General features: G+C 61.7%; 53 protein-coding genes, 1 tRNA gene, 1 other RNA gene and 1 riboswitch (1 of these 56 running past the window's edge). Of the genes, 25 read left to right on the forward strand and 30 right to left on the reverse strand.

Annotated elements, in window-relative coordinates; translation table 11 throughout:
• Window positions 1–89: 89 nt before the first annotated feature.
• The 12 genes from AC6CH8_RS06045 to argS form a co-directional block, all read right to left on the reverse strand.
• Complete coding sequence (locus AC6CH8_RS06045) at window positions 90–1202, reverse strand: MraY family glycosyltransferase (RefSeq protein ID WP_091468403.1); 1113 nt, start codon at window positions 1200–1202, stop codon at window positions 90–92.
• Between the two features lie 281 nt (window positions 1203–1483).
• On the reverse strand, window positions 1484–2440 hold the full coding sequence (locus tag AC6CH8_RS06050; RefSeq protein ID WP_364308749.1) for a glycosyltransferase: 957 nt from the start codon (window positions 2438–2440) through the stop codon (window positions 1484–1486).
• Window positions 2441–3226: a WecB/TagA/CpsF family glycosyltransferase gene (locus AC6CH8_RS06055; RefSeq protein ID WP_498189379.1), complete on the reverse strand. Its 786-nt coding sequence runs from the start codon at window positions 3224–3226 to the stop codon at window positions 2441–2443.
• Window positions 3223–4029 (reverse strand): L-threonylcarbamoyladenylate synthase, encoded by an 807-nt coding sequence (locus AC6CH8_RS06060; RefSeq protein WP_498189381.1) that lies wholly within the window; start codon window positions 4027–4029, stop codon window positions 3223–3225. Before AC6CH8_RS06060 ends, AC6CH8_RS06055 begins: the two co-directional genes overlap by 4 nt.
• A 12-nt stretch (window positions 4030–4041) precedes the next feature.
• Window positions 4042–4914 (reverse strand): peptide chain release factor N(5)-glutamine methyltransferase, encoded by an 873-nt coding sequence (gene prmC, locus AC6CH8_RS06065; protein ID WP_498189383.1) that lies wholly within the window; start codon window positions 4912–4914, stop codon window positions 4042–4044.
• A 34-nt stretch (window positions 4915–4948) separates the two neighbouring features.
• Complete coding sequence (prfA, locus tag AC6CH8_RS06070; protein ID WP_014922181.1) at window positions 4949–6022, reverse strand: peptide chain release factor 1; 1074 nt, start codon at window positions 6020–6022, stop codon at window positions 4949–4951.
• A gap of 243 nt (window positions 6023–6265) precedes the next feature.
• Window positions 6266–8479, reverse strand: coding sequence for a transcription termination factor Rho (gene rho, locus AC6CH8_RS06075; RefSeq protein WP_498189385.1), 2214 nt, complete (start codon window positions 8477–8479; stop codon window positions 6266–6268).
• 304 nt (window positions 8480–8783) lie between these two features.
• Window positions 8784–9758 carry a homoserine kinase gene (gene thrB, locus AC6CH8_RS06080; protein ID WP_420178415.1) on the reverse strand — a complete coding sequence of 325 codons (975 nt, stop codon included), beginning with the start codon at window positions 9756–9758 and terminating at the stop codon, window positions 8784–8786.
• Between the two features lie 2 nt (window positions 9759–9760).
• Window positions 9761–10864: a threonine synthase gene (gene thrC, locus AC6CH8_RS06085; RefSeq protein ID WP_091468420.1), complete on the reverse strand. Its 1104-nt coding sequence runs from the start codon at window positions 10862–10864 to the stop codon at window positions 9761–9763.
• Window positions 10865–12181 carry a homoserine dehydrogenase gene (locus AC6CH8_RS06090; RefSeq protein WP_498189388.1) on the reverse strand — a complete coding sequence of 439 codons (1317 nt, stop codon included), beginning with the start codon at window positions 12179–12181 and terminating at the stop codon, window positions 10865–10867.
• Window positions 12174–13646, reverse strand: coding sequence for a diaminopimelate decarboxylase (gene lysA / locus AC6CH8_RS06095; protein WP_498189390.1), 1473 nt, complete (start codon window positions 13644–13646; stop codon window positions 12174–12176). The genes AC6CH8_RS06090 and lysA overlap by 8 nt, the downstream gene beginning before the upstream one ends.
• A gap of 4 nt (window positions 13647–13650) precedes the next feature.
• Window positions 13651–15300 (reverse strand): arginine--tRNA ligase, encoded by a 1650-nt coding sequence (gene argS / locus AC6CH8_RS06100; RefSeq protein ID WP_420178417.1) that lies wholly within the window; start codon window positions 15298–15300, stop codon window positions 13651–13653.
• A gap of 235 nt (window positions 15301–15535) precedes the next feature.
• Between argS and AC6CH8_RS06105 the strand changes: the two genes are divergently transcribed.
• From AC6CH8_RS06105 to AC6CH8_RS06130, 6 genes are all read left to right on the forward strand, one after another.
• Window positions 15536–16030 (forward strand): FMN-binding protein, encoded by a 495-nt coding sequence (locus tag AC6CH8_RS06105; RefSeq protein WP_420178418.1) that lies wholly within the window; start codon window positions 15536–15538, stop codon window positions 16028–16030.
• A gap of 5 nt (window positions 16031–16035) precedes the next feature.
• Window positions 16036–16908, forward strand: coding sequence for an FAD:protein FMN transferase (locus AC6CH8_RS06110; RefSeq protein ID WP_498189393.1), 873 nt, complete (start codon window positions 16036–16038; stop codon window positions 16906–16908).
• The gene (locus AC6CH8_RS06115) at window positions 16905–18407 is read left to right on the forward strand and encodes an FAD-dependent oxidoreductase (RefSeq protein WP_498189395.1); all 1503 of its coding nucleotides are present in this window, start codon (window positions 16905–16907) and stop codon (window positions 18405–18407) included. The genes AC6CH8_RS06110 and AC6CH8_RS06115 overlap by 4 nt, the downstream gene beginning before the upstream one ends.
• 130 nt (window positions 18408–18537) lie before the next feature.
• Window positions 18538–18610 (forward strand) — tRNA-Arg (locus AC6CH8_RS06120).
• A gap of 158 nt (window positions 18611–18768) precedes the next feature.
• Complete coding sequence (locus AC6CH8_RS06125; protein ID WP_498189560.1) at window positions 18769–19809, forward strand: M4 family metallopeptidase; 1041 nt, start codon at window positions 18769–18771, stop codon at window positions 19807–19809.
• An 80-nt stretch (window positions 19810–19889) separates the two neighbouring features.
• Window positions 19890–20192, forward strand: a complete 303-nt coding sequence (locus tag AC6CH8_RS06130) for a protealysin inhibitor emfourin (RefSeq protein WP_091468445.1) — start codon at window positions 19890–19892, stop codon at window positions 20190–20192.
• Between the two features lie 57 nt (window positions 20193–20249).
• Here the strand turns inward: AC6CH8_RS06130 and AC6CH8_RS06135 are convergent, their stop codons facing one another.
• On the reverse strand, window positions 20250–21218 hold the full coding sequence (locus tag AC6CH8_RS06135) for a GlxA family transcriptional regulator (protein ID WP_091468447.1): 969 nt from the start codon (window positions 21216–21218) through the stop codon (window positions 20250–20252).
• 81 nt (window positions 21219–21299) lie between these two features.
• On the opposite strand from AC6CH8_RS06135, the gene AC6CH8_RS06140 reads away from it, so the two are divergent.
• From AC6CH8_RS06140 to hrpA, 3 genes are all read left to right on the forward strand, one after another.
• Window positions 21300–21470 (forward strand): hypothetical protein, encoded by a 171-nt coding sequence (locus tag AC6CH8_RS06140; RefSeq protein ID WP_498189398.1) that lies wholly within the window; start codon window positions 21300–21302, stop codon window positions 21468–21470.
• A gap of 160 nt (window positions 21471–21630) precedes the next feature.
• Entirely contained in the window at window positions 21631–22623 is a 993-nt protein-coding gene (locus AC6CH8_RS06145; protein ID WP_498189400.1) for a helix-turn-helix transcriptional regulator, read from the forward strand.
• A gap of 13 nt (window positions 22624–22636) precedes the next feature.
• Entirely contained in the window at window positions 22637–26584 is a 3948-nt protein-coding gene (gene hrpA, locus AC6CH8_RS06150) for an ATP-dependent RNA helicase HrpA (RefSeq protein WP_498189402.1), read from the forward strand.
• A gap of 69 nt (window positions 26585–26653) precedes the next feature.
• Here hrpA and AC6CH8_RS06155 read toward each other — a convergent pair whose 3' ends face one another.
• Genes AC6CH8_RS06155 through AC6CH8_RS06165 form a run of 3 tightly spaced genes read right to left on the reverse strand, consistent with a single transcriptional unit; the run spans window position 26654 to window position 29123 of the window.
• The gene (locus AC6CH8_RS06155) at window positions 26654–27082 is read right to left on the reverse strand and encodes an HIT family protein (RefSeq protein ID WP_091468455.1); all 429 of its coding nucleotides are present in this window, start codon (window positions 27080–27082) and stop codon (window positions 26654–26656) included.
• The gene (locus tag AC6CH8_RS06160; RefSeq protein ID WP_091468458.1) at window positions 27079–28227 is read right to left on the reverse strand and encodes an NAD(P)-dependent alcohol dehydrogenase; all 1149 of its coding nucleotides are present in this window, start codon (window positions 28225–28227) and stop codon (window positions 27079–27081) included. Before AC6CH8_RS06160 ends, AC6CH8_RS06155 begins: the two co-directional genes overlap by 4 nt.
• Window positions 28224–29123 carry a sulfurtransferase gene (locus tag AC6CH8_RS06165; protein WP_498189405.1) on the reverse strand — a complete coding sequence of 300 codons (900 nt, stop codon included), beginning with the start codon at window positions 29121–29123 and terminating at the stop codon, window positions 28224–28226. The genes AC6CH8_RS06160 and AC6CH8_RS06165 overlap by 4 nt, the downstream gene beginning before the upstream one ends.
• An 83-nt stretch (window positions 29124–29206) precedes the next feature.
• On the opposite strand from AC6CH8_RS06165, the gene cds1 reads away from it, so the two are divergent.
• Window positions 29207–30289 carry an L-cysteine desulfhydrase Cds1 gene (gene cds1, locus AC6CH8_RS06170; protein WP_364308760.1) on the forward strand — a complete coding sequence of 361 codons (1083 nt, stop codon included), beginning with the start codon at window positions 29207–29209 and terminating at the stop codon, window positions 30287–30289.
• Here the strand turns inward: cds1 and AC6CH8_RS06175 are convergent.
• Complete coding sequence (locus AC6CH8_RS06175) at window positions 30286–30939, reverse strand: MBL fold metallo-hydrolase (RefSeq protein WP_498189407.1); 654 nt, start codon at window positions 30937–30939, stop codon at window positions 30286–30288. The two genes, cds1 and AC6CH8_RS06175, sit on opposite strands and share 4 nt — an antisense overlap.
• Before the next feature lie 94 nt (window positions 30940–31033).
• On the opposite strand from AC6CH8_RS06175, the gene AC6CH8_RS06180 reads away from it, so the two are divergent.
• Entirely contained in the window at window positions 31034–31501 is a 468-nt protein-coding gene (locus tag AC6CH8_RS06180; protein ID WP_017198476.1) for a Fur family transcriptional regulator, read from the forward strand.
• Here the strand turns inward: AC6CH8_RS06180 and AC6CH8_RS06185 are convergent.
• The 5 genes from AC6CH8_RS06185 to AC6CH8_RS06205 all read right to left on the reverse strand — a co-directional run bounded on the left by AC6CH8_RS06185 (window position 31498) and on the right by AC6CH8_RS06205 (window position 36900).
• Entirely contained in the window at window positions 31498–32388 is an 891-nt protein-coding gene (locus AC6CH8_RS06185; protein ID WP_091468467.1) for a metal ABC transporter permease, read from the reverse strand. The genes AC6CH8_RS06180 and AC6CH8_RS06185 overlap by 4 nt on opposite strands.
• Window positions 32389–33222, reverse strand: coding sequence for a metal ABC transporter ATP-binding protein (locus tag AC6CH8_RS06190; RefSeq protein ID WP_178997623.1), 834 nt, complete (start codon window positions 33220–33222; stop codon window positions 32389–32391). It lies immediately after the preceding gene.
• A gap of 135 nt (window positions 33223–33357) precedes the next feature.
• Window positions 33358–34374: a metal ABC transporter solute-binding protein, Zn/Mn family gene (locus tag AC6CH8_RS06195; RefSeq protein WP_498189562.1), complete on the reverse strand. Its 1017-nt coding sequence runs from the start codon at window positions 34372–34374 to the stop codon at window positions 33358–33360.
• A 106-nt stretch (window positions 34375–34480) separates the two neighbouring features.
• Window positions 34481–35551, reverse strand: a complete 1071-nt coding sequence (locus AC6CH8_RS06200) for a hemolysin family protein (RefSeq protein WP_420178429.1) — start codon at window positions 35549–35551, stop codon at window positions 34481–34483.
• Window positions 35548–36900, reverse strand: coding sequence for a hemolysin family protein (locus AC6CH8_RS06205; protein WP_091468474.1), 1353 nt, complete (start codon window positions 36898–36900; stop codon window positions 35548–35550). Before AC6CH8_RS06205 ends, AC6CH8_RS06200 begins: the two co-directional genes overlap by 4 nt.
• 487 nt (window positions 36901–37387) lie before the next feature.
• Between AC6CH8_RS06205 and AC6CH8_RS06210 the strand changes: the two genes are divergently transcribed.
• Window positions 37388–41182: a multifunctional oxoglutarate decarboxylase/oxoglutarate dehydrogenase thiamine pyrophosphate-binding subunit/dihydrolipoyllysine-residue succinyltransferase subunit gene (locus AC6CH8_RS06210; protein ID WP_420178431.1), complete on the forward strand. Its 3795-nt coding sequence runs from the start codon at window positions 37388–37390 to the stop codon at window positions 41180–41182.
• A 138-nt stretch (window positions 41183–41320) separates the two neighbouring features.
• Window positions 41321–41920 (forward strand): GDSL-type esterase/lipase family protein, encoded by a 600-nt coding sequence (locus tag AC6CH8_RS06215; RefSeq protein ID WP_026005442.1) that lies wholly within the window; start codon window positions 41321–41323, stop codon window positions 41918–41920.
• On the opposite strand, the gene AC6CH8_RS06220 is transcribed toward AC6CH8_RS06215, so the two are convergent.
• Window positions 41898–42194, reverse strand: a complete 297-nt coding sequence (locus tag AC6CH8_RS06220; RefSeq protein ID WP_498189411.1) for a hypothetical protein — start codon at window positions 42192–42194, stop codon at window positions 41898–41900. The genes AC6CH8_RS06215 and AC6CH8_RS06220 overlap by 23 nt on opposite strands.
• Here AC6CH8_RS06220 and AC6CH8_RS06225 point away from each other — a divergent pair.
• The 4 genes from AC6CH8_RS06225 to AC6CH8_RS06240 all read left to right on the forward strand — a co-directional run bounded on the left by AC6CH8_RS06225 (window position 42193) and on the right by AC6CH8_RS06240 (window position 44973).
• Window positions 42193–43218: a serine hydrolase domain-containing protein gene (locus tag AC6CH8_RS06225; protein WP_256871376.1), complete on the forward strand. Its 1026-nt coding sequence runs from the start codon at window positions 42193–42195 to the stop codon at window positions 43216–43218. The two genes, AC6CH8_RS06220 and AC6CH8_RS06225, sit on opposite strands and share 2 nt — an antisense overlap.
• A 104-nt stretch (window positions 43219–43322) precedes the next feature.
• The gene (locus tag AC6CH8_RS06230) at window positions 43323–44171 is read left to right on the forward strand and encodes a DUF4097 family beta strand repeat-containing protein (protein ID WP_420178432.1); all 849 of its coding nucleotides are present in this window, start codon (window positions 43323–43325) and stop codon (window positions 44169–44171) included.
• Window positions 44171–44785 carry a PadR family transcriptional regulator gene (locus tag AC6CH8_RS06235; protein ID WP_420178433.1) on the forward strand — a complete coding sequence of 205 codons (615 nt, stop codon included), beginning with the start codon at window positions 44171–44173 and terminating at the stop codon, window positions 44783–44785. Before AC6CH8_RS06230 ends, AC6CH8_RS06235 begins: the two co-directional genes overlap by 1 nt.
• 113 nt (window positions 44786–44898) lie before the next feature.
• A complete protein-coding gene (locus tag AC6CH8_RS06240) occupies window positions 44899–44973 on the forward strand; it encodes a 50S ribosomal protein bL37 (RefSeq protein ID WP_369299106.1) in 75 nt (24 codons plus the stop codon).
• Window positions 44974–45075: 102 nt separating this feature from the next.
• Here the strand turns inward: AC6CH8_RS06240 and rsrA are convergent, their stop codons facing one another.
• Both rsrA and AC6CH8_RS06250 read right to left on the reverse strand, forming a co-directional pair.
• Entirely contained in the window at window positions 45076–45336 is a 261-nt protein-coding gene (gene rsrA / locus AC6CH8_RS06245; protein ID WP_017198486.1) for a mycothiol system anti-sigma-R factor, read from the reverse strand.
• Window positions 45333–46127, reverse strand: coding sequence for a sigma-70 family RNA polymerase sigma factor (locus AC6CH8_RS06250; RefSeq protein WP_091469589.1), 795 nt, complete (start codon window positions 46125–46127; stop codon window positions 45333–45335). Before AC6CH8_RS06250 ends, rsrA begins: the two co-directional genes overlap by 4 nt.
• Before the next feature lie 181 nt (window positions 46128–46308).
• Here AC6CH8_RS06250 and AC6CH8_RS06255 point away from each other — a divergent pair, with 181 nt between their 5' ends.
• The 7 genes from AC6CH8_RS06255 (at window position 46309) to AC6CH8_RS06285 (ending at window position 53560) form a co-directional block, all read left to right on the forward strand.
• The gene (locus AC6CH8_RS06255; RefSeq protein ID WP_178996843.1) at window positions 46309–46824 is read left to right on the forward strand and encodes a DoxX family membrane protein; all 516 of its coding nucleotides are present in this window, start codon (window positions 46309–46311) and stop codon (window positions 46822–46824) included.
• Between the two features lie 6 nt (window positions 46825–46830).
• The gene (aroA, locus tag AC6CH8_RS06260; RefSeq protein ID WP_498189415.1) at window positions 46831–48213 is read left to right on the forward strand and encodes a 3-phosphoshikimate 1-carboxyvinyltransferase; all 1383 of its coding nucleotides are present in this window, start codon (window positions 46831–46833) and stop codon (window positions 48211–48213) included.
• A gap of 2 nt (window positions 48214–48215) precedes the next feature.
• Complete coding sequence (gene rsgA, locus AC6CH8_RS06265; protein ID WP_178996844.1) at window positions 48216–49331, forward strand: ribosome small subunit-dependent GTPase A; 1116 nt, start codon at window positions 48216–48218, stop codon at window positions 49329–49331.
• 56 nt (window positions 49332–49387) lie between these two features.
• Complete coding sequence (hisN, locus tag AC6CH8_RS06270; protein ID WP_091468486.1) at window positions 49388–50200, forward strand: histidinol-phosphatase; 813 nt, start codon at window positions 49388–49390, stop codon at window positions 50198–50200.
• Between the two features lie 180 nt (window positions 50201–50380).
• A riboswitch (SAM riboswitch) is annotated at window positions 50381–50494 on the forward strand.
• A 32-nt stretch (window positions 50495–50526) separates the two neighbouring features.
• Window positions 50527–51936 (forward strand): aminotransferase class V-fold PLP-dependent enzyme, encoded by a 1410-nt coding sequence (locus AC6CH8_RS06275; protein WP_420178436.1) that lies wholly within the window; start codon window positions 50527–50529, stop codon window positions 51934–51936.
• A 76-nt stretch (window positions 51937–52012) separates the two neighbouring features.
• On the forward strand, window positions 52013–52837 hold the full coding sequence (locus AC6CH8_RS06280; protein ID WP_420181176.1) for a class I SAM-dependent methyltransferase: 825 nt from the start codon (window positions 52013–52015) through the stop codon (window positions 52835–52837).
• Window positions 52838–52846: 9 nt separating this feature from the next.
• The gene (locus AC6CH8_RS06285) at window positions 52847–53560 is read left to right on the forward strand and encodes a metal-dependent transcriptional regulator (protein ID WP_420178437.1); all 714 of its coding nucleotides are present in this window, start codon (window positions 52847–52849) and stop codon (window positions 53558–53560) included.
• Between the two features lie 49 nt (window positions 53561–53609).
• Here AC6CH8_RS06285 and AC6CH8_RS06290 read toward each other — a convergent pair whose 3' ends face one another.
• Window positions 53610–55064 carry a DHA2 family efflux MFS transporter permease subunit gene (locus tag AC6CH8_RS06290; protein WP_498189418.1) on the reverse strand — a complete coding sequence of 485 codons (1455 nt, stop codon included), beginning with the start codon at window positions 55062–55064 and terminating at the stop codon, window positions 53610–53612.
• Between the two features lie 76 nt (window positions 55065–55140).
• Between AC6CH8_RS06290 and AC6CH8_RS06295 the strand changes: the two genes are divergently transcribed.
• Entirely contained in the window at window positions 55141–55464 is a 324-nt protein-coding gene (locus AC6CH8_RS06295; protein WP_178997629.1) for a hypothetical protein, read from the forward strand.
• Here AC6CH8_RS06295 and AC6CH8_RS06300 read toward each other — a convergent pair.
• From AC6CH8_RS06300 to AC6CH8_RS06315, 4 genes are all read right to left on the reverse strand, one after another.
• The gene (locus tag AC6CH8_RS06300) at window positions 55461–56444 is read right to left on the reverse strand and encodes a S1C family serine protease (protein WP_498189420.1); all 984 of its coding nucleotides are present in this window, start codon (window positions 56442–56444) and stop codon (window positions 55461–55463) included. The genes AC6CH8_RS06295 and AC6CH8_RS06300 overlap by 4 nt on opposite strands.
• A gap of 172 nt (window positions 56445–56616) precedes the next feature.
• Window positions 56617–56985, reverse strand: a transfer-messenger RNA (tmRNA) gene (gene ssrA, locus AC6CH8_RS06305).
• Window positions 56986–57082: 97 nt separating this feature from the next.
• A complete protein-coding gene (smpB, locus tag AC6CH8_RS06310; protein WP_017198498.1) occupies window positions 57083–57553 on the reverse strand; it encodes an SsrA-binding protein SmpB in 471 nt (156 codons plus the stop codon).
• A gap of 77 nt (window positions 57554–57630) precedes the next feature.
• Window positions 57631–57671, reverse strand: the end of a protein-coding gene (locus AC6CH8_RS06315) for a M23 family metallopeptidase (RefSeq protein ID WP_091468498.1). 1375 nt of this gene lie beyond the right edge of the window; the window shows 41 of its 1416 coding nt (coding positions 1376–1416); its start codon lies beyond the right edge, outside the window; the stop codon is at window positions 57631–57633.

A 57671-nucleotide genomic window follows, 5' to 3' on the forward strand; every position in this document is an offset into this window, starting at 1 on the left:
ATATTCTCAAAGTGGGGTTACGGGCGAGTGACTGTCCGCAGAAAGAATTCTACATGAGATAGAACTGTGACCATAACCAGCCGTCACAACTACTCCCCCGGCCGCGGCGAGTTCCGGGTGAAGTAGGGCCATGCCGTCACAGCGGCCATGACGAGCGCTGCCACAATGATGACGATGAGCACGATTTGCCAGGGGAACACGGCAAAGGCGACGCCACCGAAGGCAAGAATGCACGTCCACACATAGAGCATGACGACGGCGCTGCGGTGCGAGTATCCAAGGTCCACCAGCTTGTGGTGGAGGTGCCCGCGGTCAGCCGACCACGGCGATTGGCCCCTGGCTGTCCTGCGGACAACGGCCATCCCCAAATCAAGAAGGGGAAGGGACAACACCGCGAAGGGCAGCAGGATGGGAACGATGGTGGGGATACCGTTGGCGCGGTCGTAGAGACCGGAGCCGATCTGCCCCGTGGCCACGACGCCGGCGGAAGCCATCAGCAAACCAATAAGCATGGCTCCCGAATCGCCCATGAAGATCTTTGCCGGAAACCAGTTGTGCGGCAGGAACCCGATGCAGCTGCCCACGAGGATGGCCATCAGGAGTGTTGCGAGGTCTGAGTTGTCAGTGGATGGGTTGTTCCTGTGAACCCAATAGGCGGTGAGGAAGAACGCTCCCCCACCAATGATGGCGACTCCTGCTGCCAAACCGTCCAGTCCGTCAATGAAGTTGACGGCATTCATGGTGGTGACAATGAGCCCTGCGGTGAGCACAATCTGCACGACTTCGGACTCAAGGAAGATCGGTTCGGGAATAAAGGGCACCACAGACATCCGCACACCCCAGATAGCCACGATGAAGGCGGCTGCGGCCTGGCCCAGGAGCTTGATCCACCAACGGATGTCCAGGATGTCGTCCGCGACCCCCACCGCGACAATCACAACGGCACCAGCGAGGATGCCCCAAGGGGCATCGTTGTGCCTGAAGATGTCCTTGACGAAGAAGGAATTGCTCGCGACCACCAACGCAGCGAAGAAGCCCACAAAGATGCCCAGTCCCCCGAGTTTGGAGATCAGGGCTGAATGCATGTCGCGGCTTCGGATGGGTTGGTATAAGCGCAGCTTGTTTCCCACGACGCGTGCACCCCACGTCCCCGCGTACGACACAACGGCCGCTGTAAGGGCCATCAGCATGTACATGATCATGACGCGGCCCCGGACAGCAGCCTGCACACCACACCGGAAGAATGAATCATCGAATGCAGCCGGCGGGTTTGATTGCCGTCTGGTTGTGGGCAGCTCAAGGTGTGGAATTCTGTCTTTGGATAAATGGAACTACTCCGTCGCCATGCCTGCACCGGCTGTGCCGAATGTTGCGGGATTACTGTGGACTCTAGTCACGATACTAATGCCAATGGCCGTGACCACCCTGTGATGCAGCCACCAAGCCCCAGCGTGTTCAGCTGGGAACTCAAGCGGCGTAGCTTCTACCTGACGGGCCCCTGGACGTTACGCAACGCGTAGATCCCATCGAGCACCTGGGCGTTGGACCGCGGAGCTTTCAGGCTGTGGCGCAGGCCTTTCAAGAGCCCGGCCAAAAGCACTTTGCGGTTCGGAGAGGCGGCGATGGTACGGGTCCAATTGCGCACCGAAGCGCCGGTAAACAGGACCTTTTCCCACGGCGCCAAGGCGTTCGATCGGGTATAAACCCAGAGCTTGTTCCGCACTTCATAATAGAAGCGCGGGCCGGGATCCGCTCCCGCATCACCAAATACTTTCGTGTGGTGGTTGGCCACCGATGCGTTGGTAGTCAAAGCGGTACCGCGGCGGGAAATCCTCGCGGTGTACTCAAGGTCATCGTTCCAGATGAAATAGTCCGCAATTGGCAGGCCATGCTGCTTGATCTCTCCAGCGCGTATCAGCACCGACACGAAGGAAGCACTCCGGATCTGGGTGGCGCCCAGACGGGCAGCAACGCTGCGTTGGTCCTCGCTCGCTCCCATCCGCGGACGCATACGGTTCATTGGGTGGTCACGGCCATCAGTCCACACAACACGGCTTGCGATGAAGGCCGGGGCCTCGCCCGTTTCCTGTTGGTAGGATTCCGAGACGTCCAATGCTTCGCGAAGGGCATTCGCCTGCGGTTCCGTGTCGTCGTCCATGATCCATACGTGGTCGGCACCGTGGTCCAGCACGGCCCGTTCCATACCGACAACGAACCCACCGGCACCGCCCACATTCGTGTTCAACGAGACCACATCAATGGTCACCGGGCTTTGATACTGCTGGAGGAACTCTGCGGTCCCATCCGTGGAGGCATTGTCCACGATGACCACGGCGTCCGGTACCCGGGTACCTGCAACAATGCCTTCCAAGGTCGTCTGGAGGAGTTCACGCCGGTTATAGGTCACCACAACAGCGACCACGACAGGGTGGGACGTCATTTACTTGCCTTTGGTCTTGGATGGTTGGAAACGGCGCCGAATCAGCAGGCCTGCCAGCTTCCAAGGTTCAACGAAAACTCTGTAGGCCACACGGCCGGGGTGAAGGACCAACCGCCAGGCCCATTCGAGCCCCAAGCGGCCGAGCCAACGTGGCGCTAGTTTTTGGATGCCAGCGACCTGTTCAATGGCACCGCCGACGGCGCAATAGAGGGCAGGCGGCAACTCTGCGAGCCGGCGGTGCAGGACTGTTTCCTGCAGCGGCATCCCAAGTCCGAACAGGACCAGTTGCGGACGGAAATCCGTCAGCCAGTTCACCACCGCGTCCTCCAGGGTGCTGTCCCATCCCTCACCGGGCATTCCATCCACCGTTGCACCGGGGATGATGGAGCGCAGCCGGGCGACCGCCTTCGTATTGGCCGCCCGTCCGGCGCCAACCACGGCTACACGTTCCACACCGTTGACCTTTCCGAGCTCCGGGATCCAATCCATGGAACCGAGCCGGTAGGCCATGGGTCCCTCACCCAGCGCCTGGAGTTGGCGTTTGTGGGCGAGTCCCCAAAGCATCGCAACGGGAGCACCATCCAGTAGGACGATCGAGCTGTCCTCGTATAAGGAACGGACATCCGGGCGCGAATGAAGCAGCGTGATGCTGTGAAGATTATGTCCAAGTGCGGTGGCGGTTGTTCCGGCTGCGATGAGTCCGGCCATCGCTTCAATTAGCTCGTCGACGCGCATGGGAGTGGCGTCGACGTCGAAGACGGGGACGCGTTGGCGCTCCGGAATCATTCGGGTTTGGCTTCGCTCGGGGCCCCTGGTTTCACTGATTCTTGGGTTGAATCCACGACGGCGGCCGTTTCCGTTACTTCGATCGGCGCGTCATCCGCTGCTGGGGTCGCGTCTTCCACAGTAGGCACCTCCGCAGGAATGGTTTCACCGATGCCCAGAATCGAGGGAACGATCTCGCGGAGTCGCTCCAGCTCGATGGCTCCTTGGCGCACTACCCGGAACGGCGTGGAAGTGGCATCCACAATCGTGGAGGGCAGGGCAGCAGTCCCCTTGACGGGACGGAAACCGCCCTCGAGGTAGACCTCTACGGACTCTGCCAGTTGGAGTCGTGCTTCCGAGGCCGTCTGTGCGGCTTCCTGGCCAGTCCTGTTGGCGGAGGAAACGGCCAACGGACCTGTGAGCCCCAGGAGTTCCAGGGCGATCTGGTCATCGGGCATCCTGAGGGCGACGGTGCCCTTGGTTTCGCCGAGGTCCCAGTCCAAGGACGGCTGTGCATGCAGGATCAGTGTCAGGCCACCAGGCCAGAAGGCCTGCGCCAGCGCCCTGGCATCGGCAGGGACATCGGTGGCCAGCCCGTCCAGGGCATTGACCCGGGGTATCAGGACCGGAGGGGGCATCTGCCGGCTACGCCCCTTGGAGGCCAGCAACATGGTCACGGCCAACGGCGAAAAGGCATCAGCGGCAATGCCGTAGACGGTGTCCGTTGGCATCACGATGCACTTCTTTTCACTGATGGCGCGCTGGGCATGCTGAAGGCCTTCAGTCCGCTGGTCATCGGAAGTGCAGTTATAGGTTGTGGTCACAGCGCTATTCTTTCACTCATCGGGAGACGGGCTTGCCAGGACGGCACTGGTGGCACGTTCCTTGCCGTTCAGGTCACAGTGCATGGTGACGTCTTTCCAACGCCCCGTTCGTTGCAGCATGCCGGCGATCCAGGCCGCTTGGACTTCCGCATGTTCCATCACGAAGTAACCACCGGGTTTAAGGAGGCGGGCCGCTGAGGCCGCTGCCGCCGTCGGAAGTTCCATGCCGTCCGATCCCCCACCGTACAGTGCCTCCGGCGGATCGTGGAGGGCGACTTCCGGCTCCGTGGGGATCGCTTCGGCCGGGATGTACGGAGGGTTGGATACGACGACGTCGAAAGTTCCGTTGTGCTCAGGGAGCGCATCCCGCAGATCGCCTTCAATGAGCATGACCCCCAAGGGTTCCAGGTTCCTGGCCGCCCAGGCATGCGCGAACGTACTGTATTCCACGGCATGAACCTCAGCGCCCGGAACCTCATGGGCGATGGAACCGGCAATTGCACCGGATCCTGTGCCGAGGTCCACCACCTTGGGTTTCGGCATTCCAGCCAGGTGGTCAATGACCAACTGCACTACCGATTCCGTTTCAGGACGCGGAATGAAGACGCCGGGACCGACGCGCAACGCCAAGTGACGGAAATACGCGACGCCGGTGATGTGCTGCAGTGGGACCCGTCCGGCGCGCTCCTCCACCAGTTCCCGGTAGCCGTCGGGAGCTGGTGTGTCGCCGAGCATCATGGCGCGTAGGCGGCCAAGGCCGACACCGAGCAAGTGTTCGGCAAGCAACTCGGCGTCGACACGCGGGCTGGGCACACCGGCGTCGGATAAGACGGCAGTAGCCTCGCGAACAGCGTCCGCGAGGCTCTGGCCTTGGTAAAACGTCATGGATGAACTCTGCTGTGGTTGTTGTCCGGCAGCGCTATTCGCCGATGGCGTCCAGGCGTGCCTGTTCGTCAGCTTCAATGGCTGACTGGATCACGGGTTCAAGATCGCCGTTCATGACGGCATCGAGGTTGTAGGCCTTGTAGCCGGTGCGGTGGTCCGCAATACGGTTCTCCGGGAAGTTGTATGTGCGGATGCGCTCCGAACGGTCCATGGTGCGGATCTGGGACTTGCGCTGTTCAGAGTTGGCAGCGTCGATTTGTTCCTGCTGGTGGGCCAGAAGGCGCGCGCGGAGAACGCGCATACCGGCTTCACGGTTCTGCAGCTGCGATTTTTCGTTTTGCATTGCCACAACAATGCCCGTAGGCAAGTGGGTAATGCGGACGGCGGAGTCGGTGGTGTTCACGGACTGGCCACCCGGTCCGGATGAACGGTAAACATCGATCTTGAGGTCGTTCTGGTTAATCTCAAGTTCTTCGGGCTCATCAACTTCGGGGAGCACCAGCACGCCGGCAGCCGACGTGTGGATGCGGCCCTGCGACTCAGTCACAGGAACCCGCTGGACGCGGTGCACGCCGCCTTCAAATTTCAAGCGGGCAAAAACGCCCTGTGCGGGGTCGTTCGAATTGCCCTTAATGGCCACGGCGACGTCTTTGTATCCACCAAGATCGGATTCGGTGGCGGAGATCATTTCAGTCTTCCAGCCCCGCGACTCGGCGTATCGCATGTACATCCGCAGAAGGTCGCCAGCGAACAGTGCAGCTTCGTCGCCACCTTCGCCGCCCTTGACTTCGAGAATCACGTTGCGGGCGTCGTCCGGATCACGAGGGATCAGCAGACGGCGCAGCCGCTCCTGTGCCGCAGGAATCTGCTCCTCCAACTGCACAACTTCTGCAGCGAATTCGGGATCTTCGTCTGCCATCTCTTTGGCAGCTTCCAGATCATCATTGAGCCCGCGCCATTTGTTGTACGCCTCCACAATGCCCTGGAGCTGAGCAGACCGACGCCCCAACTTCCGGGCAGCAGACTGATCGGCATAAACGGCAGGATCACTCAACTGCGCCTGAATAGCAGCATGCTCATCCAGCAATCCCTGTACGGACTCAAACATTTTCAAACCTCTTTCGTGTCGCACCCTATGTTAGTCGGGTGCAGAAATCCGTTCCCCGTCAGGCCCGGCGTTAGGTGAGCCGGGCGCCGGCCGCGCGGATTTCCCGCCCCGGGAGTGGCATCGGGCCTGCCGAAGCGTGGCGGCTCAGGTCCGTTAGGACAGAGCCGCCACGCGAAGGGGCGGGGGCGGGAAATCCGCGCGGCACCAACCGCACAAACACCCGACACCCCGCCCCGATTACAGCTATTTGTCGTTGTCCGACTTCGCTCCGAGCGTCGTCTTCTGAACCTGCATGAGGAACTCGACGTTGCTCTGCGTCTCCCGGATCTTGTTGGTCAGCAGCTCAAGGCTCTGCTGCTGCTCCAGGCCGGAAAGGACGCGGCGCAGCTTCCACATGATCTTGACTTCTTCAGGCGAGAGCAGGTTCTCTTCGCGGCGCGTACCGGACGCGTTGACGTCCACTGCCGGGAAGATGCGCTTGTCTGCCAACTGGCGGGACAGGCGGAGCTCCATGTTGCCGGTGCCCTTGAACTCTTCGAAGATGACTTCGTCCATCTTGGAGCCGGTCTCGACGAGCGCGGTTGCAAGGATGGTGAGCGAGCCACCGTTTTCGATGTTACGGGCTGCACCGAAGAAGCGCTTGGGCGGGTACAGAGCTGCGGAGTCCACGCCACCGGACAGGATGCGGCCTGAGGCCGGTGCTGCCAGGTTGTAGGCGCGGCCCAGACGGGTCATTGAGTCCAGGAGGACCACCACATCCATGCCCATTTCCACGAGGCGCTTGGCGCGTTCAATGGAGAGCTCGGCAACGGTGGTGTGGTCGTCTGCGGGACGGTCGAAGGTGGAGGCGATGACCTCACCCTTGACGGTGCGCTGCATGTCCGTGACTTCTTCGGGACGTTCGTCCACCAGCACCATCATGAGGTGAACCTCAGGGTTGTTGGTGGTGATCGCGTTCGCGATGGACTGCAGGATGAGCGTCTTGCCGGCCTTCGGCGGGGAGACGATCAGGCCACGCTGGCCCTTGCCGATCGGGGCCACGAGGTCGATGACACGCGGACCGATCTTCTTGGGATCCGTCTCGAGGCGCAGGCGCTCGGACGGGTACAGCGGTACGAGCTTGGCGAACTCGACGCGATCCTTGAGTTCTTCCGGCGTCTTGCCGTTGACCGAGGTGACGCGGACGAGCGCGTTGAACTTCTGGCGGGCAGACTGCTGGCTGCGGTCTTCACCGTCCCGTGGTGCCCGGATGGCGCCGACGACGGCGTCGCCCTTGCGAAGGTTGTACTTCTTGACCTGTGCCAGGGAAACGTAGACGTCGTTTGCACCGGGGAGGTATCCGGAGGTCCGAATGAACGCGTAGTTCTCCAAAACGTCCAGGATGCCGGCTACAGGAAGAAGGACGTCGTCCTCCGTGACCTCGACGTCGTCAACGTCCGGTCCCTGCGCGCGGCCACGGCGGCGCTCGTTGCGGTCGCGGAAGCGGTCGCTGCGGGTGTTTCCATCACGGCTGTCCTGACCGCCACGGCGGTCGCTCCGGTCGTTCTGTTCGTTGCGGTCACGACGGTTGCGGCGGTTGCGGCGGTTGCCGGTGTCGTCGCCGTCGTTGTTGTCTTCACGGCGTCCGCGGGTGTTGTCGCGACGTTCGCGCTGCTGGTCGCCCGAGTCAGACTGTTCGCGCTGCTCACGCTGTTCCGTGCGGTCAGCACGCTGCTCACGCTGTTCCGTGCGGTCAGCACGCTGCTCACGCTGTTCGGTACGGTCGGCACGCTGCTCACGCTGTTCCGTACGGTCGGCACGCTGTTCGGTACGGTCGGCACGCTGCTCACGCTGTTCCGTACGGTCGGCACGCTGCTCACGCTGTTCCGTACGCTGCTCGGCTGCTGGCGCTTCTGCTGCTTCGGCAGGTGCCGCGGCAGCTTCGCCACGGCGGCGGTTACGCGTTCGCGGCTGGCGACGCTCAGTTGCGGCCTCGCCGGTCTCGACGGCTGCCGGAGCTTCAACAGCCGGTGCGGCTGCGGTCTCGGCAGGCGCAGCAGCGGCTTCCGCGGCTGCTACTACTCCGTCACTTGTAGCCCGACGGCTGCGACCACGACCACGGCCGCGGGGTGCTTCCTGGGCCGGGGCCTCGACAGCTGCATCAGCAGGTGCGCTGCTTTCAGCAGCGGCCTTCGGCTCTGCAGCCCGGGCTTCCTTGGCCGCAGTTGCTTTCGCCGTGCTGGCCTTGGCGGGCGCCTTGGTAGTTGAGGTGCCGGCACGGTGGGCGGAGATGGCCGTGACCAAATCCCCCTTGCGCATACGGGATCCCCCGGAAATGCCCAGCTGGCTCGCGAGAGCCTGGAGCTGGGCGAGCTTAAGGCCTGCGAGGCCGCTGCTCTTGGTGGTTGCTGCAGTTGACGACTCAGCAGCAGAAGATGTTGTGTCCACAGCTGAAGCCAGCTCAGTGGTTTCTGTCACGAAGGATCCTTCCCCCTCGACGGCGTCCAGAGCGAGAGCTGGACGCGATGATTTGTTCTGGGCTGCAGTTCAGATCTGCAGCCGGTGATTTGGGCCGTGCCTGATGGATTGTGGCCAACAGGGCCGGATACTGATCGTCATCACTGGATCCAGTTGCCCGGACAGCCGGCGTAGATTCAGGAAACAGAGAGATTTCTGCGGCACCTGAGACAGGCCGGAAAGAGACGACACCACCAACGTTGGCACAGTTGACGAAAGGTACGGCAAAACACCGAGATCCAAAATCAGGGAACTGCCCGCGGCTTTACCGGCGGTGCACTTCCACTCTAGCACCTTGATCGTCCACAGCCAGCGTCATCACGCGCCAACCGACGTCGGGTGTGTTGTCCGCCGTGAATGTGCCGATGAATCCGGCGACACTTACTGCTTCCTCAGCGCCATTGGCCAGCACCATCACGGTGGGGCCTGCACCGGAGACAACCGCTGCATGGCCGGCCGACCGAAGAGCAGCGATGAGGTCGGCACTGGGGCGCATTGCCTGAGCGCGATAGCTCTGGTGGAGATAGTCTTCCGTGCCGGGCAACAGCAACGTGGGATCCGCGGTGAGTGCGTGAATCAACAAGGCTGCACGTCCGGAATTCATTGCTGCCGCGTGGTGTCCAACGGATGCCGGAAGCAATCCGCGTGCAGTCTCCGTGGATAGTTCGTAGTCCGGGACTGCCACCACGGGGACCACCGACCGTGCGACGTCAGCGCGTGTGGTGCTGTACTGCTCGCTGTCCTGCCACGACAGCGCCAGTCCGCCGAAAATGGCGGGTGCGACGTTGTCCGGGTGGCCTTCCATCTCGCTGGTCAACTGCAGGATCCAATCGCGGTCCTGCCGGAATTCGGCAGGGACCAATGCGTTGGCGGCAGATACGGCAGCAACCACAGCCGAGGCTGAAGACCCTAGCCCCCGGCCATGAGGATTGACATTGTCCGCAATGATCTTCAGGCCTGAGTGCCGGAATCCAAGCCGATTCAGCGCAAGGTCAATGGCACGAACAACCAGATGGCTGGCGTCACGTGGGAGGGAGTCAGCGCCCTCACCGGAGAGCTCGAACTCGAGCTCTCCGGTACTGAGGGTTTCCACCGTCAAGGTGTCGTAAATCGACAAGGCCAAGCCGAGGCTGTCGTAACCGGGTCCCAGGTTGGCACTCGTACCGGGGACCTTGACGGTCAGCCGCTGACCTGCCGCGACAAGTGCGCGATCGGTCGCGGTGGGCTGCGTTGATTCCACTCTTAGTTTTCTTCCAGTCCCAGTTCTGCGGCAACGGTGACGACATCGTTCGGCACCTTGACGGGCTGGACATCGCTGCCGTCCTCAGTGCGGAGGGCCCACTGCGGGTCCTTGAGCCCGTGCCCGGTGACCGTAATGACGATGGTTTTGCCGGACGGAACCTCGCCTGCAGCGTGCTTCTTGATCAAGCCCGCGACACCGGCAGCGGAACCGGGCTCTACGAACACGCCTTCCTTTGCGGAAAGCCAGCGGTGGGCGGCCAGGATCTCGTCATCGGTGACAGCCTCAATCAATCCACCCGATTCGTCACGGGCCGCAACGGCGGTCTCCCACGAGGCCGGATTGCCGATGCGGATGGCAGTGGCGATCGTGTCGGGCTCGGTGATGGGATGCCCTGCAACGAACGGTGCGGCACCTGCAGCTTGGAAGCCCCACATGACGGGCGTCTTGGTGGAAACAGCCGGAAGTGTTCCGTTAGCCGTCTCGAACGGCGCGGAATACTCCTTGTAGCCCTTCCAGTAGGCGCTGATGTTGCCTGCGTTGCCCACTGGCAATACGTGGATGTCGGGGGCGTCGCCCAGCGTGTCCACAACTTCGAAGGCGCCGGTCTTCTGGCCCTGGATGCGCGCCGGGTTGACTGAGTTCACCAGGAACACCGGGTAGGCTTCGCCGAGCTTCCGAGCAATGTCCAGGCAGTTGTCGAAGTTACCGTCAACCTGGAGCAGGGTGGCACCGTGGGCGATGGCCTGGCTCAGCTTGCCCATGGAGATCTTGCCTTCAGGTACCAGCACCGCGCACTTGAGGCCTGCGGCCGTCGCGTACGCAGCAGCAGAGGCGGAGGTGTTGCCGGTGGAGGCGCAAACCACGGCCTTCGCACCGGCCTCCACAGCAGCCGTCATGGCCATTGTCATGCCACGGTCCTTGAACGAACCCGTGGGGTTCATGCCTTCGACCTTAAGGTAAACCTCGGAGCCGGTCAGCTCTGAAAGCTTCTGCGCGTGGACCAGAGGCGTGCCGCCCTCGCCGAGGGTGATGACCTTGGTGGCTTCCGTTACAGGCAAACGATCAGCGTATTCGCGGATTACTCCGCGCCATTGGTGAGCCACTTAGACCCCTTCTACCCGGAGTACGGATGTTACAGAATTGATGACGTCCAGGCCCTTCACGGCCTCGACGGTTGCCGCGAGTGCAGCTTCGGATGCACGGTGCGTCACGATTTTCAGCTCGGCCGACTCAACGTTCGAGGCAGAGTCGCGGTGGATCGTTTGGCGCATTATTTCGATGGAAACGCCGTTCTCCGCAAAGATGTGCGCGATCCGGGCCAGAACGCCGGCTTGGTCAGCGACGTCCAGGCCGATGTAATAGCTCGTGGTGGACGCATCGATGGCCAGCGCCGGGACGTGGCCAGTGGTGGTCTCCGTCCGGCCCGGGCCGCCCAGGACCAAACGCCGCGCGGCAGACACGAGGTCACCCAGCACAGCGGATGCGGTGGGCGTTCCACCTGCACCTTGGCCATAGAACATTAGTTCGCCGGCGTTCTCCGCTTCGATGAAGACGGCGTTGAAGGCACCACGGACAGCAGCCAACGGGTGTTCGCGCGGCAGGAGCGTGGGGTGGACGCGCACAGAAATGCCGCTGCCGTTGTCCGATGAGTCGATCTTCTCGGCGATTGCGAGCAACTTGATGACAAAGCCGGCTTCCTTGGCGGAGGCAATGTCCGCAGCGCTGACCTTGGTGATGCCTTCGCAATAGACATCGTCCAGGGAGAAGCGCGTGTGGAAGGACAACGATGCAAGGATCGCAGCCTTCGCTGCAGCGTCGTGACCTTCGACATCGGCTGTGGGGTCGGCTTCCGCGTAGCCAAGGCGCTGGGCTTCGGCCAAGGCGTCGGAGAACTGCGCACCGGTGGTGTCCATCTGGTCAAGGATGAAGTTGGTGGTGCCGTTAACGATGCCCAGGACGCGGGTGATGCGGTCGCCGGACAGGCTGTCGCGGATAGGGCGCAGGATGGGGATCGCACCGGCAACGGCGGCCTCGTAGGACAGCTGGACGCCGGCCTTGTCTGCCTCTGCGTAGAGTGTGGGGCCGTCCTGTGCGAGCAGTGCCTTGTTGCCGGTGACAACACATGCGCCGTTCTGGATGGCCGTCAGGATCAGCGAACGGGCAGGCTCGATGCCGCCCATTAGTTCAATGACGAGGTCTGCGTCCTTCACCAAGGTTTCGGCATCCGTGGTGAATAGTTCGCGCGGCAGTTCGACGTCGCGTGGGGAGTCGACATTGCGCACGGCGATGCCGGCAAGTTCCAAGCGGGCTCCGCTGCGGGCTGCGAGGGCCTCGGCGTCGTCAATCAGAATCCGCGCAACCTGGGCCCCAACGTTGCCACAGCCCAGCAGGGCCACCTTCAAGGTTTGCACTTCAGACATTCGCCACTCCCATGTCGCGGTTCAAGAGATCTTCTTCGGTTTCCCCGCGGACAATCAGCCGGGCGGCTCCGTCGCGTACTGCGACAACGCCAGGCCTGGCCAGGTAGTTGTAGTTGCTGGAGAGGGCCCAGCAGTAGGCGCCGGTACCCGGTACTGCGAGCAAATCACCGGCTGCCACGTCCGCGGGCAGATATACATCTCTAACAACTATGTCGCCGCTCTCGCAATGTTTGCCCACTACGCGGGACAGCTGAGGATCCGCCGAAGAGTTCCGGGAAGCCAAAATTGCCGAATAATCCGCGTCGTAAAGCACCGGGCGCGCGTTGTCGCTCATCCCGCCGTCCACCGACACATAGCGGCGGGGATACGTAACGTTGTTGTCCCCGTCTTCCCCCTCAGTAGCGTCAACACGAACGGTTTTGAGCGTGCCGACTTCGTAGAGCGTGAACGTAGTGCTGCCCACGATGGCGCGTCCGGGTTCAATCGAGATACGCGGTGGAGTGATGTCCAGTTCCGCGCACTTGGAACGCACGACGGCGGCCATCGCCTGCGCAATTTCGGCTGGCGGCCGGGGTGTATCCACCGGGGTGTAGGCGATTCCGTAGCCGCCGCCCAGGTCCAGTTCGGGCATGACGATGGAGTACTTGGCCTGCATGGAAGCCAGGAAGCCCAGCAGCTTCTCCGCTGCAAGGGCAAAGCCGTCGGGCTCAAAGATCTGTGAGCCGATATGGCAGTGCAGGCCCAAGAGCTCGATGCTGGCGTAGGAGGTTGCTGCAGCCACCGCTTCCTCGGCTGCTGACAGGCCTGCTTCATCGGTGGTGTCTCCGGCCATGGAGAGGCCAAACTTCTGGTCCTCGTGTGCCGTGGCAATGAACTCATGGGTGTGGGCGTGTACGCCGGGGGTCAGCCGGAGCATGACCTTGGCAGTTTCGCCACGGCTGGAGGCAATCTTGGCCACCCGCTCCAGTTCATCGAGGCTGTCCACCACGATTCGGCCGACCTTCATATCCAACGCGCGCTTGATCTCGGCGTCGGACTTGTTGTTGCCGTGCAGGCCAAGATTGGGCCCTTCGATTCCCGCACGGGCGGCAACAGCCAGCTCGCCGCCCGAACAGGTGTCCAAGCGAAGGCCTTCCTCGGAAACCCAACTGGCTACTGCAGTGCACAGGAACGACTTCCCGGCGTAGTAGACGTCCACTCCCCCGCAAATATCGGCGAAGGCGGAATCAAACGCGTCTTTGAACGCCCGTGCACGGGACCGGAAGTCCGATTCACTCATCACGAACAGCGGAGTTCCGTACTGTTCCTTGAGCTTACTGACGGACATGCCGTCAATGGTGACCTCACCGGCGTCGTTCTTCTCAACCCCGGCAGCCCACATGGGTGCCTGCAAGGCGTTGAGGTCCTCGGGAACAGCCAACCATTCGGGTGCGAGCGGAGAAGCGTGTGTAGCGTTGATGGTCATTTCCCTACATCCGTTCCGGCGCAGAAACGCCCAGCAGTTCGAGTCCGTTGGCCAGCACCTGGCTGGTGGCGTCATTCAGCCACAGGCGCGTGCGGTTAACGTCCTGTACGGGTTCATCGCCTTGGGGCGAGACGCGGCAAGCATCGTACCAGCGGTGGTAGGCACCGGCTATGACTTCGAGGTGGCGGGCCACGCGGTGCGGCTCACGCAGTTCGGCAGCCTTCGCCACAATAGACGGGTAGCTGCCCAGGTAGGAGAGCAACTCGTTTTCAGTGGCGTGGTCCAGGAGCGATGCGTCAAAGACGGAACGCTCCACGCCGGCCTCCGCAGCATTGCGTGCTGTGCCGCGGGAGCGGGCGTGCGCATACTGCACGTAGAACACCGGGTTCTCGTTGCTGTGTTTCTTCAGCAGTTCCGGATCCAGCGTCAGTGGCGAGTCAGCCGGGAAGCGGGCCAGGGAATACCTGACGGCATCCTTGCCGAGCCAAGAAATAAGGTCCTTGAGCTCGATGATGTTACCGGCACGCTTGGAAAGCTTGGCGCCATTGACGGACACAAGCTGGCCGATGAGGACCTCGATGTTGACCTCGGGATCATCTCCCGCGCATGCGGCGATGGCCTTCAAACGGTTGATGTATCCGTGGTGGTCCGCGCCGAGCAGGTAGATCTTCTCCGTGAAGCCGCGGTCCTTCTTAGAAAGGTAGTACGCGGCGTCCGCAGCGAAGTAGGTAGGTTCGCCATTGGCGCGGATCATCACACGGTCTTTGTCGTCACCGAAGTCTGTGGTGCGCAACCAGACGGCACCGCCATCGTCGAAAACGTGGCCTTGCTCGCGAAGGCGGGCGACGGCGGATTCGATCGCACCGGCGTCGTGCAGTTCCTTTTCCGAGAAGAAGACGTCAAACTCGACGCCAAACTCCGCCAACGTGGTCTCGATGTCTGCCATCTGTGCCTGGTAAGCAGCGGCGCGGATAACGGGCAGGGCTGCCTCGTCCGTCAACTCGCGGATATCCGGATGGGCCTTCAATACTTCGTCGCCAAGCTCGCGGATGTACTCACCCGGGTAGCCTCCCTCAGGCACGCCACGTCCGTGAAGGCGGGAGAGGACCGAGTTGGCGAAGACGTTCATCTGCGAGCCGGCGTCGTTGATGTAGTACTCGGCGGTGACGTTGGCGCCCGAGGCACGCAGAACACGGGCAATGGCATCGCCCAGAGCAGCCCAGCGTGTGTGCCCGATGTGCAACGGACCGGTTGGATTCGCGGAAACAAACTCCATATTAACCACTCGCCCTGCGAGCGCCTGGTTGGTGCCATAGCTGGTTCCGGCCTCAACAATGGCTTTGGCGAGGGCGCCGGCTGTGGCAGCATCGACGGTGATGTTCAGGAAGCCCGGACCGGCGATTTCCACTCCGGTAACGCCGGGAATGCCCTGCAGATGGTTGCTGAGGATTCCAGCAAATTCGCGGGGATTCATGCCTGCCTGCTTGGAGAGTTGCAGGGCAATGTTGGTGGCCCAGTCTCCATGATCCCGGTTCTTGGGTCGCTCCACTCGTACGGCGTCGGGCACGGCAGATTCCGTCAGGGCGATTTCGCCGGTGGAAACGGCGTCCTTAAGGCAGGCGGATATGGCAGCTGAGAGTTCTTCGGGAGTCACTCTCCTAGCCTACCGGGGGCCCGCAAAGTCGCGGAATTGAGGGTCTCGTATGTGGATAATCCGCTCACAGCCCACTCACAGGAGCGGCTGCCCGACGCCACAGACTGAACCATTACGCTGAATTCAACGTTGTGAACACGTAGGAGGTGGCCTCGTTGGTCATCCCGGTACGCGCAGTATCCCTTGACGTAAATGACCATTGACGAATTCTTGTCCAGTTGAAACGAGCAGAACCATGACTACGCCACTCCGCAAGAGCCTCTACGTTGGTTTCGCCGGCCTCTCCATCATTGGAACAGCCGCGGCCTGCGCCCCCACAACCGAAGCCCCCTCAACCCAAGCCCCCGCTACCCAGGAGGGGGGCCAGGCAGCTTCCAGCAGTCCTTCATCAGCGGGCACGTCATCGTCAACAGCTGTCGCTTCCACCGGCGCTTCCACCTACAAGGACGGGACCTACAGCTCCGACGGCACGTACACTTCGCCCAATGGACAGGAGACGGTGGGCGTCGAGCTGACGCTTGCAGCCGACAAGGTTTCTGCTGTCAACATCACGGTCCACCCCTCCAATCCCAACACCAAAAAGTTCCAGGGTGAGTTTGCCAGTGGCATCGCCGCCCAGATCGTGGGCAAGGATATCGATGAGCTCAACGTCTCCAAGGTGGCTGGCTCTTCACTGACGTCCGGTGGCTTCAACGAAGCCGTGGAGCAGATCAAGTCCCAGGCCAAGTAGCAGCCATGCCCCACCCTGGCTGGAGCACCTTCCGCTTCGAAGGGATCGGTACGCAGTGGGAGATTTCGACGCCGGACAGCTTAGTACCCGCCGTCCGAAGCGAACTGCTTGAAACAGTAGCGGCATACGACAAGACGTGGTCACGGTTCAGGACGGATTCTCTGGTGTCCGGCCTTTCCCGTAGTGCAGGCAAGATCACCTTGCCGGGGCACGCCGTCGTCCTGCAAGAGGTCTATTCCGCGCTGTATCGCCTCACCGGTGGTGCCATGACCCCACTCATCGGCAGCAGCCTGGAGCGGCTGGGTTATGACGCCACTTATGCCCTCACATCGTCGGGCACTCCCCTCCCTCCGCCCCGTTGGGAAGACGTCCTTGATTGGGCAGGAACCGAGATAACAGTGAAGGAGCCGGTGGTTTTGGACATTGGAGCTGCCGGCAAGGGCCAGCTCGTGGACCTCTTGGGTGAAGTCCTGCGGGAAGCGGGCTGCACCGACTTCCTGGTGGACGGCAGCGGCGACATGCTGCACTCCGGAAACCGCCCGGTCACCGTTGCGTTGGAGCACCCTTATAACCCGCGGCAGGCCGTAGGCACGGTGGAGCTGGATAACTTCGCGCTGTGTGCCTCGGCCTCGAATCGTCGCACGTGGGGTGACGGCCTGCACCATGTCCTGGATGGAACCACGGGCAAGCCAATACACACCACAGTGGCAACCTGGACCATGGCTGCGAGCGCCCTGATGGCGGACGGCCTGGCCACGGCATTGTTCATGCAGGAACCTGCTCCGCTGGAGAAGGAATTCGAATTCTCATGGCTTACGGTGTCGTCGAGCGGTGCTGCCGCCTTTTCGAAGGGTTTTGAGGGGAGACTGTTCACATGATTGCCGCTAAGTCCCGCGTGGACACCTGGTTGGGCCGCTTCACCATGTACCGCTTGATTCTCTGGGTGCTGGGTGTACTGGCGGCCTACAGCATGGTCCTCAACCTCCTGGGATGGCTGACCTTTGGCCTACCTGAGATGTTGGTCCATTTGGTGCTCTGCCTGGGCGCAACCTATGCCTCCGGCCGACTCCTGGCTTTGCTCTTTGGTGTCAAGCAGCATACGGAGTCGTCACTGATCACCGGACTGCTGCTGTATTTCCTCTTCTGGCCCGCCTTTGGAGCGATGGATATGGCGGGCGTTGCTTTGGCTTGCGTGCTTGCCAGCGTGTCCAAGTACGCTCTGGCCTTCCGCGGGCGTCATATATTCAACCCGGCCGCCGCAGGTGCGTTCATTACGGGCCTGACGGGGCTCAATATCGCCACGTGGTGGGCCGCCACCCCGGCGATGCTCTGGCTCCTGGTTCCCGGAGTGGTGATTGTCCTGTATCGCACACGGAAAATGCTGATGGGCACCGTTTTCCTGGTGGCTGCCACAAGCATCATCACCGTGGAGCTGCTGAGCCGCGATATGACGCTGGGACAGGCTTTATGGCAGGCCTTGGCCCAACGGCCGTTGCTGTTTTTCGTCGGCTTCATGCTTTCGGAACCTCTCACCCTGCCTCCCCGCCGCTGGCAGCAGTTGGCGCTTGCCGCCGTCGTGGGTGTCGTTTTCGCGGTCCCCTATAACTTCGGCTTCATTGCCAACTCCCCGGAGCTCGCACTGCTGCTGGGCAACCTCATTGCGTTCTTCCTTGGACAGCGCGGCGGCGTCCATCTGACGTTTAAGGGCTCGCGCCCCCTCACCCCCGCCAGTACTGAATTCAGGTTCGAACCGCAGCGGCCTGTGCGTTTTGAGCCCGGACAGTTCATGGAGCTCAACCTGCCGCATTCCGGGTCCGACGGCAAGGGCCGTCGCCGCGTCTTCAGCATTACCAGCCCACCTGGCGCGGCTGAGGTTACCTTCGGCGTGGGTACGGCCGAGCCGCTGTCGGCAGCGAAGAAGGCACTGCTTGCGCTTCGACCCGGGGACAGCGTTTCCGCAACAGCGGTGGGTGGAGACTTTGTTTTACCGCACGACGCCGGGAAGCCGGTCCTGCTGATCGCCGCAGGAATCGGCATCACGCCTTTCCTGTCACAACTGGCCGCCGACGACGCCGCACGCGACATGGTGGTGGTGTACCTCGCGAAAGGTCGCGAGGAGCTGGCCTGTGTGGAACAGCTGGAAGCCTCCGGGGCCAAGGTCGTCGCCCGCCTTGCGGACGGTTCCACTCCCCCGGAGTACATGGTCGACGCCGGTACCTCCAGAATCGATGCAGCGCGCCTTAAAGAGCTGGTTCCGGACATTGGGGATCGGGAAGTCTTTGTCTCGGGCTCCCCGGCGAGTGTGGATTCCCTTCGAGCTGCAGCACGTGGCGCAGGAGCGCGTCGGGTCCACGTGGACTCGTTTGCGGGTTACTGATTCGAAGAGTTCGGGGCCGGGCTTGCTGGTCCGGCGCCGTGACTTTCGTCTGCTGTGGCGGGTTTTCATTTGCGGCGCAGGGACTGCTAAGCTCTAGGACGTCCCACCGGCAACGGAGGGAACCCTGGATGCCCTCGTAGCTCAGGGGATAGAGCGTCTGCCTCCGGAGCAGAAGGCCGTAGGTTCGAATCCTATCGAGGGCACAACGAATACCCCGCCAGCCTTGCTGGCGGGGTATTTTTGTGTGCCGGATATGGACTATCAGTTGGGGGCTTGCCGGGCTTGGACCGCAATATTGTCAGCCCCTGCTCCTAGGCTGATTTCAGTTGGTCATACCGATAGCCAAAGGGGTTTTGCCGTGATGTGTTCAATCGTCCCGCCGTATATGCTGCGCAGGATTGCTGCCCGGAACGAACCACGACTCCGGGCAGTTGCCAGGGCCGCGAAAGAGTCGTTGCTGCATATCAAGGATCTGCAGGCCATCCGGACAGCCCCCATCCCTGCTGCACCGCCGAGCGCACGTCAAGCCAAACCCGGTCCGCCCAAGCGGACAATCTTCGATGCCGAGTCCTCCGAGGCCTTGCCCGGCCGCATTGTCCGCAAGGAAGGAACCCCACCCGTCGGTGACGTTGCTGCGGACGAGGCCTACGACGGCCTCGGGAGCACACACCGGCTGTACGGGGAGATCTTCGGGAGGGACTCCATCGACGGTGCAGGGCTCGCCCTGGATGCAACGGTTCATTACGGGAAGCTCTACGACAACGCCTTTTGGGACGGGAGCCAAATGGTCTTCGGTGACGGCGATGGCCAGATTTTTCAGCGCTTCACCAAGTCCGTGAGTGTCATAGGCCACGAACTTGCGCACGGGGTCACCCAATACACAGCCAATTTGGCCTATCGGAACCAGGCCGGCGCGCTGAACGAGTCCATGTCGGACGTTTTCGGGGTCCTCGTCGAGCAGTATCTGAAGCAGGAGTCCGCCCGGGATGCCAGTTGGCTCATCGGGGAGGGCCTCTTTACAGATCAGGTCCAGGGCGCCGCCCTGCGCTCTATGAAAGCGCCGGGGACAGCTTATGACGACGATGTTTTGGGTAAAGACCCGCAACCGGATTCCATGGATACGTATGTACGGACGAGTGCTGACAATGGCGGAGTGCATATCAACTCCGGCATCCCCAATAAGGCCTTCTACGTGGTTGCCACGGAACTCGGAGGCAATGCGTGGGAGGCGCCCGGCCAGATTTGGTACGACACCTTGACCAGTGGATCCTTGCCGGCAACCTGCACGTTTGGAAAGTTTGCCAAGACCACAGTTGCAACTGCTGTGGAACTTTTCGGGACCGGATCAGCTGAGCATGACGCCGTCCTGAAGGCGTGGGAGACTGTGAAGGTCAAGGTTTAGTCAGGTGGCGGGACCGGACAGTTTGGTTCGGTCCCTGCCGGTTGGCTGACAACGGAACGTCGAACGAGAAGCAGCCGGCTATGAAGATCACCGTCCAACGCAGTGGGGGAATCGCCGCGATGACACGCGTCTGGAGCGTAGATGCTGTGTCCCCCGATGAGAAGGAACGATGGGTGCCGATCGTTGAGGCCTGCCCGTGGGACGAAGCCAAGAGTCAGTCCCGGACACCTAATGAGCCGGACCGGTTTATGTACTCCATCCGTGCGGGGCAGCGGCGGGCAACTCTTCCCGACCGCGCCGTAACAGGCCCCTGGCAGGAACTGGTGGAATGCGCCAAGGCCGAAGGTGCAGAGTCGCGGGGCGGGTTCGGAAACCGCCGCTAAGAGGAGCCGCACTCATAGCCCGACGCGGTTTCGGTCGGCTTCTGGTTGGGCGCGATTTCAGATGGCTTCCGCCAACTGCCCCCGGAATGCCCGCCTGTAGCTTTGCGGACTTGTGTCCAACACTTTGGTGAAGTGGTGACGCAGCAGGACGGAATGCCCGAACCCTGCAACACGGGCGATCTCGTCGATGTTCAACTCAGTGGTTTCCAACAGTTCCTGCGCACGCAGCACACGTTGCGAGTTCAGCCAGGCTGCGGGCGTCGCTCCGGTTTCGGCCCGGAAACGGCGGGCAAACGTCCTGGGAGACATGTGGAGCCGTGCAGCCAACTCGTTCACGCTGTGCTCTTCGTCGAGGTGTTCAACCATCCAGCGCAGCAACGCCTCCATGGGCGCTGAGCCACAGCGGGGCATGGGCCTGTCGATGAACTGGGCCTGGCCGCCGTCGCGATGCGGCGGTACCACCATGTCGCGCGCGATCGCGGCTGCTACGTTCGCTCCCAGCTCCTCACGAACGAGATGGAGGCATGCGTCGATTCCGGCGGCGGTGCCAGCGCTGGTGATGATGGTCCCGTCCTGAACGTAGAGGACGTTCTCGTCCACGATAGCGTTCGGGTACCGGCTGGCCAGGTCCTGTGAATAGTGCCAGTGCGTGGTGCAGCGACGCCCGTCCAGCAAACCTGCCCGGGCCAGGGCATAGGCACCGGAGCAAATGGACATCACCCACGCGCCCCTGGCATGCGCTGCGCGCAAGGCAGCCATAACGGACTCGGGTACGTCCTGGTCACGGCCAAACGGCGCCATGATGACGAGATCCGCGTCGGCTGCTGCTTCGAGGCCGAGGTTTACATGAAGGGACAAGCCGGATTTCATGCGGATATCACCCGGTTCCGGGGCAACCACGCGGAAGTCAAAAGCCGGTACTCCGGCACCCCGGTCCGATCGGTCAATGCCGAAGACCTCAAAGGCTGTACCGAATTCAAAGACCGAGAAGTTGGGAACCACGATCACCGCCACTGATTTCAACATATTTCCAGTGTGGCAGAAAATTATCTAAATGGGGCATTTCTGCCACTGTTTCTTCAGCTGCCGTGAGAGCAGGCTTGAGGCATGGAAATCTTTGGAATCATCCTCTTTATCGTCCTCATCACCGCCGTCGCTGCCACCGTTTCAGCCCTGTTGAAGGATGGACGCGGGCACAACCCGCCCATCAACTCCAATGAGCCCTGGAGCGCTTTCGACGCTCCGAGCAGCCCGTATTGGAACCCCCGTATCTACTAGGGGGATGCCAAGCCGCCGCGAGGTACACCAGGCCACATCCATATGACGCCCGCCCGTTCACGGAATTCTGCAGGATTCCCCCCGAACGGCGGGCGTCCCTATTTTGCCCATGGTCCGCCAATGGACCCATGCGGATGTCCCATGGGCTAGATTCACATTCATGATCCAAACGTCTGCGCGGCTCCTCCAGCTGTTGTCACTGCTGCAGGTGCGCCGGGAGTGGACGGGACCAGCCTTGGCCCATCGCATGGGTGTGACGGAGCGGACCGTGCGCCGGGACATCGACAAGCTGCGCAACCTGGGATATCCCATACACGCCTCCCCCGGCATAGCCGGTGGTTATCAGCTTGGTGCCGGTGCGCAGCTTCCGCCGCTGCTGCTTGATGACAACGAAGCCCTGGCTGTCGCCTTAGGTTTGAATTCCGTAGCCGCAGGCCCCGTAGCAGGCATCGGTGAAGCATCCGTCCGCGCCTTGGCAAAGCTGGAGCAGGTCTTGCCGTCCCGCCTGCGTCCCAAGTTCGCCATGCTGAAAGCGGCCGTCACCACCCTCCCCAGCAACGCGGGGACCGTTGATCCCCAGCAACTGACCGTCGTCTCCGCCGCCATATCGGACCGGCGCCAAATCTCCTTCGACTACGTGAAATCCGACGGCGAATCAGCACGCCGGCTGGTGGAGCCCTACAGATTAGTGGACACCGGACGCCGCTGGTATCTGGTGGCGTGGAACGTTGAACGGGAAGATTGGCGAACCTTCAGGGCTGACCGTCTTGCTTCCCTGCCGTCGGAACGGAAGAGGTACACGCCAAGGCCCCTGCCTGCGGAAGACCTCGCCGCTTACGTGCAGCAGTCCATCACCCGTTCGCCGTACAGGTTCGACATCGTGGTGCGGCTCCGCGCTCCACTGGCCGAGGTAGCCGCCACCATTAGTTCCCAATATGCGACACTGACTGCCGACGGCCTGAATGCCACCATCCTGCGCTCCGGATGGGACAACCTTGCCGCCCCGGCGGCGTATTTGGCTGCGATGGACCTGGACTTCGAGATCCTCGAGCCTGCTGAATTCAAGGCTTACGCCATGGAACTATCCAGCCGGCTAAGTGCTGCGGCCGGGACTGTGACGGACACAGCGGACGTGGAACCCCACTCACAGTAGACTGACAGCAGCCATGACACTTCATATTTCCTACCCCGCAGAGCTGCCCGTATCCGAGCGCCGCGAGGATCTGATGGCGGCCATCGCCGCAAACCAGGTGACCATCATTGCCGGCGAGACCGGTTCGGGTAAGACCACCCAGATCCCCAAAATGTGCCTCGAACTTGGCCTTGGAGACAAGGGCCTGATCGGGCACACCCAGCCACGCCGGCTGGCGGCCCGCACGGTGGCTGAACGCATCGCTTCCGAACTCGACGTGGAAATTGGCCAGGAAGTGGGCTTCCAGGTCCGCTTCACCGGCGAGGTCAGCGCGTCCACCAAAATCAAGCTGATGACCGACGGCATCCTCCTCGCAGAGATCCAGCGGGACAAACTGCTGCGGAAATACAGCACCATCATCATCGACGAAGCCCACGAGCGCAGCCTCAACATCGACTTCATCCTGGGCTACCTCAAGCGCATCCTCCCCCAGCGCCCGGACCTCAAGGTGATCATCACCTCGGCCACCATCGATCCCCAACGGTTCGCCAAACACTTCGGCACAGAAGAAGATCCGGCTCCGATCATCGAGGTCTCCGGACGAACGTATCCCGTGGAGATCCGGTACAGGCCTTTGTCGCAGCCGGCGGGCGGGGACGAAGACACCTCGGACGATGAACTCGAAGAGGACCGCGATCCCCTGGACGCTGTGTGCGACGCCGTGGACGAGCTCGCCAAGGAAGCGCCCGGCGACATCCTCATTTTCTTCTCCGGCGAGCGCGAAATCAGGGATGCTGCTGAAGCCATCAACGGCCGCATCCAAACGAACAGGCGCCTGGCCGGGACGGAAGTTCTGCCCCTTTTTGCCCGATTGAGCCTGCAAGAGCAGCACAGGGTATTCAACCCCGGCGGTAAACGGCGCATCATCCTGGCCACCAACGTTGCCGAAACGTCGCTGACCGTGCCGGGCATCAAGTACGTGATCGATACCGGAACCGCTCGTATTTCCCGGTACTCACACCGTACTAAAGTCCAGCGCCTTCCCATTGAGCGCGTCTCACAGGCCTCGGCCAACCAGCGCTCGGGCCGCTGTGGGCGCGTTTCCGAGGGCATTGCCATCCGTTTGTACTCGGAAGAGGACTTCGAGTCGCGTCCGCTGTTCACGGACCCGGAGATTCTCCGGACCAACCTCGCTGCCGTCATCCTGCAGATGACCGCGATGGGAGTTGCCCGCGGACCCAAAGACGTAGAGAACTTCCCGTTCGTGGAACCGCCCGACTCCCGGGCCATCAACGACGGCGTCACGCTCCTGCGCGAACTCGGCGCCTTGACGTCGCCCAAGTCCGGTGACGCGGGTGGCAACGGTCGCAGCGGCAGTGGACTGACCGCCGTCGGGCAGAAATTGGCTCAGCTGCCTGTGGATCCACGGCTGGGCCGGATGATCGTGGAGGCGGGAAAGCGCGGCTGTGTCCGCGAGGTCATGATCCTGGCGGCCGCCCTCACTATCCAGGACCCCCGTGAACGGCCAACAGACAAGCAACAGTTGGCTGCGGAGAAGCATGCACGATTCCGGGACGAACTCTCGGACTTCACCGGCTTCCTCAATCTGTGGAACTACATCCAGGAAAAGCAGCGCGAGCTGTCCTCCACCCAGTTCCGCAAGCTATGCCGCAACGAATTCATCAATTACCTGCGCGTGCGTGAGTGGCAGGACCTCTTCACCCAGCTCCGGCAGATGGCCAAACCCCTTGGCATATCGCTGGACAACAAACGGGAAGCGGATCCCGTAGGCAACTACGAGGGCGTCCACATCAGCCTGCTTTCCGGCTTGCTAAGCCATATCGGCCTGCTGGATGAGCGCAAGCGTGAATACGCCGGCGCCCGCGGAAGCCGGTTTGCGATCTTCCCAGGTTCAGCACTATTCAAGAAATCGCCTACGTTCGTTATGGCGGCGGAACTGGTGGAAACCAGCCGCCTCTGGGCACGTGTCGCCGCCAAGTTCGATCCCCTGTGGGCCGAGCAGGTAGCTCCGGACCTGGTAAAGCGGTCCTACAGTGAGCCGCACTGGTCTTCACGGCAAGGGGCCGTCATGGCTCACGAGAAAGTGACGCTCTACGGCGTCCCGATCATTCCCAACCGCCGCGTCAACTACGGACGGGTCGATCCCGAACTCTCACGTGAACTGTTCATCCGCCACGCTCTGGTAGAAGGCGAGTGGAAGACCCATCACAAGTTCTTCCACCGTAACCGCGCCCTCCTGCAGGAAATCGAAGAACTCGAAACCCGCATGCGGCGCCGCGACATCCTGGTGGACGATCAGACGCTCTTCGAGTTCTACGACGCACGTGTGGGCAAGGAAGTGGTTTCCGAGAGGCACTTTGATAAGTGGTGGAAGGATGCCCGCCAGTCAGACCCCGACCTCCTGGACTTCGACCAATCGTTGCTGATGAGCGAAGATGCCGAGGCGCTGGACGACTCCGCATATCCGAAGAGTTGGCTGCACAAGGGATTCGAACTGCCCCTGAGCTACGAATTCCATCCTGTGGCTCCAGGCTCGGCCCCCAACCCGTCCGACGGCGTCACCGCCGAAGTTCCGGTGTTGTTCCTCAACCAATTGGACGACGCCCCCTTCCGTTGGCAAATCCCGGGCCAACGGGTGGAGCTGGTCACTGCCCTCATCAAATCGCTGCCCAAGCAAGTCCGGAAGAATTTCGTGCCTGCCCCTGACGTTGCGAGGCAAGCAACCGCAGCACTGGAAGCAGACTTCGATCCCGCCACCGATGAGCTCGAGCCGTCCTTGGAACTTGTCCTTCGCCGGCTCCGCGGGCACGTCATTCCCCCTGGATCCTGGAATTGGGACGCAGTACCGCCGCATCTGCGCGTGAGCTTCAAGGTTGTGGACAGCAGTGGCAAGGTGCTCGACGAAGGAAAAGACCTCGCTGGACTCCAGGAAAAGCTGGCACCGGCCACGCGCCGCGCCATTGCCGAATCACTCGGAGCAACACCTGCGACGACGTCACGCGCCAAAGGCGTCAAGGCAACCGGCCCGCTGAGCGCACCCAACGGCGGAACGCCGGCTTCAGGGCCGGCTCCTGCCGGTGGCGGAGCGGTTGCCGAACGCGAAGGTATCACCGCCTGGGACTTCGGCGCAGTGGAACGCCAAGTGACGCGCACCGTGAAGGGTCACGCCGTGACGGGCTTCCCTGCAGTCGTCGATGAGGGCAAGTCTGTCGCCCTTCGTGTTTTCCAGACCCGGCCGGAACAGGAAGCCGCCATGCGGGGCGGTGTTATCCGGCTGCTGGCCCTCCGGATCCCACCACCCGACCGTTACGTGCTGGAACACCTCAGTAATACGGAGAAGCTGACGTTCAGCCAAAACCCGCATGGATCCGTGAGTGCACTCATCGCCGACTGTGCACTGGCAGCCATCGACAAACTGGTTCCGCAGGATCTGCCGTGGGACAAGGAGGCCTTCGATGCGTTGTACGAAGTGGTCAGGGCAGAACTGATCGACACCGTGTTCACGGTGACCGCCGTCGTCGAACGCATCCTGGCCAGTACGCGGCGCATCCAGAAGCAGCTGAAGTCCAACGCCAGCCTGCCACTGATCAGCGCCCTCAACGACATGAAGAGCCAGCTGGAGCAACTGGTGTTCCCGGGCTTTGTGGCACAGACGGGTTATGCGCAGCTCAGCCAACTGCCACGCTATCTGCAGGCGATCGAGAAGCGGCTGGAAAAGCTCCCGGGCAACGTTCAACGGGACAGCCTCAACATGGCAATAGTGCAGGCACTGGAGGACGACTACGACGACGCTGTGTCGGCGCTCCTTCCGGGACGCAGGGCGGGCACCGAGTTAACCCGGGTGCGCTGGATGATCGAAGAGCTCCGGGTGAGCCTCTTCGCCGTCGAGCTTGGTACTGCCTACTCAGTGTCGGAAAAGCGCATCCGCACGGTGCTGAACCAAGCCTTGGCACCCACATAGCCGCGGCGCAATGCCATGAAAAAACCCGGCGGCGCTTAATAAGCACCGCCGGGTTAAGTCGTGCAGGACTCAGTCCTGAGGGACTGCATCGCCGTGGCCTGCTTCCCGAAGCGCAGCACGGAGCTTTACAGCCGTGGCCTCCATGACTGCGGGATCGGGGTTGTGGTCCACGTTGTGGATTTCAAAGTCTGCCGTGGAGTAGGCGGGCCACACGTGGACATGCAAATGGTCTACCTCGAAACCTTCCATCAGCACGCCAACGCGCTTGGCGTCAAACAAAGCCTCCTGCACCTTGCCGATGCGCTGGGCCACGTCCATGACCTTTGCCAGCAGTTCAGGGCTGGCTTGCGTCCACGAATCCACTTCTTCACGCGGAACCACCAAGGTGTGTCCCTGGGTAATGGGCGAGATGGTCAGGAAGGCGACCACGTCCTCGTCTTTCCAGACAAAACGGCCCGGGATCTCCCCATTGATGATCTTGGTGAACAGTGTGCTCATGCGTCTGCCCTTTCGGATGGTTCCTGAAGTGTTGCGGTGTCCAGTACGAAACGGTACTTCACGTCCCCGGCCACCATGCGGTCGTAAGCTTCATTGAGTTGTCCGGCTCCCACTATCTCGATGTCGCTCACAACCCCGTGTTCAGCGCAGAAGTCCAACATTTCCTGCGTTTCCTCAATGCCGCCGATCAGTGAACCCGCATAGGCGAGTCGTCGGCGGATGAGCAGTCCCGGGCTGACCGGTGGCATGTCGTCCGCGGGGAGGCCCAATTGGAAGAGGGCCCCATCCAGGCGAAGGGTCCGGAAGTACGGGTTGAGATCATGCGGCGCTGCGACGGTATCGATGATGACGTCGATGCTCCGGTTGGCGGCCTCCATGGCGTCCGCGTCCTTGGAGAGGACCACGTGGTCAGCGCCCAGTTCCCGGGCAGCCTCGAACTTGGATTCCGACGTCGTGAAAACGGTGACGTCGGCACCCATGGCTTTGGCGATCTTCACTGCCATATGGCCAAGGCCACCCAAGCCTACGACACCCACGGAGTCGCCTTCCTCCACATCGAAATAACGCAGCGGAGAGTACGTGGTGATTCCGGCACACAGCAAGGGAGCGGCCGCTGCCGGATCAAGGGCCTCCGGGATGCGTAGCACGAAGCGCCTGTCCACCACTACCGACGTCGAGTATCCCCCTTGCGTAATGTCGTCCCCATGACGCGGGTCCGCAGCTCCATAAGTACCAACGTTGCCCCTCTCGCAGTACTGTTCCAGTCCTTCAAGGCAGCTCTCGCATTCGCGGCAGGAGTCCACCATGCAACCCACACCGACACGATCGCCGGGGGCAAATTCCTGCACCCCGGCACCCACACGTGTCACACGGCCTACGATCTCGTGGCCTGGAACCAACGGGTAGGGAGGAACCCGCCATTCACCGCGCGTTGCATGCACGTCCGAGTGGCACAAACCACAGAATTCAATCGCGATTTCGACGTCGTCCGCTGTAGGGGTCCGGCGCGCAACAGTCAGCGGCACCAAACCACTGTCCGGGGAAGTAGCCCCGTACGCTGCAGCCAGCGTTCCGGACCGGTCTTCACTGCTATCCAGGGTGACGGGCTTGGCGAGGGGCGGGGGCACAGGGCGTCCGGGAGTCATGCTCCGACGCTACTCCCGGCAGCCGTGCTTGTGCCACTTGGGGCCGCGGAGTCCTCGTCAAACGGCGTGCTGCCCACAATCACGTCATTCGCAGCATTGTTTGACCACTGCGAGAATGAACCCGGATAGAGCGCCGCACGGTATCCGGCGATCTCCAAGGCAGCAATCTCATGGGAAGCTGTCACGCCGGATCCGCAATAAACAGCAACGTTGGACGACTGATCCAGACCCAACTCCTCAAAACGCCTCCGCAGCTCTTCCCTTGGAAGGAAGGTGCCGGCGGCTGAGACGTTCCCCGTGGTCGGCGCGCTCACCGCACCCGGAATGTGCCCGGCCCTGGGGTCTATCGGTTCTACCTCGCCCCTGTATCTCTCCCCTGCCCGGGCATCCAGCAAGACACCATTGCGATGCCATTGTGCCGCCTCCTGCTCCGTGATGGCCGGCATGAGGCCTTCGCCCAAAGTGACATTTCCGACGGCGGGACTCACCTCACCGGATTCCACCGGGTAACCAGCCGAACGCCAAGCGGCGAGGCCGCCGTCGAGCAGGTACACAGAGACAAATCCAGCGTTCCGCAGGATCCACCAAACGCGTGCCGCGGCCATGCTGCCGCTGTCGTCGTACGCGACCACGGTGTCGCCGTCGTTAATCCCCCACTTTCGAGCCGACTCCTGAAAGCGGTCCTTGGTTGGCAATGGGTGGCGGCCCAGCCCGGTCTGTGCGTGGTCGGCCAGCTCTGTGGGCAGGTCCACGAAAACGGCGCCCGGAAGATGGGCGCCCAGATATTCAAGGTGCCCGTCAGTGCGGCCCAGGACCCATCGGACGTCGAGAAGCACAGTCCGCCGCCCGGTTTCGAGTCGCTGGTGCAGTTCTGACGCACTCATCAACGTGGCCATGGGATCTCCTTCGTTCTGGCGGCTGGTCTTCCCGCAGAGGTTTCGTTGCTGCCGGTGTCCGAATTCCAGCCTAGGCTTATCCGGTGAGCAATTCGTGTATTCAGGACAGGGCATGGGCCAGCGAGGCCATCCGTAAGATCGAGGCCGAGAATAACCGCTCCGCCGACACCCACCTTTATGCGGTTCCACTCCCGGACCACTGGGGAGTCCAGTTGTACCTGAAGGACGAGTCAACCCACAGATCCGGCAGCCTCAAGCACCGTTTGGCGCGGTCCCTGTTCCTGTATGGCCTGGTCAACGGCTGGATCACCGAGGGCACCACCATCGTGGAAGCCTCCAGCGGCAGCACGGCCGTTTCAGAGGCCTACTTCGCCCGGCTCATCGGCTTGCCCTTCATCGCAGTCATGACTAAGACCACCAGCCCCGAGAAGATCGCCCTGATCGAGGATTTCGGCGGCGCCTGCCTGTTGGTGGACCACGCCTCGGAAGTTTACGCCGTGGCCGAAGAGACGGCCAGGACGTCCGGTGGCTACTACATGGACCAATTTACGTTTGCCGAGCGGGCAACGGACTGGCGGGGCAACAACAACATCGCCGAGTCGATTTTCGAACAGCTTTCCTTGGAAGAGCACCCGGTTCCGGAATGGATTGTTGTGGGCGCAGGCACCGGCGGTACCAGCGCCACCATCGGCCGTTACCTGCGGTACAACCGATACAACACCCGCCTGGCCGTTGTTGATCCCGAAAACTCGGCTTTCTACCCGGCGTGGCGGGACGGAAACGCAGCCGCAGCCACTGGCCTGCCGTCCAGGATTGAGGGCATCGGCAGGCCTCGGTCTGAGCCCAGCTTCGTGCCGGCGGTCATCGACCATATGATCCAAGTGCCCGACGCCGCGTCCGTAGCCGCCATGCGGCACCTCCGGAAACTCACCGGCCTGCATGCAGGGCCTTCAACCGGGACCAACCTCTGGGGCGTTTGGCAGTTGGTTGCCGGGATGGTGGCTGAGGGCCGCAGGGGCAGCGTCGTTTCCCTGATGTGCGACGCCGGCGACCGCTATGCGGGAAGCTACAACGACGCCGGATGGTTGGCCGCGCACGGCCTGGACCCCGCACCGCATGAAGCAGTTTTGGAAAACTTCCACAGCACAGGAGTTTGGACCGGCTAGACCTCCACGGACTCCTTGGGCGCCAGTCGCGCGTAAGTGGTTCCGTAGCGGGCCCCTATCCGGGTGACATGTCCCTCGACAATCCCCCGGCCCAGTTCGTTGAGCAGCCCGTCATGGACAGGGAATGCCTTTGGAGCACGTACGGAAATGACGAAGTCCACTACCTCGCCCACCTTGGACCACGGCGCATGAATGGGGACAAGAAGGGTTTGGACGCTGATTCCGTCAGGGACCACGAACGAATCCCCGGGGTGGAATACGTTGTCGTCCACCAAGTAGCCGATGTTCGCTACCACCGGGATCTGGGCGTGGATGACGGCATGTTGCCCACCGTAAGTCCGGATGTTGAAGCCTGCCGCGTCAAAGCCGGAGTTGGGTTCCACAGTATGCACGCGGCCGGCGACATCCCCGTTTTCCTTTAACGCAGCTGCCACCCGGGCTGGCGCGTGGACCTCCAGCATGGTGTTGCTCCGCAGGGCTGCCGTCACTGCCGGGCGGTCAATGTGGTCATCGTGCTCGTGCGTGACAAGTACAGCGTGGGCTCCGCTTAACGCTTCCTCTGACTCGGAGAAAGTCCCGGGATCAATCACCAGGACCTTTCCTTCCTTCTCCAACCGAACACAGGCATGGGTGTACTTGGTGAGCTTCATGGAGACAGCCTAGGGCCGCCCGCTGACAGTTTCCAAGGTTCCCCTACTGGTAAAATTGGGGTTTGCCAGCATCCCCAGGGAAGTGAGTCTTTCAATGCCACAAGGCACCAGTCCCGCCACGACCGGCCATGACGCGCCGGCCACCAGCGGCGTCAAGGAGCAGCGCGTCACCAAGCAGCGCTTGGCCGTCAGCGCTGCCCTGGATGAATTGGATGACTTCGTCAGCACCCAGGAGCTGTACCGGCTGCTGCAGAACAAGGGCATCTCGGTGTCATTGGCTACTGCGTACCGCATCCTGCAGTCCTTGGCGGACGACGGACTCATTGACGTCCTCCGAAACGGAGACGGTGAGGCCGTCTATCGTCGTTGTGCAGTCACCGGGCACCACCACCACCTGCTTTGCCGCAACTGCGGCAAGGCAGAGGAAGTGGAAGCACCCGCCGTCGAAACCTGGGCTGCCCGCACGGCAACAGAACATGGCTTCACCGAGGTAGCCCACACAGTGGAAATCTTCGGACTCTGCCCCGAATGCACGGCCAAGAAGGCAGCCGGCAAGCTCTAGAGGGCACCTGCCGGCTGGTCCCGCGACACCCGGCCGTTAATGCCTCTGTTGGCGCGGACCCTGCCAATGACCCGGCACACCACGTAGATCAGGAAGGACAGCGTGGTGACGTAAGGGCTGATGGGAATGCGGCTACCCAAGGCCAGGAGAATACCGCCCACGGTGGCCGTCATCGCGAAGAGAACACTCAGCAGCACCACCAAACGCGGCGATGTGGTGACCCGCAGAGCAGCTGCTGCAGGGGTAATCAGCAAGGCAAGTACCAACAGCGCGCCAACAATCTGGATGGACAGTGCCACGCTGACACCCAGGAGAACCATGAAGCCGATGGCCAGGCCGCGAACCGGAACACCTCTGGCCTCAGCCATCTCCGGGTCAACGCTGGCAAAACTCAGTGGCCGCCAGATCGCCGCCAGTGCCGCCATCACCACCACTGCGGTTCCGGCCAAAACCTGCAGTTGCACCGTATCCACGGACACAATCTGACCGGTCAGCAGGCCGAACTTGTTCGCCGCACGCCCCTCATAAAGGGCGAGGAACAGGATCCCCAAGCCCAGCCCGAACGGCATGATCACACCGATGATCGAGTTCTTGTCCCGGGCCCGGACACCCATGAAACCGAGGAGCACTGCCGCGGCCACCGAGCCGATCAAGGAACCAAAAATGATGTCGGTGCCAATCAGGAGAGCAAACGCCGCACCGGCGAAGGACAGCTCGGAGATGCCGTGAACAGCGAACGCAAGGTCGCGCTTCATCACGAAGGTGCCAACCAGTCCGCCCAGCAATCCGAGGACAGCTCCTGCCCAGATGGAATTTTGGACAAGTACCAGCAACTCACCGTAATTCTCGAAGTTGAAAATGGTCTGCAGAATGCTCTCAAGATCCATCTAGAACTCCTCCCCCGCGGTGGCGTGGGCATCGTCATGGAAGTGCGTGGTTGCGTCTGGAAGACCGACGACGACGATCCTTCCGTTGGTGTGGATGACCTCCACATGACTGTCGTACAGTTCGGAAAGAACTTCCGTGGTCATGACTTCCTGAGGCGTCCCTACACGGAACTGGCCGCCGGCAAGGTAAAGGACCCTGTCTACATAGTCGATAACCGGGTTGATTTCGTGGGTCACGAAGACCACGGCACTGTTCCGATCGTGGCATTGCTTGTTGATCAGTGAACTGACGCCCTGCTGATGATGCAGGTCCAGGGAGAGCAGCGGCTCATCACACAGGAGAACCTGAGGCTCGGTGGCCAGTGCCTGAGCCACCCTGAGACGTTGTTGCTCGCCACCCGATAACTGCCCCACCGGCACCTTGGCGTAGTCTGACGCGCCCACTTGCTCCAACAACTCGTCGATCCGCTGGTTGACCTTGCCGGATGCGAACCGCATTCCCCAGCGGTGCCCATCGATCCCCAGCCCAACCAGGTCGCGTGCCCTCAACGGCGTATCCGCTGCAAAGGACTTTTGCTGCGGTATGTATCCAATACGTTTACTGCCGCGTTCCACTGCGTGGCCGCCCAGCGACACAGTTCCGGAATGCAGTTCCTGCAGCCCCAGAAGAACTTTCAGGAAGCTTGTTTTTCCGCTGCCATTGGGCCCAAGAACGGCAAAGAACTCTCCGGGGTGGATGTCCAGGTCCAGATCCCGCCACAGTGTCCTCTTGCCGAACTGCAGGCTCGCTCCGCGGAGGCTCACTACCGGTGTCAAAAGTTGTCCTCGATCCATGCGCCCCGGAGGAGCGCAATAGTTATGCCGCTGGTATCCGCGGCTGTGCTGATGGCAGGAAAAGGCCCCGCAGCCATCCTGAATATCTTAGGACGCCAACGGGGCTCTCCCCTGCACGTTGTTATGCGGGGACGGCTACTTCTTGAGTGCTGCCGAAATGGATTCCACGTTATCCGCCATCCACTGAAGGTACTCCTTGCCGTCCGGAAGTGTTTCGGTGAAGTTCACAACCGGCACCCCGGCACTTTCAGCGACGCGCTTGACGGACTCGGTCTGTGGCCCCTCCGTCTGCTGGTTGTAGGCGAGGAGACGCACAGATTTGGCGCTGACGAGATCTGTGGTTTCCTTCAGGACGGCGGGAGGGACATCTGTTTCCTCTTCGATCGCGGCGCTGTAAGCTTCCGGCGTCTTATTTTCCAGGCCGGCCGCCTCCAGGAGGTACAGGGGAACGGGTTCGGTAACAGCAACGGGTGCGTGCTCGTTGCCGGCCTTGATGTCACCGAGCTTGCCGGTCAATTCAGAAATTTTGGTCTTGAAGGAATCCGCGTTCGCAGTGAATGTGGAGGCAGATCCGGCGTCCAGACTGCCCAACTTTTCGGCAACGGCATCGGCGAGCTTGCCCATGGCGTCCAGGCTGTACCAGACGTGCTCATTGAACTCGCCATGATCGTGCGCGTGCTCATCTTCGTTGTGGGCCCCGGCACTACTGGATTCCGTGCCGTGGCCTTCTTCTTCGGGAGCCAGCCCTGAGACCTCCACAGCGCTGATCATATTCTCGTGGCCGACCTTGGTCTCGTCAGCAATTTTGTGAAGGAATTCATCGTACCCGCCCCCGTTCTCCACCACCAGCTTGGCCTTGGAGATCAGCAGCTTGTCCTGGGCCGTGGCTTCATAGGAGTGCGGATCCTGGCTGGTCTTGGTGATGATCGCACTCACGTTGACCTTGTCACCACCGATTGCCTTGACCACATCCCCATAGACGTTAGTAGAGGTCACAACCTCAATGGCATCAGATGAAGACGGAGTATTGCCGCCGGCCGGGGCAGCACAGGAGGACAACAAAAGGGCAGCAAGACCTGCAGAAACGGCAAGGGAAAGTCGGGCGGCGGAACGGCGCACGGAGACCTCGGATCTAGTCAAAATGAGAATCAAACACAATTAGGGGCTCCACCTAGTGTACCCCTAAATAGGAATGATTCCAGTTTAGACGGATCTGGCGCCGATGGTGATCCATCGACGCCAGACTAGCTTTCTCTTGCTATTGCGCTTGCTGACCACCGTAGCGGCGAATGCCGGTCGCCTGCGTGGCGTCACGGATTTCACCTACCAACTGCTCAATGACGTCCTCCAGGAACAGGACACCCTGAGTCTCGCCGCCCGCACCAACAACACGGGCCAAGTGTGAACCCGTCCGTTGCATAACGGACATTGCCTGTTCGATCTCGTCATCCGGGGAGAGGTTTGCCAGTGACCGGATGCGACCCTCTGCGATGGGGTACCTCCGGCCCTCGTCGGGAATGGACAGGATGTCCTTCACGTGCAGGTATCCGGCGAGTTCACCGTCGTCGTCAACCATCGGGAACCGGGAGAATCCGGTGCGGCTGACCGCCCTCTCGAGGTCCACGGGCGTGGACGCTGTCTTCAGTACCACCAGCTTGTCCAGGGGAACCATGATGTGCGAGGCAGTATGTTCCGAGAACTCCAAAGCACCGCTGAGCAAGCCCGCTTCGTCGTCCACAAGGCCGTGGCGCGTGGACTCCTGGACGATCGACTGCACCTCCTCCAGCGTGAACGTAGAGGAGACTTCGTCCTTGGGTTCAATTTTCATCAACCTAAGGATGTGGTTGGCCAGCCAGTTCAGCGTCCAGATGATCGGATTGACCACCTTGGCTATGAACATCAGCGGCGGGGCCAGCAGCAGGGCAGCCTTGTCCGCAACGGAGACCGAAATGTTCTTAGGCACCATCTCACCAAAGGTGACGTGCAGGAACGTGACGAACAGCAACGCAATGGCAAAAGCGATGATGTCTGCCAGTTCAACCGGAACACCGACCAGCTCCAAGGGCTCCGCCAACAAGTGGTGGATTGCGGGCTCGGCAACCTGAAGAATTAGGAGGGAGCAGACAGTGATACCCAACTGCGCACAGGCGAGCATCAGCGAAACGTTTTCCATGGCGCGCAACGTTGTTTGCGCGCGCTTGGATCCCGCTTCGGCAAGCGGCTCGATCTGGCTGCGACGCGCAGACATGACTGCGAACTCTGCACCCACAAAGAAGGCGTTGCCGATCAAAAGGACCACGAGCCAGACGATTCCTGCCCAGTCGCTCATACGGCACCTGCTTCGTGACGCGTGCTTCCGGAGTCAGCGGATGATGATTCGCCCGTCTCCACGTGATGGAAACAGATCCGGTCGATCCTTCGGCCATCCATCCTGGTCACCGTCAGCGTCCCACCAACGGTGTCCACAACATCGCCTGTCCTGGCAATGCGGCCCAGCTGGCTCATGACGTAACCACCCACAGTCTCGTAGGCGGATTCATCAGGAACAGTGAGGTTGGGGATCTGCTCGGACACTTCGTCCGGCCTCAGCAAGCCCGGGAAATACCAGTCACCGGATGCGCTCTGCAGCACTCCCGGCCGAACCTTGTCATGCTCGTCGGATACTTCGCCGACGATCTCTTCCACAAGGTCTTCGAGGGTGGTGATTCCCGCGGTGCCGCCGTATTCATCCAGCACGACGGCTAGCTGAAGGTTGCCTTCGCGCAGCTCAGACAGGAGTGCGTCCAGATGGATAGTCTCCGGGACCTGCAGGACGTCAGTCATGATCGCGCCCGCCTCAAGCTTGGCCCGACGCTCCGCAGGGACAGCAACTGCCTTCTTGACGTGAACAACCCCGCGGATATCGTCCGTCGAATCGCCAATGACAGGGAAACGGGAGTATCCGGTTCGCCTCGCAGCGTCCAGGACGTCTGAGACCGGCTGATCGGCGTCGATGGTTTCCATGCGGATGCGGGGGGTCATGACGTCCGCCGCCGTGCGCCCGGAAAAGTTCAGGGTGCGGGCAACGAAGTTGGCTGTCCCGGCATCCAGCGTCCCCAGCTCGGCCGAGCGCCGCACCAAGGACGCAAGCTCTGCGGGGGTCCTTGCCCCCGAGATCTCTTCCTTTGCTTCGAGGCCGAACAGGTTCAGCACCTTGTTCGAAAAACCATTGAGCACCACGATCGCCGGTTTGAAAACGGCGGTAAACATCAGCTGGGGCCGCGCGAGGCGCTTACCCAAAGGGAAAGCGAGGGCAATGGCCATGTTCTTGGGGACCAGCTCGCCCAGAAGCATCGACAGCAGCGTGGCAAACGCCATGGCAACAATCAGCGCGACCGAATGCGCTACCTCAGGGGCGAGGCCAAGCAAGCCGAGGGGCCCAACGAGCAACTGCCCCACAGAGGGCTCCATCACGAAACCTGTCAAGAGAGTCGTCAATGTGATGCCGAGTTGGCAACTGGAGAGCTGCGTGGAGAGCGATTTGAGGCACTTGAGCAGCGGCGCGGCAGCGTGGTCGCCGTTATCCACCGCCCGCTGAACGCTTGCCTGGTCCAGGGCAACAAGGGAAAACTCAACTGCTACAAAGAAGCCGGTGCCAAGAATCAGGGCAAAGCCGGCAAGGAGAAGAATCCATTCCACTTAGCGCATCACTCCAAGAGTGGGCACGTGCAATGGCGGTAACGCCTCTGGCGCGGGGATTCGCCCCGGCGGAGGCTGGTCGGGTCCCGCGGACGCATGGTCTGCGGCACCACCGGCTGTGAGCGCCGGCGCGTGATGGGCATGTGAACGGGTGTTGCCGGCTCGACGGGCGCGCTGTGCGGAGTTACCAGATTGGCTCCCCCGACAGTTCCCAGGCCGGCACCTAGATTTACTGTCCATAAGAATTTCAGTCTACAGTCCACCCGGCCAGGGCGCCTCGCTGGCGTCACGTGCGCTTACATGAATGAAGGACATGCTCATTAAGTCAGCCGCAACATGATTTAGGTCACCACTATTGGCAGTTAACCAACGATCCTAACTAGACTGACATGGGTCTGAGTTCGCGGGACCCGGACCCTGGCCCATCGTTGTGGAGAGCATCTGTGGCCAGCGGGAAAACAACACTCATGGAAGAGGCGTATTTCAAGTGCCAGAGCAGCCCAGCCACCGTCTACCAGAGGAATTTGGCGGAAACGAGTGGCTCGTTGACGAACTGTACGAGCGGTACCAACAGGACAAGAATTCGGTCGACGCCAAGTGGTGGCCGCTCTTCGAGTCCTTTGCTTCCGGTGACGGCACTTCTTCCAACGGATCCTCCGCAGCCGCAACGGCTGCCAATCCCCCAACCCAAGTACTTCCCGTGGTAGCTCCGTCTGCAGCGGCACCGGCACCGGCGCCGGCCGCTCCGGCAGCTGCCCCCGAGGCTGCACCGGCGGCACCCGCCCCGGCGAAAAAGGCACCCGCCACGGTTGCCCGGGACGGAGCAAAGAAGCCCGCCGCCGGCACCACGGCCCAGCCCATCCCGGCACAGCTGCCCAAGAGCACCAAGGCTCCCACGGCACCTGAGGAAGACGTCGTTTCCGTCCTCCGCGGCCCGGCCAAGGCTATTGCCACCAACATGGTGACCAGCCTTGAAGTTCCCACTGCCACGAGCGTCAGGGCAGTTCCTGCCAAGCTGCTCATCGATAACCGGGTGGTCATCAACTCCAACCTTGCCCGCGCCCGCGGTGGCAAGGTGTCCTTCACCCACCTCATCGGTTATGCCGTTGTCCGTGCACTCTCCCAGTTCCCCTCGATGAACGTCTACTACGACGAAATCGATGGCAAGCCGAGCGCGGTGCAGCCGGCTCACGTCAACTTCGGCATCGCCATTGACATGCCCAAGCCCGATGGCACCCGCCTCTTGATGGTTCCGAACATCAAGAAGGCAGAGACCATGGACTTCGCCGAGTTCTGGCACACCTACGAGGACCTCATCAAGCGCGCCCGCAACGGCAAACTGACCGCTGATGACCACGCTGGCACCACCGTCTCGCTGACCAACCCCGGTGGAATTGGTACGGTCCACTCGGTGCCGCGTCTTTCCAAGGGCCAGGCTGCCATCATCGGCGTCGGTGCCCTTGACTACCCGGCTGAGTTCCAGGGCGCCAGCGAGAAGATCATCGCCCAGAACGCCATCAGCAAGATCCTGACCCTGACCTCCACCTATGACCACCGCGTCATTCAGGGCGCAGGCAGCGGCGAGTTCCTCAAGCTTGTTCACCAGCTCCTCCTCGGCGCGCAGAACTTCTACGACGAAATCTTCGAAGCCCTGCGCATCCCGTACGAGCCGGTGCGTTGGAGCCCGGATCTCCAGGTTGATCCCGCTGACGAGATCAACAAGGTTGCTCGCATCCAGCAGTTGATCCACTCCTACCGTGTGCGTGGCCACCTGATGGCTGACACCGATCCCCTGGAGTACGTCCAGCGCAAACACCCGGACCTTGACGTCCTGACCTATGGCCTGACCCTCTGGGACCTGGACCGGGAATGGCCCACCGGTGGTTTCGGCGGAAAGCCGCAGCTCAAGTTCCGTGACATCCTCGGCGTACTGCGTGACGCCTACTGCCGCACCACCGGCATCGAGTACATGCACATCCAGGAGCCCGCCGAGCGCAAGTGGTTCCAGGACCAGTTGGAGCACCCGTACTCCAAGCCCAGCCGCGAAGAGCAGTTGCGCATTGTCTCCAAGCTCAACGCTGCTGAGGCATTCGAGACCTTCCTGCAGACCAAATTCGTCGGCCAGAAGCGCTTCTCCCTAGAGGGTGGCGAGTCGCTTATTCCGCTGCTCGACGCCGTCATTTCAGACGCAGCCGACGACGGCCTGGACGAAGTTGCCATCGGTATGGCCCACCGTGGCCGCCTTAACGTGCTGACCAACATTGCAGGCAAGACCTACGCGCAGGTCTTCCGCGAATTCGAGGGCACCCAGGACCCCCGCTCGGTCCAGGGATCCGGTGACGTCAAGTACCACCTCGGCACCGAAGGCACCTTCACATCGGACAACGGCAAGCAGACCAAGGTTTACCTCGCCGCCAACCCGTCCCACCTCGAGGCAGTCGACTCTGTGTTGGAAGGCATCGTCCGCGCCAAGCAGGATCGCCTTGACCAGGGCGAATCCTTCCCGGTTCTGCCCATCATGGTCCACGGCGACGCAGCCTTCGCAGGCCAGGGTGTTGTGGCTGAAACCCTCAACCTCTCGCAGCTGCGCGGTTACCGCACCGGCGGTACCATCCACGTGATCGTCAACAACCAGGTGGGCTTCACCACTGCTCCGTCGTCTTCGCGTTCGTCCACATACTCCACGGACGTTGCCAAGATGATCCAGGCCCCTGTGTTCCACGTGAACGGCGATGACCCCGAGGCCGTGGTGCGCGTTGCACAGCTCGCCTACGAGTTCCGCCAGCGTTTCCACAAGGACGTCGTCATCGACATGGTCTGCTACCGCCGTCGCGGCCACAACGAAGGCGACGACCCCTCGATGACCCAGCCGCTCATGTACAACCTGATCGAAGCCAAGCGCTCCGTTCGCAAGTTGTACACCGAGTCGCTCATCGGCCGTGGGGACATCACCGAGGAAGAAGCAGAGCAGCTGCTCCGCGACTACCAGGAGCGCCTCGAGCGCGTCTTCGCCGAAACGCACGCTGCGCAGACGTCGCCGATCCCGATCATCACGGCTGACTCCGCGGCGGTCTCGGACATCGAGCGTCCCATTGCCCAGCAGTCGGACTTCGGCACCAATTCGCCCGCGTCCACGGCGATTTCCGCAGAGACCCTTGCCCGCATCGGCAAGGCGCACCTGGAAATTCCGGACGGCTTCACCGTTCACTCCAAGCTCAAGCAACTCCTGGAGAAGCGTGAGCAGATGTCCCGTGAAGGCGGCATCGACTGGGGCTTTGGCGAGATCGCAGCCTTTGGCTCGCTGATCATGGAAGGCGTACCCGTTCGCCTGGCCGGACAGGACTCCCGTCGCGGGACGTTCGTCCAGCGTCACGCTGTGTTCCACGACCGCGCCAACGGCAACGAATGGCTGCCACTGGGCAACCTTTCCGACGACCAGGCCAAGTTGTGGATCTACGACTCCCTGTTGTCCGAATACGCTGCCATGGGCTTCGAATACGGCTACTCGGTTGAGCGCCCCGATGCCTTGGTCCTCTGGGAAGCCCAGTTCGGTGACTTCGTCAACGGTGCGCAAACCATTATTGACGAGTTCATTTCCTCGGCCGAACAGAAATGGGGCCAGCGCTCCTCGCTGGTGCTCATGCTCCCGCACGGCTACGAAGGCCAGGGGCCGGACCACTCGTCTGCACGCATCGAACGCTTTCTGCAGATGTGCGCCGAGGACAACATGATCGTGGCCAACCCAACCACGGCTGCCTCTCACTTCCACCTGTTGCGCCGCCAGGCTTACAGCCGTCCACGGAAGCCGTTGATCATCTTCACGCCTAAGCAGCTGCTCCGCCTCAAGGGTGCCGCCTCGGCTGTCGAGGACTTCACCACCGGCGGATTCAAGACGGTTATCGGCGATCCGGAAGTGCAGCCCGCCAATGTGGACCGCGTCATCCTGGTCTCCGGACGCTTGTACTATGACCTCCTGTCCAACCGCCAGAAGTCCGGGGATACGTCCACGGCGATCATCCGCGTAGAGCAGCTGTACCCGCTGCCCAAGGCTGAGATCGACGCCGAGCTCGCCAAGTACCCGAACGCTGACATCGTGTGGGCACAGGACGAGCCCGCCAACCAGGGTCCGTGGCCGTTCATGGGCCTGAATCTGGCACCGGAGCTCGACCGCAAGCTCCGCCTCGTTTCACGTCCGGCTTCAGCATCCACTGCTGCCGGTTCCATGAAGCGCCACGCCGCTGAACAGGACGCCCTGATCAAGCAGGCGTTCGAACGCAAGTAAGCGAAACTGCCCGGCCTGAGGAGCGATGAGCGCGCCTTAGGCCGGGCAGTTCTGTTTAATGGGACAGGTACCCGGTTCCCAAACCGGCCGGTGATCCGGAAACCGTGCAAGGACCGTAACGAGTGTGAAGAGGTAACCGTGGAAGACAGGAAGCTGCGCATCGCAGCTGTAGGAGATGAACTGCTCGCGGGCCTGGGGGATCCCCGCGCCTTGGGTTGGCTCGGAAGAGTCCTGGCCCGCACACCCCAGGATTCCGTCGTGGTGGAAAGTTTCCCGCTCCCCTGCCCCATGGAAGGTACTGAGGGCCTTGCCGCCCGCTGGCAGGATGAAGCCGGCAGGCGTTTCAGTGATACGCATGAGAATCGATTGGTGATCGGCCTTTCGGGGCGGGATCTCGAGTTTGGGCTGTCCACCGCGCGCAGCCGCTTGAATCTTGCCAACATCCTTGATGGCGCTTCGCACAGCAGCGTGGAAGTCTTTGTGGTGGGCCCGCCTCCCACGCTTGATCCCACACGCAATAAGCGGCTTGCTGAACTGAACACTGCGTTTGCCGATGTCACCACCCGCCGAAATCACCATTACGTTGACACCTTCTCCCCCTTGCTCAATCATGAGCAGTGGAGGACGGACCTCGCAGCCAATGGGGGAACACCGGGCCAGGCCGGCTACGGATTGATTGCGTGGCTTGTTCTGCACCGCGGCTGGTTCCAGTGGCTTAATATCGCTCAACCGGAGTAGCCATGACGCGGAACGTGCAGGTTTCTGTCAGAGCAGCATTCACAGCGGCCGTTTTTGCCGGGGTGGTAGCCACAGTTTCCTGCAGTTCCGGTCCACCGGCTCCTTCAGCGACGTCGTCTACGGCTACGCCTGCGTCGTCACCATCACCCACTTCGCCATCACCCACTTCGCCATCGCCGTCGACGCCCTCGGCTGCATTGCAGCCCTTCGATGCCGGAACCCTCCGCGCAGACTTCGAGCGGACGGCAAAGGAAGTCCTCGTACCCGGGGCCATGATGCTGTTGGTTACCCCTGAAGGGACCCTCACAGCTTCGTACGGCACTGGAGTCCGCGACGCCCAGCGCGCAGTATCCACCGAGGACCATATCCGGGTGGGCTCCGTCACCAAGACCTGGACCACAACTGCCATTCTGCAGATGGTCCAGGAGGGCAAGCTTTCCTTGGATGATCCGGTGTCCCGGCACCGGCCCGACGTTCCCAACGGGGACAACATCACTATCGATCAGCTGCTGACCATGCGGAGCGGGCTGTTCAACTACACGGAAACCCTCGAGCTCAATTCGGCCATGGACACGGACCCGCAAAGGGCTTGGCAACCGGACGAACTTCTTGCCCTGGCCTACAAACACCCACCGTACTTTGCGCCTGGCCAGGGTTTCCATTACTCCAACACCAACACGGTCCTGCTGGGCCTCATCGCCGAAAAGATCGACGGGAAACCGTTGGGGCAACTGTTCAAGGAACGCATCTTCGAGCCGCTGGGGATGAAGGGAACAGTGTTCCCCGACATCGCGTCGAACAGTATTCCCGAACCCCATCCCCAGGGCTACTTCTTCGGGGACAACGTCCTGACCATGACGAATCCCGCACTCCCGGAGGCCATGCAGCAGGAAGCCATCGCTGGCACGCTCGCACCCAACGACGTCACTGACGTCAATCCATCGTGGGCTTGGGCAGCGGGTTCGGGGATCTCCACGGCCACTGATCTGAAGACTCTTGGTGAGGCCCTCGTCAACGGAAAGCTCCTGGACGCTGAATTGCAACAAAAGCGGCTTGAGACCGTCACGCCCACGAACCCGGACAAACCGGACGGCGCCTCGTATGGTTTGGGGATTGCGAAGTTCGGTAATCTCTTCGGCCACACCGGAGAACTTCCAGGCTTCAACACCTTTATGGGCAGTGACCCCATAAACTCCGTCACGCTGGTGGTGTGGACTAATTTGGCGCCCACTGCCGACGGCCGCGATCCCGCAGTAATCATTGCCCGCTCGCTCATCGGCAAGATTTACCGGCCTTAGCGTTAGGCCTGCCGTCCCGCATTAGCCAACAAACCATTGCCCCTGGACCAGACGCGATATATCGTGTTCCTAAGCAACGCGATATATCGCAACTTGGAGGGATCATGTCTGACGAACTATGGACCGTGACGGGCCCGCAAACACTAGATGTAGAGGAGGTCCGCTCTCTCAAACTGGGCATCGTTAGGGGCCGCTTTGACGTGGTGACACACGACGAGCCATACGTCCGTATCGAAATCAGTGAGATCACTGGCGACCCCCTGACGGTCACGCTTGTTGACGGCAGACTGGAAGTCCGCCACCAACTCCAAGGACCTCAGGGCTGGTTCCGCAACCTGATGGGGACCGTCAATAACACAAGCACCAACTCTGTGATCGTCGGCATTGCGCTGCCGTCCGGCGTCGACGTTGAAGCAGGTACCGTGAGTGGTGACGGCATGGTGTCCGGCATCAGCGGGCGCATCCGCCTGAACACCGTCTCCGGTTCCGTCCTGGCGGACAACACAAGCGGCGAACTGCACGTGAACACAGTCAGTGGCGAGGTCATCGCCAGAAACCACGACGGCGTCCTCACCGCCAAAAGCGTCTCCGGCGAAGTTACCGCCTCGGGCAAGTTCAAGAATGTCCGTGCGAGCACCGTGAGCGGCGACCTCAGCTTCGATCTCCAGGACTACACCAACGACCTTGGCGCCAACTCCGTCTCCGGCGACCTGACCATCCGGCTGCCGCACGACGTCGGCCTGGACATCGTAGCGAAATCGGCCAGCGGAACCGTGGTGATCGACGACCAAATGTACGCCCAGCCTGGCAGCAACGTTCACACCATTGTGGGCCCGGACGAAAGGCTGATGCTGGTTCGGACCAACACGATGTCCGGGAAGACCTACATCATGCACGGATCGGCGCCCACACCGGAAAACGGCCACCCGGCCCCCGGGGAAGCGGGCCTCTGATGCCGCCGGTTTTTGCCCACGGCGCCCTGCGACTGTACCTGCTTGCCTTGCTGGAGGCAGGTCCGAAGCACGGCTATGAGCTGATCAAGGAGTTGGGCGAGCGCTTCGGCGGCACCTACTCCCCCAGCGCCGGAACCATCTACCCGCGCTTGGGAAAGCTGGAGGCGGAAGGCCTCGTTGCCACGGAGACCGAAGGGCGTCGCACCAAATACCTCATTACCGATTCCGGCCGTGCTGAGCTGGACAGCCGCCGGCAGGAGTTGGCCGCCGTCGAGGACACCATATCGGCCTCCGTCAGGAGGCTGGCAGACGACCTGCGGGAGGACATCCGGGCAAATATGCGTGGCCTGCGGGCAGATCTTGCGGCAACAGCGGAGGCTGCGCGCACCAGCGCCTCTTCGGCTGCTTTTCGGAGCAGGACGGCGGGCTACACTCCCGAAGGCCAGCGCATCCTCAAGGAAGCGGAACTATTGGTTCAGTCCTTCAGGGACGACATTCGTGTCGAATTGCGCCAGCATGGCGCCTCGCATCCGCTGACTCCCATTGCCCTTGAAACCGTGCGCACTGTGTTGGACCAGGCCCGCATCTCGATCAGGAACTCGCTGCGAAACTGACTAAGGGGCTGCTCCGAGGCAGCACAACACCCGCCCGGTTCGCGGCGCAGCGCTCTGATGTGCGAAACTGGAGGGCAGCTTTATTGAGTATCAATCCTTGAAGGAGGCCAGCTATGAGCAAGCGTGCACGTAAGCGTCGTGACCGTAAGCGCGGCGGCGCGAACCACGGCAAGCGTCCCAACACCTAAGCCATCGGCTTAGCGTCACAGGCTTAAAAGCGAAGGCCCCGGAAACCATGCGGTTTCCGGGGCCTTCGATGTTAAACCCTAATGAGTGGAATGAGAGCCGAATCAGGCGTCCACAGGCTTGATGGAGTGAATCCTGTCAAGGATGGAGTTTTTCAAGTTCTCCGGCGCGGACTCAGTGCATGATCGCTTGACCATGGTGCGAATGAGGCACTCAAGGTCATACTGCTCGGCGCACTCCTCGCAGGAGTCCAGGTGCTGCTTGATCTCAGTTAAGTCCTCGCGGGTCAACGCACCGTCGAGGTACTCGTAGATCCGCTGCATTCGCGTATCGTCGCAATCGCCCAATCCTTGGCAGTCGCTCATTTCTCTTTCTCCTGATTGTTGCTTCCGGCCGCGGCCTGATCTTCGGTTTGGGCCCTGAAGCCCCGTTCGGCGGCGTAATCCGCCAGCATGTCCCGCAGCATCTTCCTGCCGCGGTGCAACCGTGACATGACCGTGCCGATCGGGGTATTCATAATTTCTGAAATTTGCTTGTACGCATACCCCTCAACATCCGCGAAGTAGACGGCCAGCCGGAATTCCTCAGGGATCGACTGTAATGCGTTCTTCACGTCGGAATCAGGGAGGTGGTCAAGGGCCTCAGTCTCCGCGGACCTTAAACCAGCCGAAGTATGCGACTCTGCCTTGGCCAACTGCCAATCCTCAATCGTGTCCGAGTTGGACTGCAGCGGCTCACGCTGCCGCTTCCGATAAAGGTTGATGTACGTGTTGGTCAGGATGCGATACAACCAGGCCTTGAGGTTGGTCCCCGGCTTGTACTGGTGAAAAGCAGAAAACGCCTTGGTGTAAGCCTCTTGAACCAGGTCTTCAGCATCGGATGGGTTGCGTGCCATCCGCATGGCTGCCGAATACAGCTGGTCCACGTACTGCATGGCGTCGCGCTCAAAGCGCGCCCGCCGCTGTTCTGGAGTTTCCGTAGCAGGATCGACGTCGGTTACAGCCGCCGCGTCGTCCGCGCCGGTTGCCTGGTACATGGCCGCTGCGGCCGGTTCAGTGGTGCTCATCGTTGCCAAGTCTACTGTCAGCTGCCGGGATTCCGGCTGCATCCCATACGCAGGCTCCGGTAGAACCAACCGGTCCTTAACCAAAGTCAAAAAACCAACTCCGTTCAACAGGCGGCAAACACGATGCCGCAGTCCGGTCTCCACCGCACCTGAAGTTCACAACGGCTGCTGCTGGGTAAATATTCCGCAAAAGTGCAAGACTAGAGCAGACTGCACCCCTTGAACACAACACTTATCAAACTAATGTGGCAAGCCATCCAGGAGGCAAGACATGTCTGTTATCCGTTTTCTCGCACGTCCCATGCTCGCGTCGAGCTTCGTCGTCGCAGGGCTGGATAAGCTCAGGAACGCGGACGACACTGCGAAGCAACTCTCGCCAGTCCTTCGCCGTGCCTCGGAATCCCTTCCCTTCAAAACTGATGAAAAGACCTTGGCGCGCGTCATCGGCGGGGCACAACTGGGCGCCGGAGCCTTGCTCGGGCTCGGCAAGCTCTCCCGTTTTGCCGCCACGGTCCTGGCTGTGACGTCGGCTTTGAACTCCTACGTGGAGTGGCGGTCCGCCGATATCAGCACCAAAGAAGGCCGAAGTGCCCGCAAGGCCCAGCTGCTGAAGAACATTTCCCTCACGGGTGGTGTGCTTCTGGCCTCTGTTGATACCGCGGGCCAGCCGAGCATCGCCTGGAGGGCGGAGCACCTGGCCGCCGATGCCAAAAAGGTGACGGGCAAGCAGATCAAGCGTGCAGACAAAGCAGTTCGCAAGGCCGTTGACAACGCAGTTGGAGCATAAGGAAGCATGACCGGTACCACCGCCGCAAACACCGAATCAACCAAAGCCGCCACCATGCTGCCACTGTGGCCGGCCCCGTACGCCAAGGGGCCTGTGGACGCAACCGTGACGGTCCCTGGTTCAAAGTCGCTGACCAACCGGTTCCTGGTGTTGGCCGCACTGGCGGATGGTCCTTCACGGCTGCGGGCTCCCCTTCATTCCCGCGACTCTGCGCTCATGATCCAGGCCCTCCGGCAATTGGGGGCAAGGGTCACCGAGGTATCCGGGGACGGCGCCTTCGGACCGGACCTGGAAATTACTCCCATGGATCCCGCCGCAACAGGGGCTGAAACGGCAATTGACTGCGGGCTGGCCGGAACTGTCATGCGGTTCGTCCCCCCGTTGGCTGCGTTGCGTACGGGCGTCACAGTCTTCGACGGCGATCCCCACGCCCGCAACAGGCCCATGGGAACCATCATCGAAGCGTTGATCGCCCTCGGCGTGCCAGTGGCAGCAGACGGCGGCAGGACGCCGTCGTCCCTTCCCTTCGCCGTAGAGGGAACCGGCCAGGTCCGGGGCGGCCACCTTGTGATCGACGCCAGCGCCTCATCGCAGTTCGTTTCCGCGTTACTGCTGGTGGGTGCCCGCTTCGTTGATGGCCTGCATCTGGAACACGTGGGCAAGCCCGTCCCCAGCTTGGACCACATCACCATGACCGTGGAAGTCCTCCGCAGCGTCGGCGTCGTCGTGGACGATTCCGTGCCCAACCACTGGCGGGTCTCTCCGGGACCCATCCGCGCTTTTGACCAGCGGATCGAACAGGACCTCTCAAATGCAGGACCTTTCCTCGCCGCTGCGCTGGCCACACGCGGCACCGTCCGCATCCCCAATTGGCCGGCCGGGACCACACAAGTGGGCGACCAGTGGCGCACCATCCTGACCACCATGGGAGCAGAAGTAACTTTCGAAAACGGGACACTGACGGTGACCGGCGGGGCAGAAATCAAGGGTGCCGACTTCGACGAAACAAGCGAATTGGCACCCACTGTGGCCGCCCTGTGCGCATTGGCCAGCGGCCCCTCCCGGCTGACCGGTATTGCCCACCTCCGCGGACACGAAACGGACCGGCTCGCCGCGCTGGTTGCCGAAATCAACGGCCTCGGGGGCGACGCGGAAGAGACCGCCGATGGCCTGGTTATCCGCCCGTCGGCCCTTCACAGCGGCGTGGTCCACAGCTACGCAGACCACCGCATGGCCACTGCCGGGGCCATCCTGGGGCTCGCCGTCGAAGGCGTACAGGTTGAGGACATCGCCACGACATCGAAGACCATGCCGGATTTTCCAAAGATGTGGGAAGCAATGCTGCAGCCAACTGATGCCAACACCGATCTTGATGAGGCCAGCAACTAACCATGGGCCGTGACGCACGCTCCTGGGACGAATCCGACGTCCGGATCCGTCCCAGCAAAAAAGGATCCAGGCCACGCACCAAGGATCGCCCCAGCCACGATGACGCCGTAATAGGCAGGATCATCACCGTGGACCGCGGACGGTACAGGGCAATTGTTGGCGAAGATTCCGCCGACGAACGGATCGTTATCGCAGCCCGCGCCCGCGAACTGCGACGCAACCCCGTTGTCCCCGGCGACTTCGTCGCATTGGTGGGTGACGTCTCCGGGTCTCCCGATACCTTGGCGCGCCTGGTCCGGGTGGAAGAGCGGAAGACCCTCCTTCGCCGGAGTGCCGACGATACGGACCCCATCGAACGGGTGGTCGTGGCCAACGCCGATCAGCTCGTGGTGGTTGTTGCGGCGGCCAACCCGGAGCCACGCACCGGATTCATTGATCGCGCCTTGGTCGCAGCGTACGACGCCGGCATCGAGCCGTTGCTGCTCATCACCAAGGCGGATGTGAAGGACCCGGCGGAACTCCTGGCCAATTACCTGAGCTTGGATTTTCCCGTAATCATCAGCCGGACCGCTGACTCCGAGGCCGGCGGCATCGATGCCCGTTCCGATGACGGACTATCAGCCCGGCTGGACAAGGTCGCCGTATCCCAACTCCGCTCGCACTTGGGTGGAAAAGTCACCGTCATGCTCGGTCACTCCGGCGTTGGCAAATCCACCATGGTCAACGCGCTGACAGGCGCAGAGCGCGCCACTGGAGGCGTCAACGCGGTTACGGGCCGTGGCAGGCACACATCATCCTCGGCTTTGGCGTTGAAGCTGGACGATGCACCGTCCGGCAGCTGGATCATCGATACTCCCGGAATCCGCTCCTTCGGCTTGGCGCATGTGGATCCGGACCGGATACTGCACTCGTTCCCGGACCTTGAGCCCGGCACCGAGACCTGCGACCGCGGCTGCAAGCACGGTGCCACAGCCACCAATTGCGGGCTGGATGCATGGGTGAACGATGGCCATGCCGGGCCATCGGGAGTGGCCCGGTTGGCCTCCTTGCGCCGCTTGCTGGGTGCAGACCCAAGGCTCGAAGCGAAAGAGACCAAGGAACTGGGCACCGTCAACTGATTCGTTGTCTGCTTCACGTCCCCAATGCAGCGAACGATTCAGGATAGTTTGGTGGCATGACCCATCCCGTTTCCACCTACAACGATGACCTGCGCCTGGCCCACGTCCTCGCCGATTCAGTCGACGCCCAGACCATGGATCGCTTCAAGGCACTGGACCTGCAGATCGAAACCAAGCCCGACCTCACACCTGTCACTGACGCTGACAAGGCCGCAGAGGAAGCAATCCGCGGTCAACTGTCCCGCTCCCGTCCGCGGGACGCGGTCCTGGGCGAGGAGTTCGGCAGCAGCGGTCACGGTTCACGTCGCTGGATCATAGACCCCATCGACGGGACCAAGAACTTTGTCCGTGGTGTCCCGGTGTGGGCAACGTTGATCGCCCTCGTGGATGAGGGGGAACCTGTGGTGGGCGTAGTCAGTGCGCCTGCGCTGGGCAAGCGATGGTGGGCTGCGAAGGACATGGGCGCCTACATGGGCCGCTCCCTGGCCTCGGCAACGCGGCTCAAGGTGTCCAACGTTTCCCGCCTGGCTGACGCCTCCATGTCATATTCCAGCCTTTCGGGGTGGAAGGAACGCGGCAACCTGGATGAATTCCTGGGGCTGACGGAAGACATCTGGCGGACACGCGCCTATGGTGATTTCTGGTCGTATTGCCTCGTGGCCGAGGGGGCAGTGGATATCGCTTGCGAGCCTGAACTGAACCTCTACGACATGGCAGCACTCGTCCCGATCGTCACCGAGGCAGGCGGCCGTTTCACATCCTTGGAAGGCGAAGACGGTCCGTTTGGCGGTAACGCCCTGGCCACCAACTCGATCCTGCACTCCGAGGTCCTCAAGCGCCTCAACCCCGGATTGGACGACCTTCTCTAAACTTATCCACGCCTGGCCACCCAGCGGCAGGCGGAATTTTCGACGGCGGATGGCCCCCGCAGGGGGTCTCCGCCGTTTTTTATTCGGCGAAGAAGGGATTTCGCATTCGACGTAACAAAGGGCTTAACAAAAGGAAGCGGCTTTGGAAGCCTCCCCGGACGTGCCTTAGCCTTTTTTACAGGTCACGAGTGCCAGCGCTAAACCCCGGTTTGCTGGCCGGCAACCCTCCATTCGCGGTGGGGTGCCCCGGGTGACGACCCGGCCGGTCCGGAACGGATGCGGCAAGCGCGGATCCCCCTATGGGGGTCCCTCTTGAGTGAGGTTCCATGAGCACTGTCACGTTCAACTCCACCACCATTCCGTCCTTTGTTGAAGAATCCACAGCGGAGACGATAACCGCTCTGCGTCCGCTTGCCGCGGTCACTGGCGCTGAGCTTCAGGCTCCCCTGATTCAGGGTGGCCACGTCCGCTACGCAAACTTGGACTACGGCGCATCGGCCCCGGCCCTGACCATCGTTTCGGCCTACCTCAACGAGGTCCTGCCCTACTACGCCAGCGTTCACCGGGGCGCCGGGTACGCCTCCCAAATCAGCACGTCGGTGTACGAGAACTCGCGGAACATCGTCCGTGATTTCGTCGGCGGGCGTGCCGATGACTCAGTGATCTTCACACGGAACACCACTGACTCGTTGAACCTCCTGGCCGGATGCCTCCCGCAGGTGGATGGCCAATTTGCGGGCGAGGTCCTGTACTTGGACATCGAGCACCACGCCAACTTGCTTCCGTGGCAGGGAGTCCCCCACCGCAGCGTCGTCGCGGCACCAACCCTGGCCGAAACGGTGGACAAGCTCGAGGCCGAACTTGCCCAGGGCGGGGTCAGCCTGCTGGCTGTTACCGGCGCCTCGAACGTGACGGGGGAAATTCTTCCCATCGCCCGCCTTGCTTCGCTTGCCCACGAACACGGCGCAAGGATCGTGGTGGACGCTGCGCAGCTCGCACCTCATCGCCGGATCAACATCACCGAGGCGGACGTCGACTACATCGTCTTCTCCGGACACAAGCTTTATGCCCCCTTCGGCGCGGGTGTCGTGGTGGGTCGTCCGGACTGGCTCGACGCCGGCATACCGCACCTGGCCGGAGGCGGCGCGGTACGTGAAGCGCGCCTGGACTCAGTGAGCTGGGCCGCGGGCCCGGCGCGCCACGAGGGCGGCTCCCCCAACGTGCTGGGCGCCGCGACACTTGCCCGCGCCACCCAAGTCCTCGCAGGGCTCGATCAGGACGCGTGGCATGCCCACGAGTCCGCCATCCGCTCGTACCTGGTGCAGGGCCTGGAGGCCATCGATGGCGTGACCGTCCACAAGATCTTCGCTGACTCCCTGGACACCATCGGTGTGGTCAACTTCTCCGTAGAAGGATTCGACGCCGGGCTGGTTGCGGCTTACCTGGCGGCCGAGCACGGGGTTGGCCTCCGTGATGGCCGGTTCTGCGCCCACCCGCTCCTCAAACGCCTCGGGCTCCCCTCCGGATCCCTGCGCGCCAGCTTCGGCGTCGGCTCCCGGTTGGAGGACGCCACCAGGCTGCTCGCAGGCATCGAAGGACTCAAGCGCGACGGACTGGGATGGGACTACGTGGTGGACGAGGGCCGTTGGGTTCCTGCAAATGACCATCGCAGCTACCCCGAATGGGCCCCGAACACTCCCGGCACTGCGGGCGCAGCTCCCTGCACTGTTGACTAGGAACACTGCGGACCAGGAACACTGCGGTAAATTCATAGGGTACTTTTAGCGACCCTGTGAAGGAGCTTTCGTGGCCCTGCGTTCACCGGCTGCCTCCAGCGGACAGCCACGTACTCCCGGACCAGCCGGGCCGCGTGGTCCAAGGCTGCATGCTTCCCGCCGGCATGAACTCGGTCAGAGCTTCCAGGACGGCGGCGAACACTATGACCGCGTGCGACCCGGCTACCCCGCCGATTCCGTGGACTGGCTGGTTCCTCCGGGGGCAAGGTCAGCGGCGGACCTCGGAGCCGGCACAGGAAAGTTCACGGCACTCCTCGTAGAACGCGGCTTGGCGGTTACCGCGGTCGATCCTTCCACGGACATGTTGGAGCAATTGCGAAAAGCCTACCCCCACGTCAGTGCGCTGGAGGGAACGGCCGAGGCAACTGGACTGACGGACTCAGCATTCGACGTCGTCAGCGTTGCCCAGGCCTGGCACTGGTGCGAGCCCCTCGCAGCGAGCACGGAGATCGCCCGGATCCTGCGGCCTCATGGGATCTTGGGACTGATCTGGAATCAACTGGACACTTCAATCCCGTGGGTTCACCGCCTTTCACGCATCATGCATGCAGGCGATGTCCACAAGCCCGGATTCCGGCCAGTCATCGGCCCGGAGTTTGAAGGTTTGGAAAGTCATCTGACCCGGTGGGAGGATGCCCTGACGCCGGAGGACATCATGGAACTGACCAAGTCGCGCAGCTACTACCTCCGCGCCAACGACGCCACCCGTGCGAAGGTCATGGGCAACCTGGAGTGGTACCTCTACGACCACCTCGGCCATGTCCCTGGTGAAACCATCGGGTTGCCCTACATGACGCAGACCTGGCGGGCAGTCAAGGTTCAAGGTACAACGCCACGGTAGGCTTGGGGTGTGAAGACCAGTACGCCCTCATCCTCGATCGAGGACTACGTCAAGGTCATCTACTCCTACACGGAGTGGCAGGACAAACCAATTACGTCGTCCCAACTTGCCCAGCGCCTGGGAGTGGCTAACTCCTCGGTGTCTGAGATGGTGCGCAAGCTCAAGGACCAAGGCCTGGTCGATCACCAGCCTTACAGCGCCATCAGGCTGACCACTCAGGGAATGCGGCTCGCGCTGTCCATGGTGCGCCGGCACCGGCTGATTGAGACGTACTTGGTGGATGAACTCGGCTACAGCTGGGACGAGGTCCACGACGAAGCCGAAATGTTGGAACACGCTGTGTCCGATACGTTCATTGAGCGGATGTCGGCCAAGCTTGGACATCCTGTCCGGGACCCACATGGAGACCCGATTCCCTCGGCAGATGGTTCGGTCGACTTGCCGCACGCTTACCGAATGATTGAACTGGATCAGGGCCACTCAGGCAGGATCACGCGAATCAGCGATGAGAATCCGGACCTCTTGCGATACCTTGCCTCTGAAGAGATTTCCTTGGACGCGCCCGTTGAAGTGGTGGGCCGCAAACCCTTCGGCGGAGCTTTGGTGGTGCGCATCGGCAGCGGCGCAAAAGGCCGCGAGTTCGACCTCGCGGACGAGGTCACTTCAGCTCTCTGGGTTCAAAGCGCGGAGACGCACGAAGGCTGCATCCTTCCAGCCCGGTAAGCCCGATCCTGACAAGCCCAGGCCCCATTGAGCCCAGGCGCGCCTTAGGTCAGCTTGGCTGCCCGCTCGCACCGCCGTCGTCGGACGCGGTATGAGGTTCGCTGACGGCGGCCGCCGGAGCTTCCTGCACAGGATTCCGGATTCCGACGGCGGAGGCCAGCGCCCCGAACAGGAACAGGCCCGCGGTCACCAGCAAAGCGTTGTACAGTCCGTCCCGGGTGAAGGCCGGCCCCACAATCACCCCAGCGAAGGCGATGGAGATCAGACCCGCAATACGGGCAACCGCGTTGTTCACGGCTGAACCGATCCCGGCCTCCTCCGAGGGAACAGCGCCTAGAATGGCAGCCGTGAGGGGCGCAACCAACGTCGCCAGGCCAAGGCCAAAGACAATCTGCCCCGGCAACACCTGCGTCCAGTAGTTGAGCGGCTCTTGGACAGTCAATGACATCAGGAAGCCCGCACCGCACAGTAGAGGGCCTACCGTCATGAACCATCTGGGGCCGTATTTTCCGGCGAGACCACCAAAGTAGGACGCACCCAGCATCAGGATGACTGTGCCGGGAAGCAGCGCCAGGCCCGCCACGGTGGCGCCCATGCCGCCTACCTGCTGCAGGTAAATGCCCAACACGAAGAAACCCAGGGAGATCGCGGCATAGATGGCCAGAGTGGCGAGATTACCCCAGGCAAAATTTCGGATACTGAAGAGTCGCAACGGCAACATGGGCTCAGCAGTCCGGGCCTCGTGGATGAGGAACAGCACCATCGCAACCACACCCACCACCAGTGGGACCCATACCTGGGCGCTCCCCCACCCCATCCTCCCCTGTTCGATGAAGGCATACACTGGCCCGCCCAAGCCAACCATGGCCAGGAAAGCTCCCAGGTAGTCGATGCTTTTGCTCTTGTCCCTCGCCGCATCCGACGACCGCAGGCTTGCAAGCATCGGCCAGATGGCAACAGCAGGGATGACATTGATGAAAAAGATCACCCGCCATGAGAGCAGGTCGACAGCGATGCCGCCGATCAGCGGACCCACAATAGCCGCAGCGCTCGTCCAACCCGACCACTGCCCGATGGCTTTTGACTGCGCCGGGCCGGTGAACGACGAGATGATCATGGCGAGCGAACTCGGAACAAGGAGGGCGCCGGCTATCCCTTGCAGTGCCCGGGAGACTACCAACACTTCGCCCGTCCACGCGAGCCCGCACATCACCGAGGTCACGGCAAAACCGGCCAGCCCCCATTCAAGAATTCTTGCCCTGCCGAAATGGTCAGATAGTGAACCGGCAACCAGGATCAAGGCCCCCAGTGAGAGCAGGTAAGCGTCCACCACCCACTGTTGGATGACCAGGCCGCCACCCAGTTCCCTTCCAATGGCTGGCAACGCGAGATTCACCACAAATCCATCGAGGATAGCGATGAACGACGCCACAATTGCCACCACCAGCACGCGTTTCTGGAGAGGTGTGCTCGGCGGAAGGACCGCAGCGTCAGTCATGTGCACAGCCTACGCCCGGGAAGTCCCGTATCGTTGAATAGTGATTAGCAGACGTGATGCCGCATTGGCCCTTGATATTTCGATGGAAATGGCCCAACGCCACGGCATTCCGTCCCGCCTCTCCGAGGCCGAACTCCGGGACATCCAGGACAATCCCCCGGCGTGGTTGGTTCAGTCCAGGGCCAACCGCACCGGCAAGCGACCCGTCTGGGTACACCTGACGTGTGCTGTCTGCGGATACACCGAGGCCGTTCGCCCCAAGAAATGGTGGCCGGACTTTTCGTTCGTCTTCTGTGGCACCCACCGGAACAGCGAACTTCCCGAACTGTTCCTCGGCGATGTCCGCAGCGAATATGAAGGCGTGGGAAGCCGTTTCATCGGCGTTGTCGACGTTCGCGAGGGCTAGGCCAGCTGGCTCATTTCGGATGGGAGGGCAGTCAGCTTCACTACTGTGCCTTCCCGGAGCACCGTCAGCGGGAACGGCTGGCCGATAGCCTCGGCAAACAGCAATTTCTGCAAACTTTCGGCGCTGGACACCGCACGATCCTGCGCACGCAGCACCACATCCCCCGCTTGGAGCCCGGACAATTCCGCCGGCGAGCCCGGAATGACCTCCACTACTCGCAGGCCTTCTTTCTGGCCGGTCCGAACCACCGAACTTGCATCCAGTGGTATCGGAGTGCTCACCAGGCCAAGATAAGCGCGGCGCACGCGGCCGTCCCTCAGCAGCGCGGCGATGATGCGCTGGGTTGTGGTGTTTATGGGTACTGCCAGCCCCAGCCCGAGACCCGCTACGGCGGTGTTGATGCCCACGATGCGTCCCCGCGTATCCGCCAGTGCACCCCCGGAGTTCCCTGGGTTGAGCGCAGCATCGGTTTGAATGACGTCCTCAATCACCCGCCTGTGTTCGCCCGCTCGTACGGGGATGGAACGCCCCAACCCGCTCACCACGCCAGCAGTTACCGAACCGGCCAAACCGAGCGGGTTCCCCACAGCAATCACCAGCTGGCCCACCCGTAAGGTGTCAGCGTTGCCCAGCAAAGCCGGAGGCGGGGTTGACTTCACTCCACGGACCACGGCCAGGTCGGAGAGGGGGTCTGCGCCCACCAGCTCCACATCAGTTTGCTTGCCATCCGCGAAAACGGCCCGTCCGGACTGGATGCCTGCCACCACGTGGGCGTTGGTCAGCATGTATCCGTCGCCGGTGAAGACCACAGCTGAACCGCTTCCTCCGCGGACCCGCCCGCGGCGGTCTGTACTCGTCATTTCGATTGCAGCAACGTGGGGCGTCACCGACTCGGCAACCCGTATGACGATCTGTGAGTACGCGTCCAAGGCTCCGTCGTCGTCTGACGCCTTTTCTTCGAAAGCCTGGTTTGTCGTCATCTCGTGCCTCCTGCCAAGGTCCCCCGCGCTTCACCGCTAACCTTCGGCGACGCGTCTACCCTGTACAACTGCCATGCAGTTGCCGGTAGTCCGGAACTTGCTACGCCGTGGGTGAACGATGGCGCGTGGCAAAAAGAAAACCCCCGGATCACGAGGATCCGAGGGCTTTCCGGGGTGGAGATGGGGGGAATTGAACCCCCGTCCGATGTCGTTTTGTCAGGGCTTCTCCGGGCGCAGTTCGCGTCGGATTTTCTCGGCCCCAGCCATCCTGCGAACAGGTGGCTGATCCGGGCCCAGTCATCTAAGAGTCCCGTTTACCTCAATGACAAAGGCAAACAGCAGTGGCTATCTAAATGACGCCAGGAACCGGGGCGATAGCAACCCCGGGCTGACGGACTGTCTTACTGCTTAGGCAGCGAGAGCGAAGTCAGTGCGCTTAGATTCGGCACTTATTGGTTTGCAGACAGCGTTTACGAGATAATTCTGCATCCTCGGCCCGCTTCACCTGTCGCGACTAACATCGTCGAAACCGATCATCCCCGTATTTTGTTACCAAACCCGGCAAGAGTCTTTGAACTCCCGTCGGACTACCTATCATAACGCATCCATCCGGCGAATCATTCCCGAAGACACGCTGCCTAGCGTCGGTTGCGTTCCCGCAACTCACGCAGCGACTCACGCTTGTCCTGCTGCTCACGGAGTGTCTGGCGCTTGTCGTAATCCTTCTTGCCTCGGGCGATAGCAATTTCCACCTTGGCCCGGCCGTCCAGGAAGTAGAGCTGGAGCGGCACAACGGTAAAGCCGGACTCGCGAATTTTCTGCGAGATCTTGTCCAGTTCATCGCGGTGCAGCAGGAGCTTACGACGCCGGCGTGCAGCATGGTTGGTCCAGCTCCCTTGGTGATACTCAGGGATGTGGATGCCCTCCATCCACAGTTCGTCGTTGTAGAAGGTGCAGAAGCCATCAACCATGGAGGCATGACCTTCACGGAGGGACTTCACCTCTGTTCCCATGAGGGCAATGCCTGCCTCATAGGTGTCCAGGACATGGTAGTTATGCCGGGCCTTCCGATTGGTGGCCACTACCTTACGGCCACTTTCCTTGGGCACGGTAGAACTCCTTGTTTAGATGCGGATTTCAACTAGTGTACGCCAGCGCGGCATAGCCTCTGCGCGCTATCGGCACGCTAGAGGAGAGTCATGGGGTCCACTGCGGCACTGTTGAGCC

The sequence above is a fragment of the Paenarthrobacter sp. GQ52 genome, assembly GCF_059759005.1.

Bases quoted from the DNA above. Each gene is read 5' to 3' on its own strand.
- AC6CH8_RS06045 (WP_091468403.1), bottom strand. From the start codon at position 1,202: ATGATCATGTACATGCTGATGGCCCTTACAGCGGCCGTTGTGTCGTAC.
- rsrA (WP_017198486.1), bottom strand. From the start codon at position 45,336: ATGAGCGACTGCCAAGGATTGGGCGATTGCGACGATACGCGAATGCAG.
- AC6CH8_RS06220 (WP_498189411.1), bottom strand. From the start codon at position 42,194: ATGGCCCCGGGTACGAGGACTTCCTTTGCCGTCCGCTCGAAGTCTGCG.
- AC6CH8_RS06055 (WP_498189379.1), bottom strand. From the start codon at position 3,226: ATGATTCCGGAGCGCCAACGCGTCCCCGTCTTCGACGTCGACGCCACT.
- AC6CH8_RS06135 (WP_091468447.1), bottom strand. From the start codon at position 21,218: ATGTTGAAATCAGTGGCGGTGATCGTGGTTCCCAACTTCTCGGTCTTT.
- AC6CH8_RS06175 (WP_498189407.1), bottom strand. From the start codon at position 30,939: ATGAAGCTCACCAAGTACACCCATGCCTGTGTTCGGTTGGAGAAGGAA.
- AC6CH8_RS06180 (WP_017198476.1), top strand. From the start codon at position 31,034: ATGCCACAAGGCACCAGTCCCGCCACGACCGGCCATGACGCGCCGGCC.
- AC6CH8_RS06125 (WP_498189560.1), top strand. From the start codon at position 18,769: ATGTGTTCAATCGTCCCGCCGTATATGCTGCGCAGGATTGCTGCCCGG.
- AC6CH8_RS06105 (WP_420178418.1), top strand. From the start codon at position 15,536: ATGACTACGCCACTCCGCAAGAGCCTCTACGTTGGTTTCGCCGGCCTC.
- AC6CH8_RS06225 (WP_256871376.1), top strand. From the start codon at position 42,193: ATGATGCTGTTGGTTACCCCTGAAGGGACCCTCACAGCTTCGTACGGC.
- AC6CH8_RS06190 (WP_178997623.1), bottom strand. From the start codon at position 33,222: ATGGATCGAGGACAACTTTTGACACCGGTAGTGAGCCTCCGCGGAGCG.
- lysA (WP_498189390.1), bottom strand. From the start codon at position 13,646: ATGACCATCAACGCTACACACGCTTCTCCGCTCGCACCCGAATGGTTG.
- AC6CH8_RS06300 (WP_498189420.1), bottom strand. From the start codon at position 56,444: ATGACGACAAACCAGGCTTTCGAAGAAAAGGCGTCAGACGACGACGGA.
- AC6CH8_RS06155 (WP_091468455.1), bottom strand. From the start codon at position 27,082: ATGAGCACACTGTTCACCAAGATCATCAATGGGGAGATCCCGGGCCGT.
- AC6CH8_RS06160 (WP_091468458.1), bottom strand. From the start codon at position 28,227: ATGACTCCCGGACGCCCTGTGCCCCCGCCCCTCGCCAAGCCCGTCACC.
- AC6CH8_RS06230 (WP_420178432.1), top strand. From the start codon at position 43,323: ATGTCTGACGAACTATGGACCGTGACGGGCCCGCAAACACTAGATGTA.
- AC6CH8_RS06090 (WP_498189388.1), bottom strand. From the start codon at position 12,181: ATGTCTGAAGTGCAAACCTTGAAGGTGGCCCTGCTGGGCTGTGGCAAC.
- AC6CH8_RS06200 (WP_420178429.1), bottom strand. From the start codon at position 35,551: ATGAGCGACTGGGCAGGAATCGTCTGGCTCGTGGTCCTTTTGATCGGC.
- prmC (WP_498189383.1), bottom strand. From the start codon at position 4,914: ATGACGTTTTACCAAGGCCAGAGCCTCGCGGACGCTGTTCGCGAGGCT.
- AC6CH8_RS06110 (WP_498189393.1), top strand. From the start codon at position 16,036: ATGCCCCACCCTGGCTGGAGCACCTTCCGCTTCGAAGGGATCGGTACG.
- AC6CH8_RS06145 (WP_498189400.1), top strand. From the start codon at position 21,631: ATGATCCAAACGTCTGCGCGGCTCCTCCAGCTGTTGTCACTGCTGCAG.
- AC6CH8_RS06295 (WP_178997629.1), top strand. From the start codon at position 55,141: ATGGAAATGGCCCAACGCCACGGCATTCCGTCCCGCCTCTCCGAGGCC.
- prfA (WP_014922181.1), bottom strand. From the start codon at position 6,022: ATGTTTGAGTCCGTACAGGGATTGCTGGATGAGCATGCTGCTATTCAG.
- AC6CH8_RS06235 (WP_420178433.1), top strand. From the start codon at position 44,171: ATGCCGCCGGTTTTTGCCCACGGCGCCCTGCGACTGTACCTGCTTGCC.
- hisN (WP_091468486.1), top strand. From the start codon at position 49,388: ATGACCCATCCCGTTTCCACCTACAACGATGACCTGCGCCTGGCCCAC.
- hrpA (WP_498189402.1), top strand. From the start codon at position 22,637: ATGACACTTCATATTTCCTACCCCGCAGAGCTGCCCGTATCCGAGCGC.
- AC6CH8_RS06130 (WP_091468445.1), top strand. From the start codon at position 19,890: ATGAAGATCACCGTCCAACGCAGTGGGGGAATCGCCGCGATGACACGC.
- AC6CH8_RS06255 (WP_178996843.1), top strand. From the start codon at position 46,309: ATGTCTGTTATCCGTTTTCTCGCACGTCCCATGCTCGCGTCGAGCTTC.
- AC6CH8_RS06275 (WP_420178436.1), top strand. From the start codon at position 50,527: ATGAGCACTGTCACGTTCAACTCCACCACCATTCCGTCCTTTGTTGAA.
- AC6CH8_RS06140 (WP_498189398.1), top strand. From the start codon at position 21,300: ATGGAAATCTTTGGAATCATCCTCTTTATCGTCCTCATCACCGCCGTC.
- AC6CH8_RS06115 (WP_498189395.1), top strand. From the start codon at position 16,905: ATGATTGCCGCTAAGTCCCGCGTGGACACCTGGTTGGGCCGCTTCACC.
- AC6CH8_RS06185 (WP_091468467.1), bottom strand. From the start codon at position 32,388: ATGGATCTTGAGAGCATTCTGCAGACCATTTTCAACTTCGAGAATTAC.
- AC6CH8_RS06050 (WP_364308749.1), bottom strand. From the start codon at position 2,440: ATGACGTCCCACCCTGTCGTGGTCGCTGTTGTGGTGACCTATAACCGG.
- aroA (WP_498189415.1), top strand. From the start codon at position 46,831: ATGACCGGTACCACCGCCGCAAACACCGAATCAACCAAAGCCGCCACC.
- AC6CH8_RS06165 (WP_498189405.1), bottom strand. From the start codon at position 29,123: ATGGCCACGTTGATGAGTGCGTCAGAACTGCACCAGCGACTCGAAACC.
- rsgA (WP_178996844.1), top strand. From the start codon at position 48,216: ATGGGCCGTGACGCACGCTCCTGGGACGAATCCGACGTCCGGATCCGT.